General features: G+C 72.0%; 54 protein-coding genes and 1 riboswitch (2 of these 55 cut by a window edge). Of the genes, 9 read left to right on the forward strand and 45 right to left on the reverse strand.

From position 1 onward, the window contains the following. Positions 1–1,065, forward strand: partial view of a DUF3488 and transglutaminase-like domain-containing protein gene (locus tag AB0J71_RS00230; RefSeq protein ID WP_352326973.1) — the 3' portion only. It extends 1,362 nt beyond the left edge of the window; 1,065 of the gene's 2,427 nt are visible here — the last part of the coding sequence; its start codon lies beyond the left edge, outside the window; the stop codon is at positions 1,063–1,065. A 102-nt stretch (positions 1,066–1,167) separates the two neighbouring features. Here the strand turns inward: AB0J71_RS00230 and AB0J71_RS00235 are convergent, their stop codons facing one another. The 7 genes from AB0J71_RS00235 to AB0J71_RS00265 all read right to left on the reverse strand — a co-directional run bounded on the left by AB0J71_RS00235 (position 1,168) and on the right by AB0J71_RS00265 (position 8,205). Next, complete coding sequence (locus AB0J71_RS00235) at positions 1,168–1,563, reverse strand: DUF3040 domain-containing protein (RefSeq protein WP_352326972.1); 396 nt, start codon at positions 1,561–1,563, stop codon at positions 1,168–1,170. Between the two features lie 240 nt (positions 1,564–1,803). Then, positions 1,804–3,045, reverse strand: coding sequence for a DNA polymerase IV (gene dinB, locus AB0J71_RS00240; RefSeq protein WP_364411692.1), 1,242 nt, complete (start codon positions 3,043–3,045; stop codon positions 1,804–1,806). Positions 3,046–3,077: 32 nt separating this feature from the next. Beyond that, complete coding sequence (locus AB0J71_RS00245) at positions 3,078–3,833, reverse strand: methyltransferase domain-containing protein (RefSeq protein ID WP_364411695.1); 756 nt, start codon at positions 3,831–3,833, stop codon at positions 3,078–3,080. A 521-nt stretch (positions 3,834–4,354) separates the two neighbouring features. Further along, positions 4,355–4,765, reverse strand: a complete 411-nt coding sequence (gene nusB, locus AB0J71_RS00250; protein ID WP_352326969.1) for a transcription antitermination factor NusB — start codon at positions 4,763–4,765, stop codon at positions 4,355–4,357. Between the two features lies 1 nt (position 4,766). Then, positions 4,767–5,327: an elongation factor P gene (gene efp / locus AB0J71_RS00255; RefSeq protein WP_352326968.1), complete on the reverse strand. Its 561-nt coding sequence runs from the start codon at positions 5,325–5,327 to the stop codon at positions 4,767–4,769. A 25-nt stretch (positions 5,328–5,352) separates the two neighbouring features. Beyond that, positions 5,353–6,420: an aminopeptidase P family protein gene (locus tag AB0J71_RS00260; protein WP_352326967.1), complete on the reverse strand. Its 1,068-nt coding sequence runs from the start codon at positions 6,418–6,420 to the stop codon at positions 5,353–5,355. 108 nt (positions 6,421–6,528) lie between these two features. After that, positions 6,529–8,205: a serine/threonine-protein kinase gene (locus tag AB0J71_RS00265; protein WP_364411697.1), complete on the reverse strand. Its 1,677-nt coding sequence runs from the start codon at positions 8,203–8,205 to the stop codon at positions 6,529–6,531. Positions 8,206–8,363: 158 nt separating this feature from the next. Here AB0J71_RS00265 and AB0J71_RS00270 point away from each other — a divergent pair, with 158 nt between their 5' ends. Continuing rightward, positions 8,364–8,963 (forward strand): DUF2975 domain-containing protein, encoded by a 600-nt coding sequence (locus AB0J71_RS00270; protein WP_352331316.1) that lies wholly within the window; start codon positions 8,364–8,366, stop codon positions 8,961–8,963. Beyond that, on the forward strand, positions 8,963–9,172 hold the full coding sequence (locus AB0J71_RS00275; RefSeq protein WP_352331315.1) for a helix-turn-helix transcriptional regulator: 210 nt from the start codon (positions 8,963–8,965) through the stop codon (positions 9,170–9,172). The genes AB0J71_RS00270 and AB0J71_RS00275 overlap by 1 nt, the downstream gene beginning before the upstream one ends. Before the next feature lie 43 nt (positions 9,173–9,215). On the opposite strand, the gene AB0J71_RS00280 is transcribed toward AB0J71_RS00275, so the two are convergent. After that, on the reverse strand, positions 9,216–10,517 hold the full coding sequence (locus tag AB0J71_RS00280; protein WP_352327130.1) for a dicarboxylate/amino acid:cation symporter: 1,302 nt from the start codon (positions 10,515–10,517) through the stop codon (positions 9,216–9,218). A 251-nt stretch (positions 10,518–10,768) separates the two neighbouring features. Beyond that, positions 10,769–11,809: an LLM class F420-dependent oxidoreductase gene (locus tag AB0J71_RS00285; RefSeq protein ID WP_352327129.1), complete on the reverse strand. Its 1,041-nt coding sequence runs from the start codon at positions 11,807–11,809 to the stop codon at positions 10,769–10,771. Between the two features lie 93 nt (positions 11,810–11,902). On the opposite strand from AB0J71_RS00285, the gene AB0J71_RS00290 reads away from it, so the two are divergent. After that, positions 11,903–12,790 (forward strand): endonuclease/exonuclease/phosphatase family protein, encoded by an 888-nt coding sequence (locus AB0J71_RS00290; protein WP_352327128.1) that lies wholly within the window; start codon positions 11,903–11,905, stop codon positions 12,788–12,790. 49 nt (positions 12,791–12,839) lie between these two features. Here the strand turns inward: AB0J71_RS00290 and AB0J71_RS00295 are convergent, their stop codons facing one another. The 36 genes from AB0J71_RS00295 to pyrR form a co-directional block, all read right to left on the reverse strand. After that, positions 12,840–13,391 carry a nucleotidyltransferase family protein gene (locus AB0J71_RS00295; protein ID WP_352327131.1) on the reverse strand — a complete coding sequence of 184 codons (552 nt, stop codon included), beginning with the start codon at positions 13,389–13,391 and terminating at the stop codon, positions 12,840–12,842. After that, a complete protein-coding gene (locus tag AB0J71_RS00300; RefSeq protein ID WP_352327127.1) occupies positions 13,391–14,482 on the reverse strand; it encodes an XdhC/CoxI family protein in 1,092 nt (363 codons plus the stop codon). The genes AB0J71_RS00295 and AB0J71_RS00300 overlap by 1 nt, the downstream gene beginning before the upstream one ends. Beyond that, positions 14,475–15,548 carry a VWA domain-containing protein gene (locus AB0J71_RS00305; protein WP_364411699.1) on the reverse strand — a complete coding sequence of 358 codons (1,074 nt, stop codon included), beginning with the start codon at positions 15,546–15,548 and terminating at the stop codon, positions 14,475–14,477. Before AB0J71_RS00305 ends, AB0J71_RS00300 begins: the two co-directional genes overlap by 8 nt. Beyond that, the gene (locus AB0J71_RS00310) at positions 15,541–16,407 is read right to left on the reverse strand and encodes a MoxR family ATPase (RefSeq protein WP_352327125.1); all 867 of its coding nucleotides are present in this window, start codon (positions 16,405–16,407) and stop codon (positions 15,541–15,543) included. Before AB0J71_RS00310 ends, AB0J71_RS00305 begins: the two co-directional genes overlap by 8 nt. Before the next feature lie 108 nt (positions 16,408–16,515). Then, positions 16,516–16,974 (reverse strand): PH domain-containing protein, encoded by a 459-nt coding sequence (locus AB0J71_RS00315; protein WP_352327124.1) that lies wholly within the window; start codon positions 16,972–16,974, stop codon positions 16,516–16,518. A gap of 19 nt (positions 16,975–16,993) precedes the next feature. Next, positions 16,994–17,461, reverse strand: coding sequence for a 6,7-dimethyl-8-ribityllumazine synthase (gene ribH, locus AB0J71_RS00320; protein ID WP_352327123.1), 468 nt, complete (start codon positions 17,459–17,461; stop codon positions 16,994–16,996). Continuing rightward, positions 17,458–18,699, reverse strand: coding sequence for a bifunctional 3,4-dihydroxy-2-butanone-4-phosphate synthase/GTP cyclohydrolase II (locus tag AB0J71_RS00325; RefSeq protein ID WP_364411702.1), 1,242 nt, complete (start codon positions 18,697–18,699; stop codon positions 17,458–17,460). The genes ribH and AB0J71_RS00325 overlap by 4 nt, the downstream gene beginning before the upstream one ends. Beyond that, on the reverse strand, positions 18,696–19,340 hold the full coding sequence (locus tag AB0J71_RS00330; RefSeq protein WP_352327121.1) for a nicotinamide mononucleotide transporter family protein: 645 nt from the start codon (positions 19,338–19,340) through the stop codon (positions 18,696–18,698). Before AB0J71_RS00330 ends, AB0J71_RS00325 begins: the two co-directional genes overlap by 4 nt. Next, complete coding sequence (locus tag AB0J71_RS00335) at positions 19,337–19,927, reverse strand: riboflavin synthase (protein WP_352327120.1); 591 nt, start codon at positions 19,925–19,927, stop codon at positions 19,337–19,339. Before AB0J71_RS00335 ends, AB0J71_RS00330 begins: the two co-directional genes overlap by 4 nt. After that, positions 19,927–21,099, reverse strand: a complete 1,173-nt coding sequence (ribD, locus tag AB0J71_RS00340) for a bifunctional diaminohydroxyphosphoribosylaminopyrimidine deaminase/5-amino-6-(5-phosphoribosylamino)uracil reductase RibD (RefSeq protein ID WP_364411705.1) — start codon at positions 21,097–21,099, stop codon at positions 19,927–19,929. Before ribD ends, AB0J71_RS00335 begins: the two co-directional genes overlap by 1 nt. A 105-nt stretch (positions 21,100–21,204) precedes the next feature. Next, a riboswitch (FMN riboswitch) is annotated at positions 21,205–21,335 on the reverse strand. Positions 21,336–21,412: 77 nt separating this feature from the next. Continuing rightward, positions 21,413–22,225, reverse strand: a complete 813-nt coding sequence (locus AB0J71_RS00345) for an oxygenase MpaB family protein (RefSeq protein WP_352327118.1) — start codon at positions 22,223–22,225, stop codon at positions 21,413–21,415. Between the two features lie 88 nt (positions 22,226–22,313). Then, complete coding sequence (locus AB0J71_RS00350; RefSeq protein WP_352322580.1) at positions 22,314–24,023, reverse strand: ABC transporter family substrate-binding protein; 1,710 nt, start codon at positions 24,021–24,023, stop codon at positions 22,314–22,316. Continuing rightward, positions 24,020–26,089, reverse strand: a complete 2,070-nt coding sequence (locus AB0J71_RS00355) for an ABC transporter ATP-binding protein (RefSeq protein WP_352322581.1) — start codon at positions 26,087–26,089, stop codon at positions 24,020–24,022. Before AB0J71_RS00355 ends, AB0J71_RS00350 begins: the two co-directional genes overlap by 4 nt. Beyond that, positions 26,086–26,925 (reverse strand): ABC transporter permease, encoded by an 840-nt coding sequence (locus tag AB0J71_RS00360; RefSeq protein ID WP_352322582.1) that lies wholly within the window; start codon positions 26,923–26,925, stop codon positions 26,086–26,088. Before AB0J71_RS00360 ends, AB0J71_RS00355 begins: the two co-directional genes overlap by 4 nt. Then, entirely contained in the window at positions 26,926–27,903 is a 978-nt protein-coding gene (locus AB0J71_RS00365; RefSeq protein WP_352322583.1) for an ABC transporter permease, read from the reverse strand. It abuts the gene before it with no gap. 939 nt (positions 27,904–28,842) lie between these two features. Next, positions 28,843–29,496, reverse strand: coding sequence for a ribulose-phosphate 3-epimerase (gene rpe, locus AB0J71_RS00370; protein ID WP_364411708.1), 654 nt, complete (start codon positions 29,494–29,496; stop codon positions 28,843–28,845). Between the two features lie 214 nt (positions 29,497–29,710). Further along, on the reverse strand, positions 29,711–31,237 hold the full coding sequence (locus AB0J71_RS00375) for a transcription antitermination factor NusB (RefSeq protein ID WP_364411711.1): 1,527 nt from the start codon (positions 31,235–31,237) through the stop codon (positions 29,711–29,713). Next, positions 31,224–32,153, reverse strand: a complete 930-nt coding sequence (gene fmt, locus AB0J71_RS00380; protein ID WP_352322586.1) for a methionyl-tRNA formyltransferase — start codon at positions 32,151–32,153, stop codon at positions 31,224–31,226. The genes AB0J71_RS00375 and fmt overlap by 14 nt, the downstream gene beginning before the upstream one ends. A 2-nt stretch (positions 32,154–32,155) precedes the next feature. Continuing rightward, a complete protein-coding gene (gene def, locus AB0J71_RS00385) occupies positions 32,156–32,704 on the reverse strand; it encodes a peptide deformylase (protein ID WP_352322587.1) in 549 nt (182 codons plus the stop codon). Positions 32,705–32,742: 38 nt separating this feature from the next. Beyond that, positions 32,743–34,089, reverse strand: coding sequence for a hypothetical protein (locus AB0J71_RS00390; protein ID WP_364411714.1), 1,347 nt, complete (start codon positions 34,087–34,089; stop codon positions 32,743–32,745). Positions 34,090–34,126: 37 nt separating this feature from the next. Next, positions 34,127–35,596 (reverse strand): hypothetical protein, encoded by a 1,470-nt coding sequence (locus AB0J71_RS00395; protein WP_352322589.1) that lies wholly within the window; start codon positions 35,594–35,596, stop codon positions 34,127–34,129. Positions 35,597–35,645: 49 nt separating this feature from the next. Next, on the reverse strand, positions 35,646–38,249 hold the full coding sequence (locus AB0J71_RS00400) for a primosomal protein N' (RefSeq protein WP_364412166.1): 2,604 nt from the start codon (positions 38,247–38,249) through the stop codon (positions 35,646–35,648). 429 nt (positions 38,250–38,678) lie between these two features. After that, positions 38,679–39,866, reverse strand: a complete 1,188-nt coding sequence (gene metK / locus AB0J71_RS00405; protein ID WP_352322591.1) for a methionine adenosyltransferase — start codon at positions 39,864–39,866, stop codon at positions 38,679–38,681. A gap of 163 nt (positions 39,867–40,029) precedes the next feature. After that, entirely contained in the window at positions 40,030–40,353 is a 324-nt protein-coding gene (locus AB0J71_RS00410; RefSeq protein WP_352322592.1) for a hypothetical protein, read from the reverse strand. 127 nt (positions 40,354–40,480) lie between these two features. After that, positions 40,481–41,674, reverse strand: a complete 1,194-nt coding sequence (coaBC, locus tag AB0J71_RS00415; protein WP_364411716.1) for a bifunctional phosphopantothenoylcysteine decarboxylase/phosphopantothenate--cysteine ligase CoaBC — start codon at positions 41,672–41,674, stop codon at positions 40,481–40,483. An 8-nt stretch (positions 41,675–41,682) separates the two neighbouring features. Then, positions 41,683–41,952, reverse strand: a complete 270-nt coding sequence (rpoZ, locus tag AB0J71_RS00420) for a DNA-directed RNA polymerase subunit omega (protein ID WP_043638590.1) — start codon at positions 41,950–41,952, stop codon at positions 41,683–41,685. 5 nt (positions 41,953–41,957) lie between these two features. Further along, on the reverse strand, positions 41,958–42,545 hold the full coding sequence (gene gmk / locus AB0J71_RS00425; protein WP_364412168.1) for a guanylate kinase: 588 nt from the start codon (positions 42,543–42,545) through the stop codon (positions 41,958–41,960). Between the two features lie 121 nt (positions 42,546–42,666). Beyond that, positions 42,667–42,990: an integration host factor, actinobacterial type gene (gene mihF / locus AB0J71_RS00430; RefSeq protein WP_020541698.1), complete on the reverse strand. Its 324-nt coding sequence runs from the start codon at positions 42,988–42,990 to the stop codon at positions 42,667–42,669. Between the two features lie 529 nt (positions 42,991–43,519). Continuing rightward, positions 43,520–44,218, reverse strand: coding sequence for an orotidine-5'-phosphate decarboxylase (pyrF, locus tag AB0J71_RS00435; protein ID WP_364411719.1), 699 nt, complete (start codon positions 44,216–44,218; stop codon positions 43,520–43,522). Then, on the reverse strand, positions 44,215–45,192 hold the full coding sequence (locus AB0J71_RS00440; RefSeq protein WP_352322595.1) for a dihydroorotate dehydrogenase: 978 nt from the start codon (positions 45,190–45,192) through the stop codon (positions 44,215–44,217). The genes pyrF and AB0J71_RS00440 overlap by 4 nt, the downstream gene beginning before the upstream one ends. Beyond that, complete coding sequence (locus AB0J71_RS00445) at positions 45,182–46,033, reverse strand: dihydroorotate dehydrogenase electron transfer subunit (protein WP_352322596.1); 852 nt, start codon at positions 46,031–46,033, stop codon at positions 45,182–45,184. Before AB0J71_RS00445 ends, AB0J71_RS00440 begins: the two co-directional genes overlap by 11 nt. A gap of 37 nt (positions 46,034–46,070) precedes the next feature. Further along, complete coding sequence (carB, locus tag AB0J71_RS00450) at positions 46,071–49,358, reverse strand: carbamoyl-phosphate synthase large subunit (protein ID WP_364411722.1); 3,288 nt, start codon at positions 49,356–49,358, stop codon at positions 46,071–46,073. Further along, a complete protein-coding gene (gene carA, locus AB0J71_RS00455) occupies positions 49,345–50,451 on the reverse strand; it encodes a glutamine-hydrolyzing carbamoyl-phosphate synthase small subunit (RefSeq protein WP_352322598.1) in 1,107 nt (368 codons plus the stop codon). Before carA ends, carB begins: the two co-directional genes overlap by 14 nt. After that, the gene (locus AB0J71_RS00460; RefSeq protein WP_352353187.1) at positions 50,448–51,743 is read right to left on the reverse strand and encodes a dihydroorotase; all 1,296 of its coding nucleotides are present in this window, start codon (positions 51,741–51,743) and stop codon (positions 50,448–50,450) included. The genes carA and AB0J71_RS00460 overlap by 4 nt, the downstream gene beginning before the upstream one ends. A 67-nt stretch (positions 51,744–51,810) precedes the next feature. Continuing rightward, the gene (locus AB0J71_RS00465; protein WP_352322600.1) at positions 51,811–52,728 is read right to left on the reverse strand and encodes an aspartate carbamoyltransferase catalytic subunit; all 918 of its coding nucleotides are present in this window, start codon (positions 52,726–52,728) and stop codon (positions 51,811–51,813) included. Next, positions 52,725–53,270, reverse strand: coding sequence for a bifunctional pyr operon transcriptional regulator/uracil phosphoribosyltransferase PyrR (gene pyrR / locus AB0J71_RS00470; protein ID WP_352322601.1), 546 nt, complete (start codon positions 53,268–53,270; stop codon positions 52,725–52,727). Before pyrR ends, AB0J71_RS00465 begins: the two co-directional genes overlap by 4 nt. A 226-nt stretch (positions 53,271–53,496) precedes the next feature. Between pyrR and AB0J71_RS00475 the strand changes: the two genes are divergently transcribed. From AB0J71_RS00475 to arcC, 5 genes are all read left to right on the forward strand, one after another. After that, complete coding sequence (locus AB0J71_RS00475; RefSeq protein WP_352322602.1) at positions 53,497–53,712, forward strand: DUF3040 domain-containing protein; 216 nt, start codon at positions 53,497–53,499, stop codon at positions 53,710–53,712. A gap of 135 nt (positions 53,713–53,847) precedes the next feature. Beyond that, positions 53,848–55,233, forward strand: coding sequence for an amino acid permease (locus AB0J71_RS00480; protein ID WP_364411725.1), 1,386 nt, complete (start codon positions 53,848–53,850; stop codon positions 55,231–55,233). Then, a complete protein-coding gene (locus tag AB0J71_RS00485; RefSeq protein WP_352322604.1) occupies positions 55,230–56,474 on the forward strand; it encodes an arginine deiminase in 1,245 nt (414 codons plus the stop codon). The genes AB0J71_RS00480 and AB0J71_RS00485 overlap by 4 nt, the downstream gene beginning before the upstream one ends. Positions 56,475–56,529: 55 nt before the next feature. Continuing rightward, positions 56,530–57,534 (forward strand): ornithine carbamoyltransferase, encoded by a 1,005-nt coding sequence (gene argF, locus AB0J71_RS00490; protein ID WP_364331553.1) that lies wholly within the window; start codon positions 56,530–56,532, stop codon positions 57,532–57,534. Beyond that, positions 57,535–57,671: the 5' end (the start) of a carbamate kinase gene (gene arcC, locus AB0J71_RS00495; RefSeq protein ID WP_352322606.1), read on the forward strand. It continues 799 nt past the right edge of the window; the window shows 137 of its 936 coding nt (coding positions 1–137); the start codon lies at positions 57,535–57,537; its stop codon lies off the right edge, out of view.

Below are 57,671 nucleotides of genomic sequence, written 5' to 3' on the forward strand. Positions count from 1 at the left end.
CTCCAGCAGTTCTTCACCAAGGACGGCGACTTCCGCTACGACCTGCGCACGCAGGGCCACGGCAACTCCGCGCTGCGGGACTTCCTGCTGCGTGACCGCACGGGCTACTGCGAGCAGTTCGCGGCCTCGATGGCGGTGCTGGCCAGGATCGTCGGCATCCCGTCGCGGGTGGCGATCGGCTACACCGGCGGCACGAAGGCCGGCGACAACTGGACGGTCACGACCGGCGACTCGCACTCCTGGCCCGAGCTGTACTTCGAGGGCGTGGGCTGGCTGCCGTTCGAGCCGACGCCGTCCGGGTCGCTGGGGCAGGGCAGCGCGCGGGTGCCGGACTACACGGTCCCGCCGGCGCCTTCGACGACGCCGTCCACCTCCCCGAGCAGCGGCGCGACCGAGTCCGGCGCCGACGACCCGATCAACCCCTCCACCCGGCGCAACCCGCGTGAGCTCGACCGTGAGGGCCTGATCGCCACGGGCGGCCTGCCGCCGGACGACTCGATGCCGCTGATCGGCAAGATCGGCATCGGCGCGGGCGCTCTGCTGCTGCTCCTGCTGGTCCCGGCGGCGCTGCGGCTGCTCACCAGGAACCGGCGGGTGCGCGCGCTGGGCTGGAAGGTCTCGCAACCGGCCGACGACCTGACGGCCAGGATCGCGACCGCCCACCACCCGTCGATCGCGGCCGTGTGGGCCGAGCTGGACGACGTGCTGTGCGACTACGGCATGACCCGCGGCGCCAGCGAGACCCCGCGGGCGCTGGCCCGGCGGCTGAGCCAGCAGTACGAGTTCGACGCCGAGTCGGCGGCCGCCATGACGGCCATCGCGACGACGGTCGAGCGGGTGCTGTTCGCCAGGGACCCGGGCACGATCGGGCCCATGAGAAAGGACCTGCGCAAGGTGCGGCAGGCCCTGGCGGCGACGGTGTCGCGGGGAAGGCGGATGCGGGCGGTGCTGCTGCCGCCCTCGACGCTGCGGCGGCTGCGGGCGCTGGGCGAGCGCCTGCTGGACGGCTTCGACCTGCTGGAGAACATCAGGCTGCGGCGGACGGCGGCCCACAAGGGCGCCTGAACCGCCGGTCCAGGACCGAGCGTGCGGTCGCTCCCCGGAAGGGGAACGGCCGCACGTTCGCGTATGGCGGAGGTTCGGAGCCGGTGAGCAGCGGCGAGGAGGTCAGCGCTCGTCGTGACGACGGCGCCAGCGCTCCTCCATGCGCTCCATGAAGGTGCCCCGGCCGGCGCGCCGGGGCTGCCTGCCCGCGCCGCCCGCGCCCGGGGCCGGCGGCGAGTCGCCGAACCCGTTCATGCGCTTCCAGCTGGACAGACCCCACAGACACGCGGCGAGCATGACCACGAAACCGCCGACGCCGAGCGGGATCTGACTCATGACCACGCCGACCATCATGATCACGACGCCGAGCGCAAAGCCGATGGAGGCTTTGATCAGGCGACGCTTGTAATGGCTGCGCGGGTCACTGATCCTTACGGTGTTGGCCCACTTCGGGTCCTCGGCGTAGAGGGCCTGCTCGATCTGGTCGAGCAAGCGCTGCTCGTGCTCAGAGAGCGGCACGGCGCCTCCCAAGGACAGCCCCAGGACGGGGAAGACGGCAACGGACGACACGGGGTGTCCGAACCTCGCGGTCGGTTATCCCCAGAATACGAGGCTGTAGACGTAGGCGAAAGCAAACGTCCAACGCAGACCAAACCGGAGGTGACGTCATGGCTCCATTGTGGACCATCTCGCACCCCTTCCCCCAAAATCGCGACATCCTTCTCCTACCCGACTGACCGATCAAGTAGGACATGGGCGTCATGTCTCTATTTCATCAAGCTTGCCACGTACCAGCGACGCTGGGAGCACCGCATCGGGGCCAAATCTCCGGATCGCCTTGTCCATCGCCTGTTCGGCCTCGCGCCAGCCGGTCTCCCGCTCGCCCAGACCGAGCTGGTGGGTGGCCTCGCCGGCCGGGCGGAGGTTCTCCATCCGGACCCCGACCAGGCGCAGGCGCACCCGCTGGAGACCGGCGGCCTCGAACAGCTCGCAGGCGGTGGCGTAGATCACCTGGGCGACGTCGGTCGGCTCCCGCAGGGTGCGCGAGCGGGTGATCGTGGTGAAATCGGCCCGGCGCAGCTTCACACTTACCGTTCTGCCCACGTGTCCGCCCTTACGCATCCGGGCCGCCACGCGCTCGGCCAGGCGCAGCAGCTCGCGCCGGATCACCTCGGGATCCTCGACGTCGGCGGCGAAGGTCTCCTCGTTGCCGATGCTCTTGTCGGGCACGTGCGCGGTCACCGGACGCTCGTCGCGCCCCCAGGCCAGCGTCGCCAGGTGGCCGCCGACGGCCTGCCCGAGCTCGCGCTGGAGCGTGCCCAGGGGCACCCTGGCCAGGTCGCCGACGGTGCGGATGCCGAGCCGGACGAGGGACTGCTCGGTGCGCTCCCCCACGCCCCACAACGCCGAGACCGGCAGCGGGTGCAGGAAGTCGACCACCTGCCCTTCGGGCACCACCAGCAGCCCGTCGGGCTTGCACTGCTTGGAGGCCAGCTTTGCCACGAATTTGCTGGAGGCCACCCCCACCGAGCAGGTGATGCCGTAGCGGTCGAGCACCTGCTCCCTGATCATGGCGGCGATCGCCGCGGGCGGGCCGAGCCGCCGCCGGGCGCCGCCGACGTCGAGGAACGCCTCGTCGGAGGCGATCGGCTCGACCAGCGGGGTGATCGAGTGGAAGATCTCCATGACGCCCCTGGAGACCTCGGAGTACTTGCCGTGGCTGGGCGGGATGATCGTGGCCTGCGGGCACAACCGGCGCGCCCTGCTCATCGGCATCGCCGAGTGCACGCCGAACGCCCTGGCCTCGTAGGTGGCGCTGAGCACGACGCCGCGCCCGGCCGGCGAGCCGACGATCACCGGGCGGCCCCGCAGCTCCGGCCGCTCCAGCAGCTCGACGCTGGCGAAGAAGGCGTCCATGTCGACGTGGAGAATCGGGCAGCCGCTGTCATCGACCCCGGTCCGCGGCGCGGGGCCGATGCCTGTGATCTGCTTGCGGGACACGCCTGCGAGTCTATCCGAACAGACGTTCCAGACTAGGGGCGGTGGCCGAGCACGTGCACCTGGGTGGCGACGTCCCGCAGCACGGGATGGACGGCGGCGGCCTGCTCCAGCGCCGCCAGCGCCTCGGCCGCGCCGGGCTCGCCGTCGACGAGCCGGCTGGGCACCAGGTCGGCGAAGACGCGCACGCCGTGGACCGCGCCGACGGTGAAGCCCGTGGCGGTCAGCAGCTGCGCCAGGGTCTCGGCGGTGAACCGCCGCGGCGTGGGGTCGCGGTCGCCCCACGTGCCGCGCGGGTCGGCCAGCACGGCCCTGGCCTCGTCGAACTGCCCGGCCAGCGCCCGGTGGATCGCGCTGGCCACGGGGTTGGCGGCCAGCACGCTGACGGCGCCACCCGGGCGCAGCAGCCCGGCGACGGCGGCCAGCGCGCCGGTGGGGTCGTCGACGTACTCCAGGACGCTGTGGCACAGGACCAGGTCGGCGCTGTCGCGGTCGAGCAGGTCGCCGAGGTCGGCGGTGTCGCCCTGCAGGCCGCGCACGCCCACGCCCTTCTCCTTGGCCCGGCGCTCCAGCGCGGCCAGCGAGTCGGGGCTGGGGTCGACGACGGTGACGGTGTGGCCGAGCTCGGCCAGCGGCACGGCGAACCCGCCGGTGCCCCCGCCGGCGTCGACGATGTCGAGCCTGGCCCGGCCGACGGCCTCGGCACGCTCGGCCAGCACCGACCGCAACGCGCCCCACACGACGGCGGTGCGCACCGCCGGGGTCTTCGTGGTGACGCCTTCTGCTCGCAACGTCGGCTCGCCTCTCTCTCCTCCGCGGGCGGCCCTCGCCCTGTGCGGACGGGCCCAGCCTACGCGGTACGCGCCGTCGCCCGCAGGCCGGACCCTGACCGTCGAAGGCCGCCGCGATCCTCTTGGGCGCTCGCAGCTGCCAGGCGTCGGCCGGCACGCCGTCCTTGTGCGTGAGCCGGGCGAACCACCTGCCGCGCACGGTGGAAGGCGGGGGCGGCGTGAGCCGGGCGAACCACCTGCCGTGCACGGTGGCAGGCGAGGGCGCCGTACGCGGGATTCTCAGCGGTCTCGGGGGCTGCGGTCACGATGGGACCGATGCTCACCCAGGAAAGCCGGACAAGGCCGGAAAAGGGCGCGTCGCGGCTGGTGACGCGCCACTTCCCCGGACCGGCTCACGGCCCCGCGGCAGGCCGGGGACCGCACCGGAAGGCCGCGCGCCGGCGCGCCTTCCGCCGCCTCTTCGCGAGCCGTACGGACCGTCTGAGTGGAACGTACCCCGAAACGGCCTTCGCGGCCTTTGTCTAAAGGGTGAGGCTTGGCTTGAGTTGCTTGAACCGGGCCAGCAGGCCGTTGATGAACTGGGGCGACTCGTCGGTCGACAGCTCGCCCGCCAGGTGCACCCACTCGCTGATGACCACGCCCTCCGGCACGTCGGGCATCCACAGCAGCTCGTACGTGCCCCCGCGCAGCAGGTTGCGGTCGACCGCGGGCATGCGGTCGAGCGTCCAGCCCTCGGAGTAGGTGGTGATCAGGTCGTCGATGCGGGCATGGTGGCGGGCGACGCCCTCGACGATGGCCGAGGTGTACTCGTTGACCGGCGGCTCCTGCCGCTCGACGCGCTCGGCGAGGATCTTCAGCGGATCCTCCGAGCGCAACTCGGCCTCGAAGAGGATGTCAAGGGCGCGCCTGCGTGCTTTGCCGCGTGCAGACACCTCAGGCCCGGCCGAGGTATTCGCCGCTACGGGTGTCGACCTTGACCTTCTCGCCGGTGGTGATGAACAGCGGCACCTTGATCTCGGCGCCGGTCTCCAGCGTGGCCGGCTTGGTGCCGCCGGTGGAGCGGTCGCCCTGCAGGCCGGGCTCGGTGTTGGAGATCAGCAGCTCGACGGCGGCGGGCAGGTCGACGTAGAGCGCCGAACCCTCGTTGAAGGCGATCGTGGCGAGGGTGTTCTCCAGCATGTAGTTGGCGGCGGTGCCGACGGTGCGGGCGGGCACGTTGACCATGTCGTACGTCTCGGTGTCCATGAAGACGAAGTCGTCGCCGTCCTTGTAGGAGTACTGCATCTCGCGCTTGTCGACGTTGGCCACGTCGACCTTCACGCCGGCGTTGAAGGTCTTGTCGACGACCTTGCCGGAGAGGACGTTCTTGAGCTTGGTGCGCACGAACGCGCCGCCCTTGCCCGGCTTGACGTGCTGGAACTCGACAACGCTCCAGAGCTCACCGCCCTCGAGCTTCAGCACCATGCCGTTCTTGAGGTCGTTGGTCGTCGCCACTCGTTCTCTCCCGCGTGTGGCCGCTCTAAAGGACGAGCAGCTCCTTGGTGGTCTTGGTGAAAAGTTCCGGCCCGCCCTCACGGGTCACGAGGGTGTCCTCGATGCGAACCCCGCCCCGCTCGGGGAGGTAGATCCCAGGCTCGACGGTGATCGGAACTCGATCCTCTAGTCTACCGGTCCTGGAGGGGCCCAGGAACGGGTCCTCGTGGATCTCCAGGCCGACGCCGTGGCCCAGGCCGTGCCGGAAGTGCTCGCCGTGGCCCGCCGCCTCGATCAGGCCGCGGGCGGCCGCGTCGACGTCCTTGGCCAGGGCTCCCGGGGTCAGGGCGTGCCGGCCGGCTCGCTGGGCGCGCCTGACCAGGTCGTACAGCTCGCGCTGCCAGGCGGCGGGCGCGCCCAGGCAGACCGTCCTGGTCATGTCGGCGTGGTAGCCGTGGTAGCGGGCGCCGAAGTCCATCGTGACCAGGTCGCCGGCGCGCAGCTCGCGGTCGGTGGGGGCGTGGTGCGGGATCGCGCCGTGCTCGCCGGCGGCGACGATCGTGTCGAACGCCGGCTTGTCGGCGCCCAGCTCGGTCATGCGGTTGTCGAGAAGGCGGGCCAGGGCGCGCTCGGTGAGGCCCGGCGCGATCATCGGGAGCACGTCGGCGAAGGCCTGGTCGGTCAGGGCGCAGGCGGTGCGGATGAGCTCCAGCTCCGCCTCGTCCTTGACCGCGCGCAGCTCCTCGACCAGCGGGCCGAGCGGCACCAGGCCCCCGCCCTTGCCGTCGCCCTCCTTCAGGCCCGCCTCCAGGCGGCGAAAGGTCGCCACGGTCATGGCGGCGGCCTCGATGGCCACGCCCGGCGCGGCCAGCCGGCCGGCCACGTCGGGCGCCTCGACCGCGGGCACGTCGAGGGCGCGCGTCTTGTCGATGTAGCGGTTGTCGGTCGCCAGCAGCGCCGAGCCGTCCGCCCTGACCAGGACGGCCGCGTTCGAGCTGACCAGCCCGGTGAGGTAGCGGACGTTGACGGGGGAGGTGACGAGGAGCGCGGGGACCTCGTGGGCGGGCAGCGCCGCGGCCAGGCGTGCCCGGCGCGCCGCGTGGTCGATGGTCATCCCGCCAATGTACGCGTGCCCCGGCCCTCCCCCACCCGGTCAGGATCGGGGGAAAGCACTGGCCTCCCGTCCGTCACGGTCAGGAGAGGGGAAACCGTCCCGTCACGGTCAGGAGAGGGCGAAGTCGTCCAGGAAGGAGGCGAGCGGGCCCGACAGGGGGACGTCGCCCTTCACCTGGGCCTTGCGCAGGTCACGGTAGACGCCGGCGATCTGGCCGCGGGCGGGCTCGAAGTGGCCGTCCTGGAGCTTCTTGGCGGCCTTCCTGAGCTTGTCGTGGACCTTCTCGGCGACGTGGGGGTTGATGTCGCCGATGTCCTCCTGGGCCGTCACCGCCTCGTCGAACTTCACCAGCCAGTGGTCCCAGCCCCCCGCCGGGGTCTGCCGGGGGCCGAGGGTCGCCTTGGGGCCGACGGTCTGGACCAGGCTGGTGGCGGTGTCGCCCGGGGTGAGGTCGGTGGGACTGGCCTCGGGCGGCTCGGAGGTCGGGCCGGCGGTCAGCGTGACGTCCGGCGACAGGACGGACGTGGGGGGCGCGCTCGCGCTCGGCTCGGCCACCGGCGTCTCCTTGCGCGAGCCCGCCCACACCACCATGGCGACGGCCACCACGGCGATGACGGCGACGGCGATCCCCATCTGGACCAGCAGCTTGTTGCCGGTACGCGGCGGCGCCTGGTCCAGCCCGGCGGACTCGTAGACGGCGGTGTCGCCGGCCCGCGGGACGCCGTTGAAGTCGTAGACCCGGGTGTCGCCCGGCCGGCCCGCCGCGGCTCCGGCGAGGTTCGGGGCGGTGTTCACGCCGGTGTTCGCACCACTGTTCGCGCCGGTGTTCGGGGCCGCTCCCGGGGCCGCGCCGGGCCGGGCGATGGCGGCCAGGGCCCGGCGGACGGGCTCGCCGCCCGAGGGCCGCCTGGCGGGGTCGGGCGCGAGCATCGCGAGGACGAGCCGGTCCAGCTCGGCGGGGATCTCGGGCCGGATCGCACTGGGCGGGACGATCCCCTGCCCGGCACCCCCGGGGGCCTCGGTTCCGGATGCCGGGGTTCCGGGGGCCGGACTTCCCTGGGCCGGACTCCCCTGGGCCGGAGTTCCGGGGGCCGCGGTTCCGGGGGCCGCGGTTCCGGGGGCGGCGGGCGGGGACGGCGGGGTGGCGCGCATGCCGGTCACCGGCAGGTCAGGGGTGGCGACGGGCGGGCGGCCGCACAGGAGCTCGTAGCAGACGGCGCCGAGGGCGTACAGGTCGGCGGCGGCCGTGGCAGGACGGCCGGAGGCCCGCTCAGGGGCCAGGTAGCGGCGTTCGGCCTGGGACGGCTCCTCGTCCGGCAGCCCGAACCCGACGACCTTCAGCACGCCGCTGGCCGCCCGCCGGAAACTGCCGGAGTCGATCTGCCCGTGGAACACCCCGGCGCGGTGCGCGGCGTCCAGCCCCGCGGCCGCCTGCCCGACCAGGTCGCACACCTCGACGATCGGCATGGGCCCCTCGGCCGCCAAGTCCTCCCCCACGCTGGTCCCGGTGAGGAACTCGGTCACCAGGAAGGGGGCGCCCTCCTGGTCGCCCACGTCGAGGACCATGGCCACGTTGGGGTGGATCACCCTGGCCACCGCCTGCGCATGCTGCTTCAGCGCCTCCCGCGCGGCCTCGCCGGCCGCGCCCGCGCCCAGGATCTTCACGGCCACGACCCAGTCGGCGCGGGTGTCGTAGGCCCGCCACACCTCACCCATCGGACCGCTGCCGATGAGCTCGTCAAGCCGGTACCGGTCGGCGACCATCGAAGGCGTAGCGTCGGACATATCCCCGCCAAAAACTCGAAAAGTGGGCTATTTCCGACCCACCATAGGGCCCTCCAGCCCCTCCCCGCCCCATGATCCACACTTCGCACCCCCCGCCACACCGCGCCTGCCGCCCCTCGACATAACGACTTTCGTTATTTACGATTATCGTTATGCCCATGAAGTGGATCAACCGGCTCGAGGTCCTGTTGAGCATCGGCCTCGTCCTCGGCTGCCTCGGCGCGCTCACCGCCCTGGGCGCCACCGTCCTGATCGCCGTGTTCGGCACGGCCAACGGCATCGGCGTGCCGCTGCACGTCTCCGGCGTGACGCCGCCCGTGACCCCCGCCCCGGGGGTGGAGATCGTCGGCGCCACGGCCGACGTGACACTCCGCCCCGTGGGGCCCTCGCCCGCGGCGGCGCTGCTCTACCTCCTGCTGTGGGCGCCGCCCACGGCGACCGGACTGCTCGCGCTGTACACCGTGGTCCGCGCGTTGCGCAGGGCGCGGTCGGGCGACCGGGCGCTGTTCTCCGCCGTCACGGCCGGGCACCTGCGGCGGCTGGGCTGGATCCTGATCGCCGGTTCGCTCGTGTCGGCCGCGCTCGGCACGGCGGCGCAGGCCATACTGTCCGGCATGCTGCTGACGACCGGTCCGGCGTTCGTCCCGGCGCCGGGCGTGCCGCTCGCGGGCCTCGTGGCGGGGCTGTGCGCGCTCGGGGTGTCGGAGATCGTCCGCCGGGGCGTGGCCCTGCTCGACGAGGTCGAGGCCACGATCTGATGCCCGCAGGCACCATCCGGGTACGCCTGGACGAACTGCTCGCCCAGCGCGGCATGACGCTCACCGAGCTGTCGCACAAGGTCGAGATCACCGTCGTGAACCTGTCGATACTCAAGAACGGCCACGCCAAGGCCATCCGCTTCTCCACGCTGACCCGGCTGTGCGAGGCCCTGGGCTGTCAGCCCGGCGACCTGCTCACCTACGACTGAGGGCGGGTGGCCGTACGGCCACCCGCCCTCAGGAGAACTCCGGTCAGGCCGTCGCGGGCTCCGGCGCGCGCGGCGTGCGGGCGGCCGAGGCCGGGGCGTCGTCGAGCGGCTGCGGCGGCGCGTTGAAGACCGCCTCGTCCAGGCGGCCCTCCGAGCGGGCCACCAGGACCGGGACGACCATCTGGCCGGCCACGTTGGTCGCGGTGCGGATCATGTCGAGGATCGGGTCGATCGCCAGCAGCAGGCCGACGCCTTCGAGCGGCAGGCCCAGCGTGCTCAGCGTGAGCGTCAGCATGACGATCGCGCCGGTCAGACCGGCGGTGGCGGCCGAGCCCACGACCGAGACGAACGCGATCAGCAGGTAGTCCCCCACCCCGAGGTGCACGCCGAACACCTGGGCCACGAAGATCGCGGCCAGCGCCGGGTAGACCGAGGCGCAGCCGTCCATCTTGGTGGTGGCGCCGAAGGGCACCGCGAAGGAGGCGTAGTCACGGTCGACGCCGTTGCGCTCGACGGTGACGCGCTGGGTCAGGGGCAGCGTGCCGACCGAGGAACGGGAGACGAAGGCCAGCTCGATGGCGGGCCACGCGTTGCGGAAGAACGTGATCGGGTTGACCTTGCCCCAGACCGCGAGCAGCGTCGGGTAGACGGCCAGCAGGACGATGAAGCAGCCGACGTACACGCCGACGCTGAACTTGGCCAGCGGGGCGAGCAGGTCCCAGCCGTACGTGGAGACGGCCTTGCCGATGAGGCCGGCGGTGCCGATCGGGGCCAGGCGGATGACCCACCACAGGGCCTTCTGCACCAGTTCGAGCACCGAACGGCTGAGGTTGAGGAACGGCTCGGCCTTCTCGCCCACCGCCAGGGCCGCCGCGCCGAGGACGACACCCAGGAAGACGATCTGGAGGACGTTCACCTCGGTGAAGGCCGTGACGATGTTGGTGGGCAGGATGCCGGTGACGAAGTCGAGCCAGGTGCCGGCGCCCTCGGTGTCGACGGCCTTGGCCGCGCCGGTGTCGAGGGTGACGCCCTGGCCGGGGTTGATGATCAGGCCGAGCGCGATCGCGAAGGCCACCGAGACGAACGCGGTGATCAGGAACCACAGCAGGGTCTTGGAGGCCAGGCGGGCGGCGCCGTTGACGTTGCGCAGGTTGGCCACGCTGACCAGCACGGCGGTGAACACCAGCGGCGGCACGGCGAGCTTGAGGAGCTGGACGAAGATCTTGCCGACCTGGGTCAGCGTCTCGGCCAGCCAGGCCACGTCCCAGATCTTGGCGACGAACCCCAGGGCGACGCCGACGGCCAGGCCGAGCAGCAGCTGAAGGGAGAAGGTGAATCTCTTCACGGGAGGAAGGCTCCGGAAGTCAGGCATGCCGCGGCGAAGGGGGCATGCGGGTGAGGAAGGGGGGAGTCTGGGGGACGCGCCGATCAGCGACAGAGGGATCCGTGCAGACGGCACAGATCCACGTGCAGACGCTCGACGAGCCGCACGATGACCACAGAGAACCTCACGAGGACGTACAACACCATCCCAAACGGGGCATATTCCCGCTCGGCATTGTGACGTGCGTCACACCCATTCCGGAGCCCGCCCGATCAGGCGGCCAGCTCCTTGACCTTCTCCAGCAGGCGGACGCGCTCCTCGTGGGTACGGCCGAGCGGCGCGACGTTGAGCGTCGTGACCCCCGACTCCTTCAGCGCCGCGATCCGGTCGCGGACGAAGCCCTCGCTGCCGATCAGCGACATGTTCTCCAGCAGCTCGGCGGGCACCAGCGCGGCGGCCTCGTCCTTCTTGCCCTCCAGGTAGAGGTCCTGGATCTGCTCGGCCTCCTTCTCGTAGCCGTAGCGCCGGGCCAGGTCGTTGTAGAAGTTCTTGCCCTTGGCGCCCATGCCGCCGATGTACAGGGCGGCCATCGCCCGGCCGAAGTCGCGCAGCCCGGCCACGTCGTCGCCGATGGCCAGCGCCGCCTGGGCGATGACGTCGAGCTCCCCCAGCTCGGGGTCGCGCTTCGCCCGGCCGGCGGCCAGCGCCGGGCCCCACACGTCGGCGGCCTTCTCCGGGTAGTAGAAGATCGGCTCCCAGCCCTCGGCCAGCTCGGCGGTCATCTCCACGTTCTTGGGGCCGATGGCGGCGACCACGATCGGGATGCGCGGGCGCACCGGGTGATTGATGATCTTCAGCGGCTTGCCCAGGCCGGTGCCCTCACCGGCGGGCAGCGGCACCTGGTAGTTGCGGCCCGCGTGCTCCAGCCGCTCGCGCCGCCACACCTTGCGGCAGATCTCGATGACCTCCCGGGTACGCCCGATCGGCGCGGTGTACGGCACCCCGTGGAAGCCCTCGATGACCTGCGGCCCCGACGTCCCGATGCCCAGCGTGAAGCGCCCGTCGGAGACGAAGTCCATGCCCGCGGCGGTCATGGCCAGCAACGTCGGCGTACGGGAGTAGATCGGCAGGATGCCCGAGGCGATCTGCACCCGCTCGGTCTTCGCCGCGATGTACCCCATCTGGCTGACGGCGTCGAAGCTGTACGCCTCGGCCACGAAGACGATGTCGAGGCCCGCCTTCTCGTAGTCGGCCAGCTCGGCGACCGTCTCCTTGAAACCGCCCGAGTAGTTGAGTGCCATACCGATGCGCATGCCGGGCTCCCGATGAACCGAATGTTGTTCCGTTGCGACGTCAACAGGTTAGCGTGTCGGCGTGTCGCGCGGCGAAGCACTAGCCTGGTTCGGGTGCTGAGCCGGGTCGTCGTCATCGCCTCCGCAGTGGTCGCCCTGGCCCTGGCGGGTCATTCGCTCATCCCGTCGCTCGGCGGATTCACGCCCGTCCTGGAGAGCCTGCTGCCCTGGATGGGGCTGGCGGTGCCGCTGCTGCTGCTCCTCGCCCTGCTGGCGCGCTCCAGGGCGGCCGCGCTCGCGGCGCTGGCGCCCGGCCTGGTGTGGGCGGCGATGTTCGGCTCCACGCTGCTGGCCGCGCCGCCCGGCGGCCCCAGCGACCTGGCCGTCGGCACGGTCAACGTCGGCGTGCGCAACAGCGCCTCCGGCGAGGCGGTCAAGGCCATCGCCGAAGGGCTCGACCTGCTGGCCGCCCAGGAGCTGACCCCGGGCGGGCCCGCGGCCAAGCAGCTCAACAAGCTGTTCCGCTACCACTACCCGGTCAGCACGGTCGGCCTGTGGAGCCGCTACCCGATCAGCGAGACCCGCCCGCTCGACGTCGGCATGGGCTGGCCGCGGGCGCTGCGCGCGGTGGTGAGCACCCCCAAGGGCAAGGTCACCGTCTACGTCATGCACCTGGCCTCGGCCAGGCCCGGCCACACCGCCTCCCGCGACGCCTCCCTGGCCCACGCCCGCCGGCTCGTCGACGCCGACCCCAGCAAGCGCGTCCTGCTGCTCGGCGACCTCAACACCGCCACCACCGACCGCGGCATGCGCGGCCTGACCCCGCCGCTGACCGACGCCCAGAGCGTGGCCGGCGACGGGTTCGGCTTCACCTGGCCGGCCGAGTTCCCGATCACCCGGCCCGACCACATCCTGTTCAGGGGCATGACGGCGACCAAGGCGGGGGTGGCCCCGGCGACCGGCAGCGACCACCGCGCGGCGATCGCCTCCCTGCGCTTCTAACCGCTTCCAACCGCCTTCCAGCGGCCTTCCAGCAGTTCCCGGTGCGGGTTTAGCGGCCTTCCAGCAGCTGCAGGTCCTGCGGCGTGTCGATGTCGGCCGGGTCGCCGTGCTCGTCACAGGCGACCTCGGTGACCAGCCCGGGATGCGCCTTCATGAACGCCCGCGCCCCCACGTCGCCCACCGCCAGCTCCGCCACCCCCGCGAAGTGCTCGCGCGCGATCAGCACCGGGTTCGCCCGCCGTCCGCCGTAGGTGGCCACCGCCAGCCCGGCCCCCGAGCCGGCCAGCGCCCGCACCGCGCCCGCCCGGACGAGCGGCTGGTCCACCAGCGCGACCACCACGGCCGTCGCCTCCGGCGGCAGCGCGGCCAGCCCGGCACGCAGCGAGGAGCCCATGCCGGTGCGCCAGTCCGGGTTGCGCACGCTGACCGCCCCGCGCACCTGCACGGTCGCCGCGCCGAGCACGACCACCACCGGATGGCAGCCGCCCTCCTCCAGCAGCCGCACCCCGCGGTCGACCAGCCGTTCGCCGCCGAACTCCACGAGCGCCTTGGGGGTGCCCAGCCGGGCGCCCTCCCCCGCGGCGAGCAGCAGCCCGGCGATCACGCCGGCTCCCCGTGGATGCGCCCGCCCGTCTGCGACAGGGGCCGGCCCGAGCCGCCCCACCGGAGCTGGATCAGCTCGGCGGCGATCGACACGGCGGTCTCCTCCGGCGTGCGGGCGCCCAGGTCGAGGCCGATGGGCGATCTCAGCCGGGCCAGCTCGGCCTCGGTGAGCCCGGACTCACGCAGGCGGGCCAGCCGGTCCTCGTGCGTACGGCGCGAGCCCATGGCCCCGATGTAGCCCGCCTCGGTCCGCAGCGCCACCTCCAGCAGCGGCACGTCGAACTTGGGGTCGTGGGTCAGCACGCAGATCACCGTGCGCTCGTCCACCTGGACCGAGGCCAGGTAGTCGTGCGGCCACTTGACCACCACCTCGTCGGCCTCGGGGAACCGCTTGGCGGTGGCGAAGACCGGCCGGGCGTCGCAGACGGTGACGTGGTAGCCGAGGAACTTGCCCACCTTGGCGACGGCCGCGGCGAAGTCGATCGCGCCGAAGACCAGCATGCGCGGCGGCGGCGCGAACGACTGGACGAACACCGACAGGTCGTCCAGGCGCCGCTCGCCGTGCCCGCCGTAGTGCCTGATGCCGGTCAGGCCCTGGGCGAGCATGCCGCGGGCGTCGTCGTCCACGGCCTCGTCGAGGCGGTCCAGGCCAAGGGTGCCCGACGAGCGGCCGGGCCAGACGATCCGGCGGGCGCCGATCGGGCCGGGGCCGGCGACGATGGTGGCGACCGCGACCGGCTGGTGCGCCTCGACCGCGGCGAAGATCTCGCCCAGCTCGGGGAAGGTCTCGATGGAGACCGGCTCGACCAGGATGTCGATGATGCCGCCGCAGGTCAGCCCGACGGCGAAGGCGTCGTCGTCGCTGACGCCGTACCGCTGCAGGACGGGGGCGTCGGCCTCGGAGGCCAGCTCGAAGACCGCCCCCTCGACGCACCCGCCCGAGACGCTGCCCACCACCTCGTCGCCGCGCACCGCCATCGCCGCGCCCGGCGGGCGTGGCGCGCTGCTGAACGTGCTCACCACGGTCGCCAGCCCGAACCTGAGCCCCGACCTCCACCACCGCATGATCTCCGGGAGCACGTCACGCATGGGCGAGCCTTTCGCTGAGTTCCTCGTAGGCGGCCAGGCTGTGCCCGGCCACCAGGTCGTCCAGATGCGGCAGGGCGGCCCGCATGCCTCCGGTCAGCGGCTGGTAACCCTCATATCCCTTGTGCGGATTGACCCAGATGAGCCGGTACGCCTGCCGGGCCAGCCTGGCGAGCTGGGCGCCCAGGAGCGCGGGGTCACCGCGTTCCCAGCCGTCGGAGGCGATGACCACGATCGCCCCCCGGGCGCTGTGACGGATCAGGTACTCCTTGAACTCCTCTCCGAGCCGGGTGCCGCCGCTCCAGTCGGGGATGACCGCCGACGCCGCGTTCAGCGCCGTGCCGGGGTCGCGGTGGCGCAGCTCGGCGGTGACCTCGGTGAGCCGGGTGCCGACCGAGTAGACCCTCGTGGCCCGCGGCACGGTCCTGACCAGCGCGTGGGCGAAGCGCAACAGGGTCTCGGCGTAGGGGGCCATCGACCCGCTGACGTCCACGAACAGCACCACCTGCCGGGGCCTGGTCGTGTGCCGGCGGCGCCGGAGCCGGGCCACCTCGCCGTTGCGCAGCGCCTCGCGCACGGTGCGGCGCTGGTCCAGCCTGCCCCGGTGGGCCCGCTCGAAACGGCGGGAGCGGCGCGCGGCCCGGCCGCGGCCGAGCAGGGCCAGCATGCGGTGCACCTCGGCGCGTTCCGCCTCGGTGAGCCGGGCGACGTCCCGGTGCCGCAGCACCTCGGCGCGGCTGGCCGTGGCCGGGGCGGCGGCGTCCTCGCCCGCGCCCGCCTCGTCGCCGTCGCCGGCCGCCAGGTGCCGGGTGACGCTGGTCGTCGCGGTACGGGCCGCCGCCGCCCGCCGTCCGCCGAAGTAGGCGGCGAAGCAGCGGTCGTAGCGGGGCAGGTCGTCGGGGGTGGCGCACAGGGTGAGCCGGCCGGCCCAGTAGAACGCCTCCCGGTCCCCGGCGTCGAGGTGGCCGAGGGCCTGCAGCAGGCTCCGCGTCCGCTCGTGGTCGGCGTCCACGCCCGCCGCGCGCAACGTCCTGACGAAGCCCGTCACGGTCCGGACCAGCTCATCCACCGGACAGCAGCCCGTCGGCCAGGACGGCGGCGACATCCTCGCGGTACTTCAGCGCGGCGCCCAGCGTGGCCGCGGCCAGGTCGGGGTCGAGCTCCCTGGCCCCGAGCGTCAGCAGCGCCTCGGTCCAGTCGAGCGTCTCGGCCACGCCCGGCGGCTTGACCAGGTCCGCCTGCCGCAGCCGTCCGGCCGCCCGCGCCACCTGCAGGGCCAGCTCCTCGGTGCAGCCGGGCAGGCGGCGCAGCAGGATCGCGACCTCGCGGTCGAAGCTCGGGTGCTCCAGCCAGTGGTAGAGGCAGCGCCGCTTGAGCGCGTCGTGCACCTCGCGGGTGCGGTTGGAGGTCACCACGACGACCGGCGGCGTCGCGGCCCTGATCGTGCCCAGCTCGGGGATGGAGACGGTGAAGTCGGAGAGCACTTCGAGCAGGAACGCCTCGAACTCGTCGTCGGCCCGGTCGATCTCGTCCACCAGCAGCACGCTCGGCTGGGTCTCCACGGCCTTCAGCAGGGGACGGGCGATCAGGAAGCGGCGGTCGTAGATCTCCCCCTCCAGCCGGGCGGCGTCGGTGATCCCGGCGGCCTCGGCGGCCTTGAGGTGGAGGAGCTGGCGGGCGAAGTCCCAGTCGTACAGGGCCTGGGACGCGTCGAGGCCCTCGTAGCACTGCAGCCGGATCAGCGGGGCCCTGAGCATCGTCGCGAGGGTCTTGGCCAGCTCGGTCTTGCCGACGCCCGCCTCCCCCTCCAGGAACAGCGGCCGCCCCATCCGCAGCGCCAGGAAGGCGGCCGTGGCCAGCCCCCGGTCGGCCAGGTAGTCGTGCCGGTCGAGCAGCTCGGTGAGCTTGTCCGGCGACTCGATGTCCATTGCCCTGATTGTCCGCCGCAGCACGCCTTCAGGCTACGTCGCAACCCCGGCCCGGCGATATCGGCTCGCCCTCATCATCGGGTTTCAGTCGCCGGACTTCCTAGGGTTTCAGTCGCCGGACTCGGCCGCCTCGCCGCGTTCGCGGATCAGCGCGGCCAGCTCGGCCGTGGCCCGGCGGGCGCGGGCCTTCTCCGAGCCCTGGATGCCCATGGCGCCGATCGTCCGGCCGTCGGAGAAGTCGATCTTCGGCCACGGGTCGCCCACCAGGAGGGTCACGTCGATGACCTCGGGCCAGGTGTAGCGGTGGACGCGCAGGGCGTTGACGACGGTCAGGCCCTGCTCGTCGGCCTCCACCCGGACCCGGCCCAGCAGGTGGAGCACGTACGCCACCGCCAGGCCGAAGCCCACGATCGCCACCCGGTCGGGCAGCTTGAACGGGTCGGCGATGAAGATCGCCATGAGGACCGCCCCCGCCACCACCACCAGGGCGAAGGCGTAGGGCACGACCCGGCCCCGGCGGGGACGCCAGGTCACGGGCAGGGGCGGCGGGGTCACGGGCTCGGGCACGAGGGAAACCTACCGCAGGTCAGTGGAGGTCCCTCAGGAGGAGGGCGGTCTCCAGGGCGGCCAGGGCCGACTCGTAGCCCTTGTCCTCCTTGCTGCCGGGCAGCCCGGAGCGGTCGAGCGCCTGGTCCATCGTCTCGCAGGTGAGCACGCCGTTGCCGACGGGCGTCTCCTCGTCGAGCGAGACGCGGGTCAGCCCGCTGGTGACCGAGTCGCAGACGTAATCGAAATGGGCGGTCTCGCCCTTGATGACCGCGCCGAGGGCGACCACCGCGTCACAACGCCGGGCCAGGGCCTGGGCCACGACGGGGATCTCCAGCGAGCCGGGCACGCGGACCACGGTCGCGGTGGCGCCGCTGTCGTCGCACGCCTGCACGGCCCGCGCCACGAGCTGGTCGGTGATCTTGGCGTGCCAGCTCGCCGCCACCACGCCCACGACCAGGCCCGCCGCGTCCACCACGGCCACTCCGGGACGGCCTTCGCCACTCATGACGCCTCCGAGATCTCGTGCGGGACGCTGGAGGAGATGTCATGGCCGAGCCGGTCGCGCTTGGCCTCCAGGTACCGCTCGTTGTGCGGGTTCAGGGCCACGGGCATGGGTTCGCGGCCGAGCACCTTGATGCCGTAGCCGTCCATGCCCTTGAGCTTGGCCGGGTTGTTGGTGAGCAGCCGCACCGAGCGCACGCCGAGGTCGGCCAGGATCTGCCCGGCGTTGGAGAACTCGCGGGCGTCCACCGGCAGCCCCAGCTCGACGTTGGCGTCGACGGTGTCGCTGCCGTTGTCCTGGAGGCTGTAGGCCTTGAGCTTGGCCAGCAGGCCGATGCCCCGGCCCTCGTGGCCGCGCAGGTAGACGACGACGCCGCGGCCCTCCTGCGCGATGGCGCCCATGGCGTGGTCGAGCTGCACGCCGCAGTCGCAGCGCAGCGAGCCGAACACGTCGCCGGTCAGGCACTCGGAATGGGCCCTGACCAGGATGTTCTCGCCGCCGCCGAGGTCGCCGTAGACGAGCGCGACGTGCTCGCCGCCGTCGAGGGCGCTGGAGTAGCCGTAGGCCCGCCACATGCCGTACGCGTTGGGCAGGCGGGTCTCGGCGACCCTGGTGACCATGCTCTCGGCGCGGCGGCGATGGTCGACGAGCTGCTCGATGGAGACCAGCGCCAGGTCGTGCTCGTCGGCGAAGCGGCGCAGCTCGGGCAGCCTGGCCATGGTGCCGTCGTCGTTGACCACCTCGGCCAGCGCGCCGGCGGCCGACAGCCCGGCGAGCCTGGCCAGGTCGACGGCCGCCTCGGTGTGGCCGCGCCGGGCCAGCACGCCGCCCTCGCGGTAGCGCAGCGGGAAGATGTGGCCGGGCCGGACCAGCTCGTTGGGCTCGGTGGCCGAGTCGGCGAGGGTGCGGATGGTCCTGGCGCGGTCGGCGGCGGAGATGCCGGTGGTGACGCCGTCCCGGGCGTCGACGGTGATCGTGTACGCCGTGCGCATGCGCTCGCGGTTCTGGGACACCATGAGCGGCAGCCCGAGCCGGTCGAGCTCCTTGCCGTCCATGGCCACGCAGATCATGCCGCTGGTGTGCCGGATCAGGAACGTGCACAGCTCCGGCGTGGCCTTCTGGGCGGCGAAGATCAGGTCGCCCTCGTTCTCGCGGTTCTCGTCGTCGACGACCACGACGGGACGGCCGTTGCGGATGTCCTCGATGGCCCGTTCGATCGGGTCGAGCTTGAACTCGCTCATGCCACTGCCACCACTTCCGGACGGGCGGCGCGGTACTCGCGCAGCCACTTGGCGAAGCCCGTGAGGACCATGACGAAGAACACGGCGTAGACGGCGCCGGAGACGTAGAGGCCGGAGTTGAACGCCACCGGCACGCCCACCAGGTCGACCAGCACCCAGACGATCCAGAAGTCGACCAGCGCCCGGCCCTGCGCCCAGGTGGCGACCGCGCCGCCGACGAAGATGTAGGCGTCGGAGGCCACGACGGCCACCGGCGCGCCCGGGTACCACGACAGGTCGAACGCCTTGAACAGGACCGTCACCACCGCGGTGCCCACGGCCAGCGCCGCCAGCATCCGCCACCGCTCGCCGCCCGTGGCCGGCCGGACGGACAGGGCGTGCTCCTGGGTGCCCTGCCGCCACTTCCACCACCCGTAGACCGCCAGCACGGCGAACAGGGCCTGCTTGAGCGCGTTGCCGGTGACGTGCGCGCTGATCGAGGCGAGGAACAGCAGCACCGAACCGGTGAACTGCACCGGCCAGGTCCACATGGACTTGCGCATCGCGAACGCCACCGTGGCCAGGGCGAACACGTTGCCGGCCAGGTCGGTCCACTTCACCGGCAGACCGAAGATGTCAATCGATGCGTCCACCCAGCTCATCGGGCGCCCACCAGCCTCTCCACATACTTGGCGATCACGTCGACCTCAAGGTTCACCACGTCGCCGACCTGGCGGTCGCCCATGGTGGTCAGCTTCAGCGTGGTCGGGATGAGGCTCACGCCGAAGCTGTCGTCGTCAACCGTCGTGACGGTCAGGCTGATTCCGTCGATGGCGATCGAGCCCTTCTCGGCCACGTACCGGCTGAGCGGGCCGGGCAGGGAGAAGCGCAGGTCGTCCCAGTTCTCGCCGGGGGCGCGGGACAGCAGGCGGGCGGTGCCGTCGACGTGGCCCTGGACGATGTGGCCGCCGAGGCGCTGGTCGGCGCGTACGGACCGTTCGAGGTTGACCGCCGAGCCCGCCGTGAGGCCGCCGAGCGAGCTGCGGTCCAGCGACTCCCTGATGACGTCGACGGTGAACACGTCGTCCTCGACCTCGACGACCGTCAGGCAGACGCCGTTGACGGCGATCGAGTCCCCGTGGGCGGCGTCGGAGGTGACGAGCGGGCCGCGTACGGACAGCAGAGCGCCCCCGCCGGCCGGCTCGATGGCGACGACTTCGCCCTTCTCCTCGATGATTCCGGTGAACATCACTTCTCCCTGCCTTGATGCGGAGCGGGCCGCGCGGTCAGCCGCAGATCCGGCCCGATGGGGGAAAACTCGTCGAAGGTGAGGCGGTGGGCGCCGCTGATCGTGCCGACGCCCGCGGGGCCGAGCGCGGCCCTGCCCTCGCCGAGGAGGGCGGGGGCGAGGTAGGCGATCACTCGGTCGATGAGGCCCTGCCGCAGGAACGCGCCGGCGAGGGTGGGGCCGCCTTCCAGGAACACGCCGACCACCTCGCGGGCGGCCAGCTCGCGCAGGAGGGCGTGCAGGTCGAGGCCGCCCTCCGGGTGCCGGGGCAGGCGCAGCAGGCCGGCCTTGAGTTCCGTCACGGCGTCGTCGGCGACGGCGACCAGCGTGGGGGCCTCGTCGTCGAGGACGCGGGCCGCGGGCGGCGTCCTGCCCTCGGTGTCCACGACGACCCGCAGCGGCGGGCGGGCGCCCAGGGGCCGGCCGGCCAGCGGCGGGCTGCCGGCCAGCAGCGCCCCCGCGTCGCCCTCCCGCGTGTCCGCCCCGGCGTTCTCCGGGAGGCGGACGGTGAGGTGGGGGTCGTCGGCCAGCACGGTGCCGATCCCGGCCACGATCGCGTCGCAGGCGGCGCGCAGCCGGTGCACGTCGGCCCGCGCCTGCGGCGAGGTGATCCACTGGCTGGTGCCGTCGGCGGCGGCCGACCTGCCGTCGAGGGTCGCGGCGAACTTCCAGGTCACGTGCGGCCTGCCGAGCCGGGCGTAGGTGAGCCATTCCTCGTTGACCCGCTCGGCCGCCCCGGCCAGCACGCCCTGCGTCACGCTCACCCCGGCCGCGCGCAGCCGCGCCGCGCCGCCGGCGGCCTTCGGGTTGGGGTCGGCCACGGCGACGACCACGCGGGCCACGCCCGCGGCCAGCAGCGCCCGGCTGCACGGCCCGGTGCGGCCGGTGTGGTCGCAGGGCTCCAGCGTCACGTACGCCGTACCGTCCCGCGCCTGCTCGCCCGCCTGCGCCAGCGCCACGACCTCGGCGTGCGGCCCGCCCGCGTAGGCGTGGAAGCCCTCGCCGACGACCTGCCCGGCGGCCGACAGCACGACGCAGCCGACGACGGGGTTGGGGCTGGTGCCGCCGTGTCCGCGCGCGGCCAGCTCGACGGCGCGCGCCATGTGCGCGGCGTCGGCGGCTGAGATGTCCACCCGGGTCTCCTACTCGCCAGTAGCTTCAAGCCACGGCGGGCCCCGGGGGGTTTTCGGGTGCCGGCACGGCACCACGTCAGGCGCCCGGCTGGGACGCCGGACACCTCGCGCGCTTCCTCCCATCCGGACTTTAACCGTCGGTCCCGGAATTTCACCGGGTCAACCGGCCGATGGCATCGGCCGGGTCGCGGACTGTAACCGCCGGTTCGGACTTTCACCGACCCCGGAGCACGCTAGCTCTCTTCTTGTACCAGTTTGCCATGCCGATTACGGAAAGCGCGACCGCCCCCGTGCTATTTGAACAAGCGCTCGCTCAGGCAGCCATCAACTTGCGCGCCCGCCGGGCCGAGGGCGCGTAGCGGACCTGCTCGGGGACCAGGCCGATGCCGGTGTGCAGGGCGCGCAGCGTGGCCGAGGCCCACAGGTCGCCGACGGGCGTGGCGGGAAGGCCGTACAGGCGGCGGGCCCAGCGCGGCAGCGTGGCCAGGGCCAGCACGGTCAGCGCGGGCACGGCGGGCCGCAGCGCGGACAGCGCGCCGGGCAGCGGCGTGTGCAGCGACAGCCGCAGCGGGTGGGCCGCCTCGGGCACGAGCCGCAGCCCCGGACGCCGGCCGTCGATGTAGGCGCGCAGCTCGGCCACCGAGCCCGGCACGTCGTCCCCGTCCAGGCCCACGACCTCGGCGGCGCGCCGCCACTCGGCGACGAACCGGTCGGCGTCGGCGTCGGACAGCCGCACGCCGGCGCGGCGGGCCACCGTCAGGTAGGAGTCGACCTCGCCGACGTGCACCCAGCGCAGCGCCTCGGGGTCGTCGAGGTGGTAGGTCTCGCCGGTGTCGGGGTCGCGGGCGGTCAGCGTGGCGTGGATCCTGCGCACCCGGCGGCCCGCCCGCTCCACCTCCGCGCGCGTGCCGTACGTGCGCACCCGGACGAACTCGCTGGTCCGCAGGAAGCGCGACCACGCCTCGGCCGGGTCGAGCAGCGCCGAGTTCTGCAGCACGCCGCGCATCGCCCGGGGGTGCAGCCCCTGCATCAGCAGCGCGCGGAAGCCGCCGACGAGCTGGATCGGCTCCCCCATCACCCGCCAGGTCACCGACTCGGGGCCGAAGATCCCATAGTCGTCGTCCATAAGTGAACAGTTACCCCAATAGGTGGTGAAGCATGCAGAAAACCCCCGGCCGGGAACCGGCCGGGGGTTTTCGTCGAGGCTACGGAGATCAGCCGGTGAAGCCGATCGCCGTGTAGTCACGGGCCTGGTACCCGAAGGTGCCGAAGTTGGCCAGCGTCTTCTTGGTCGCCTGGATGGCCGGACGCTGGTACAGCGGGATGGTGTGCACCTGGTCCCAGATCAGCTTGTCGGCGGCGTTGGCCAGCTGGTAGGCCTTGGTCTGGTCCATCTCACCGACAGCGGCGTCGATCGCGGCGTCCAGCGCCGGGTCGCTGCCCTTGGGGAAGTTCGACTCGGAGCCGGTCTTGTAGATCTGCGGCAGGCCGCCGAGGGGCAGCGGCGTGCCGATCCAGGAGAACGGCACCAGGTCGAAGTCGCCCTTGATGATGTAGTCGGTGAAGAACTTGTCATCGGGGACCGGGCGGATCGTCAGCTTGATCCCGGCCTCCTTGAGCATGGCCTGGGTGAGCTCGCCCTCGGTCTTGGCGTACGGCACGCCCGCCGGGACGACGAAGTTCAGCGAGAACTCCTTGCCGTCCTTCTTGCGGACGTCGCCCTCCTGCTTCCAGCCGGCCGCGTCGAGCAGCTCCTTGGCCTTGGGCAGGTTGTACTTGCCCAGCTCGCCGGAGTTGTCGACGTACGCCTTGTGGTTGTTCATGAAGACGTGGTTGCCCAGCGTCTGCAGCGGCCAGTCCATGTCCTTGAGGTCGGACTGCGTGATCACGTCACGGTTGATCGCGTACGCGACGGCCTGGCGGACCGACTTGTCCTTCAGGAACTCGCTCTGGTTGTTGACGGTGATGTGCCGCCAGTTCGGGCTGAGCGACTTGCGGATGTCCACGTTCGGGACTTCCTTGGCCCGCTTGAGGTCGGCCGGGCTGCCCGGCGGGATCTCCACCGCGTCCAGCTCGTCGTTGGCGAAGGCGTTCACCTGCGCGGCGGGCGTCTCGATGGTCCGGTAGATGACCTTGTCGAGCTTGGGCTTACGGCCCCACCACTTGTCGTCGCGCACCACGGTGAGGGTCTTGGTGCCCTCGTTGATGCTCTCGACCTTGAAGGGCCCGGCGGTGACCGGGATCTTCTGCAGGTAGTCCTTCTCGTACTTCTCCGGGGTCTCCATGTGGGAGGCCGGGTAGAGGTGCGGCGAACGGGAGAACTGGCCCTGCCACTCGGGGTAGTTCTTGCCGTAGGTCACGATGGCGACCTTGTCGGAGTCACCCTTGGTGATCGACTCGATGCGGTCCCAGCCGTCGGTGGAGGCCGGCTTGAACTTCTTGTTCTTGCCGTTGTTGGCCTTCCACGCCGCCTCGAGGTCCTTCCAGGTGATCGGCGTGCCGTCCGACCACTGGGCCTTCTCGTTCAGCGTGTAGGTGACGACCTGCTTGCCCGACGACAGGTCCATCTTGACGTCGGTGAGGTAGTCGGGGTTCGCCTTGAAGTTGGCCTGGGAGTCGGCGACCATCAACATCGGCATCAGGGAGTCCAGCATGTCCGCCGTGTCCAGCTGGTTGCCGTCGACGTGGTTGCCGTTCCACTGGCTCGGCCACTGGCCGACCGCCAGGGTGAGCGTGCCGCCGTCCTTGACCTGCTCGTACGGGACGGGGTTGATCGAGATGCCCGGCAGCTCCGACATCTGCTTCTGAGCCTGCTGCGACTGCTCGGCGCTCGGCTTCTTGGCCTCGCCGCCACCACCGCCACAAGCCGCCGCGGCCATGGCGAGGACGGCGATTCCCGCCGCCGCCCGGTAACGAACCTTCACTTTTCCTCCTGATCGTCCGAGGCCGTGATGACCTCGACTTCCTCCGCGTAGTGGCAGGCGGCGCCGTGGTCCACGGCGGTCGCGAGCCGGGCAACCGAGGGCTCTTCGTCCACGCAGCGCCGGCGTTCGGCCTCGGTGAGGAGGGCGAACTTGGGGCAGCGCGTGCGGAACCGGCAACCCGATGGCGGGTCGGCCGGGCTGGGCAGGTCGCCTTCGAGCAGGATCCGCTTGCGCGTGCGCTCCATCTCGGGGTCGGGCAGCGGGATCGCTGACAGCAGCGCCTGCGTGTAGGGGTGCGCGGGGCGGTCGTAGACCTCCTCGACCGTGCCGATCTCGGCGATCCTGCCGAGGTACATGACCGCGACGCGGTCGGCCAGATGCCGGACCACGGCCAGGTCGTGCGCCACGAACAGGTACGACAGCCCCAGGGTGTTCTTCAGCTCGTCCAGCAGGTTGATCACGCCGGCCTGGATGGACACGTCCAGTGCCGAGACCGGCTCGTCCAGGACGAGCAGCTTGGGCTCCAGGGCCAGGGCGCGGGCGATGCCGATGCGCTGGCGCTGGCCGCCGGAGAAGCTCTGCGGGTAGCGCTCGGCGTACTCGGGCGCCAGCCCCACCAGTTCGAGCAGCTCGGCGACCCGCTGCTTGACGTTCTTGCGCCCGTGGGCGCGCAGCGGCTCGGCGATGATGTCGCCGACCGGCATGCGCGGGTCGAGCGCCGCCATCGGGTCCTGGAAGACGATCTGCAGGTCGCCCCTGAGCGCCTTGCGCCCGGACGGGCCGAGCTTGGCGCTGTCCTGGCCGAGCACGACGATCCGGCCGCTCTGCGGCGGGGCGAGCTGCATGATCTGCTGCAGGGTCGTGGTCTTGCCGCAGCCCGACTCGCCGACCAGTGCCAGCGTCTCGCCCTCGGCGATGTCGAAGCTGATGCCGTCCACGGCGTGCACGGTGCCGACGCGGCGCTTGAACACCGCGCCCTTCATCAGCGGGTAGTGCCGGATGAGGTTGTCCAGCTCCAGCACGGTCGCGCGCTGCTCGCGCGGCACGCGGACCACCTCGCTGACCGGGATGACCGGGACCGGGAACACGTCCGTGCCGGTCAGGCCCTTGTACTCGATCTCGCGGGAGCGGATGCAGGCGACGTGCCTGCCGCCGCCGACGTCGGTGAGCGGGGGCTCCTCGTCGTCGCACGAGTCGATCTTCATCGGGCAGCGCGGCGCGAACGGGCAGCCCGGCGGCAGCGCCGCCGGGGAGGGCGGGTTGCCCTCGATCGGCACCAGCGGCCCCTCCTCGCCGTCGATCCTGGGGATCGAGGCGAGCAGTCCCATCGTGTACGGCATCCGCGGCCGGTAGTAGATGTCGTCGACGTTGCCCTGCTCGACCGGCTTGCCGGCGTACATGACCAGCACCCGGTCGGCCATGCCCGCGACGACGCCCAGGTCGTGCGTGATCATGACGATGCCGGCGCCCGTCTCGCGCTGGGCGGTCTTGAGCACCTCCAGCACCTGGGCCTGGATGGTCACGTCGAGCGCGGTGGTGGGCTCGTCGCAGATCAGCAGGTCGGGGTCGTTGGCGATGGCCATCGCGATCATCGCGCGCTGGCGCATGCCGCCGGAGAACTCGTGCGGGAACGCCTTGGCCCGCACGTCCGGGTGCGGGATGCCGACCAGGTCGAGCAGTTCGACGGCGCGCTTGGCGGCCTTGTCCTTGCCCAGCTTCTGGTGGACGCGCAGCGCCTCGGAGATCTGGTCGCCGATCGTGTAGACGGGCGTGAAGGCCGACAGCGGATCCTGGAAGATCATGCTCATCGACTTGCCGCGGACCTTGACCAGGTCGTCTTCCTTCATCCCGATCAGCTCCTGGCCGTGGAGCTTGACCGAGCCGCTGATCTGGGCGTTGCGCGGCAGCAGGCCCATGATCGCCAGGGACGTCACGGACTTGCCCGAACCGGACTCGCCCACGATGCCCAGGACCTCGCCGCGGGCGACCTCGTAGCTGACGCCGCGCACGGCCTCGATGCCGCCGGGGAACGTCACGGTGAGGTCTTGAACCTCCAGGATGCTCATGAGTTGCTCCCCGGGTCGAGTGCGTCGCGCAGGCCGTCTCCGATGAGGTTGATGCTCAGGACCAGCAGCACCAGGAGCCCGGCGGGGAAGGCGAACAGCCAGGGGTAGCCGGTGGCGTTGCGGGAGCCCTCGGCGATCAGCGTGCCGAGCGAGACGTCGGGCGGCTGGATGCCGAAGCCGAAGAAGGACAGCGCGGCCTCGCCGATGACCGCGCCACTCACGTTGAGGGTGGCGTCGATGATCAGCAAGGAGGACAGGTTCGGCACGATGTGCCGGAAAATGATCTTCCAGCGGGGGATGCCCATGTAGACGGCCGCCTGCACGTACTCGCGCTCACGGAGCGAGAGCGTCATGCTGCGCACCACCCTGGAGGTGATCATCCAGGCGAACGCCGCCAGCAGGACCACGAACCAGAGCCAGGAGGCGCCGCGCAGGCGCGGCGAGGCGATCGCGATGATCAGGAAGCTGGGCAGGACGAGGAGCAGGTCCACGCCCCACATGAGGACGCGGTCCACCCAGCCGCCGAAGTACCCGGCGAAGGCGCCGACCATCGCGGCCAGGCCGGTCGAGATGAGCGCCACGAGCAGGCCGATGATGATCGACTTCTGCATGCCGCGCAGGGTGACGGCGTACATGTCCTGGCCGATCGAGGTGGTGCCCCACCAGTGGTCGGACGAGGGAGCCGACAGGAAGGCGAGGAAGTCCTTGTCCTTCCAGTCGTAGGCCCCGAAGTAGGGGCCGAGGTAGGCCAGCGCCACCAGCAGCACGAGGGCGATGAAGCCGTAGCGGGCCTGCCGGTTGCGCAGCATCCGCCCGAGAACAACCTTGGAACGCACTTAGCTCACCCGCACTCGAGGGTCGAGGGCCGCCACCAGCAGGTCCGACAGGAAGCCGGCGAACAGGACGCAGACGGAGGCGAACATGCTGACCGCGGCCACCGAGTTCACGTCGTTCTGGTTGATCGAGTCGACCAGCCAGGCGCCCATGCCGTTCCAGGCGAAGATCTTCTCGGTGAAGGTGGCGCCGGTGAGCATCGTGCCGAAGGCGAAGGCGAAGTACGTGGCCGCGGGGATCAGCGCGGTGCGCAGCGCGTGCTTGACCAGGGCCGTCCTGCGCCGCAGGCCCTTGGCCATCGCGGTGCGGACGAAGTCCTGGCCGAGCACGTCCAGCATCATGTTGCGCTGGATGCGGCTGTAGAAGGCGATCGAGCCCAGGCTGAGCGAGATGGTCGGCAGGATCAGGTGGTTCAGCCGGTTGGTGAACTGCTCCCAGCCGGACAGCTTGGGGTTGTACTCGCCGGTGAACTCGATCAGCGAGAAGCCGAGCCCGCGGTTGAGGTTGTAGGCGGCGATCGCGAGCAGCGTGGCCAGCACGAACACCGGCACCGCCATGATCACGAACGAGCCGACCCCGATCGCCCGGTCGGATATCCGATACTGCTTGACCGCCGACAGGGCGCCGAGCGCCACTCCGAGGACGAACCCCAAGATCGTGCCCACCAGCAGCAGCCGGAGGCTGACGAAGATCCGCCGGCCCATCTCGTCGTTGACCGAACCGCCGTTCCAGGTCTTGCCGAAGTCACCCGTGACGACGCCCTTGGCCCAGGTCGCGTAGCGCTCCAGGACGGGCGTCTTGTCGTTGAGGTTGTAGCTGTCGAGGGTGGCGTCGATGACTTCCTCGGCGACAGGAGGCTGGCGGCCTTCATACGCGCCGCGAGGGTTCATGGTCGTCGCGGCGAGCATGTAAGCCAAGCTGGCCGCGATCGCGACCAAGATCAGATTGATCGCCAACCTGCGGAGCAGGTACTTGCCCATTACCCTCCGTTCGCACTGAACGAGGGCCCGGAAACCCCGGTAGGAGAAGACCCCCGCAATGGAAAAAGACCGTCTTACGCCGCGAAAAGTCATGACGCGGAACGGCGATCAAAACGCAGGATATCTAGCCAAACATCACAGTCAGCAATAGTTCGACATAACGGTAAGGTCACTAAGCATGGTGGCGGCCTGCCGTCGATCATGGCTCTACAGGGGGGCTGAGCTGGGGAAACGTGCGTTACCAAGATCGGTAACCGGCGCTATCGGATCAGCGTATGTCACAGAATCCTGACAAAAAATAACCCAATCTCTAAGTGACGCAGGTCATACTGATCAATAGACTGAGGATTCGTATTTTGCGACGTCGCGGCTTTTGATCTCAGGCGGGTGGCCGGGACGGGCCGGTCCGCGGGCACGCTGCCGCCCGCCCCGAAGACGTCCCCGGGACGCTCCCCCCACGCTCACGCTCCGCTCACCACCCCAGCCCCGCCGGCCCCTCGGCTCAAGACCGGCCCTGCCCCGGCCCCCGCGTCCCAGCGGTCCTCACACTCCCTGCAGCCCCCCTCAGCGCCCCCCGCGCACCGCCAGCGGCTGGGCCCGCACCCCGAGCGGGTTTGCACGCCCCTGGGGCATGCGACTCCTCTGGGCCCGCACCTTCGGTGAGCCCGCGCCTCCCAGTGGGCCTACGCCTCCCAGTTGGCCGCACCCCAGCGGCCCGAGGCGCGACGGCAGGAGTGTGGTGCGCTCCTTGCGGAAAGCCCGTGGGATTGCCTGGGACACCTGGCGAGGGTTCCGGCCCAGGGGCGGCGTACGCCTCCTGGAGAGGCGAAGGAGCCACGGACCTGCGCGGAGCACGCCTCACGGAGGGGTGGAGGGGCCACGGGAGCGCGCGGGGCACGCCCGTGGCGGCGGGCAAGGGCAGCGGTGAACGGGGAAGGGTCAGCGGGTGGCGGCGGCGCGGAGGGCGTCGATGGCAGCCACCGGGTCGGCGGCCCCGTAGACGGCGCTGCCGGCCACGAACACGTCGGCGCCCGCCTCCGCGCAGCGCTCGATCGTCTCGGCCGTCACACCGCCGTCGACCTGCAGCCAGATCGACCCGCCGTGCCGCTCGATCAGAGCCCGCGCCGCCCGCACCTTCGGCAGCACCATGTCCAGGAACTTCTGCCCCCCGAACCCGGGCTCGACCGTCATCAGCAGCAGCATGTCGATCTCACCGAACAGCCCCTCGAACGGCTCCACCGCCGTGGCCGGGTTGAGCGCGAGCCCCGCCCTGGCGCCGAACGACCGGATCTCGCGCAACGTCCGCACCGGCGCCTTGGACGCCTCCGCGTGGATGGTCACGCTGCCCGCCCCGGCCTCGGCGTACTGGGGGGCCCAGCGGTCGGGGTCGGCGATCATGAGGTGGCAGTCGAGGGGTGTCTGGGTGGCTTTGCGCAGGGACTCCACCACGGGCAGCCCGAGGGTGAGATTGGGCACGAAGTGGTAGTCCATGACATCCACGTGCAGCCAGTCGGCGTTCGGCACGGCGGCGGCCTCGTCGGCCAGCCGCGCGAAGTCGGCGGCGAGGATGCTGGGCGAGATCTGTACGGCCATGATGCGCCAGTCTATTGAACCGCCCGCTCCCGCCTCGACACCCCCTCCTACCACCCCAACCCCGCCACCACGCGGGCACACGGGCGAGAGCGGGCGGGCGCCCGGCACACGGACGCCCCGCACGCGTATGAGGGCCGGGTGCGCCCGGGACGCAGGCGCCCGGCACGCGGGCGAGGGGCGGGTGTGCCCGGCACGTGGGCGAGGGCGGGCGGGGTCAGGGGCGTTTGCGGAGGAGGGCCAGGAACATGGCGTCCGTGCCGTGGCGGTGGGGCCAGAACTGCGCGTGCGGCCCGTCGCCGAGCCCGTCGACCTCCGGCAGGTAGTCGCGCGCGTCGAGCTGCTCCACGTCGCCCCTGCGGCCCATGACGTCGCCGACCACGACGCGCGTCTCGGCCAGGTGCGGCGAGCAGGTCACGTACGCCACCACCCCACCCGGGCGCACGGCGTCGAGGGCCGTGCCGAGCAGCCGCCGCTGCAACGCGCCCAGTTCGGCGATGCTGGCCGGGTCGCGCCGCCACCGGGCCTCCGGACGCCGCCGCAGCGCGCCCAGCCCCGTGCAGGGGGCGTCGAGCATGACCCGGTCGAACACCCCGGGCCGCCAGGCGGGTTCGGTGCCGTCGGCGGTGACTACCGAGGCGGTCCTGGTGGTCTGCCAGACCAGCCGCGCCCGGTGGTACTGCACGTCGGCGGCCAGCACGCGCGCCCCACCGGGGAACGCCACGGGACCGCCGCCCGCCGCACCGCCGACGCTCACCGCGGCGCCGTCGGCCGCCGCACCGCCGTCGCCCGGACGGCGCTCACCGTCGCCCGGACGGCGCTCGCCGTCGAGCCCCGCCAGGTCGCCGTACGTGGCGACGGCGTCGAGCAGGCCCGCCTTGCCGCCCGGCCCGGCGCACATGTCGAGCCAGAGCTCGTCCTCGCCGTCGAGCGGCACGCGGGTCAGGGCCAGCGCCACGAGCTGGCTGGCTTCGTCCTGGACGGCCGCGCGGGTCTCGGCCACGGCCTCGATCTGCCCGGGGTCGCCCTCGCGCAGGTAGGCCGCGTACGGCGAGTAGCGGCCGGGCGCGGCGCCGGACTCGGCCAGCTCGGCCACCGAGCTGCGCCCCGGCCGGGCGACCAGCGTCACCAGCGGCCGGACGTTGTCGGCGTCGAGCAGGTCGGCCAGTTCCCCGCCGCCGCCCAGCGCGTCGCGGAAGGCCGAGACGATCCACCGGGGATGCCCGTAGGCGACGGCCAGATGGCCGACCGGGTCGTGGTCGGAGTCGGGCGCGACGATGGGGATCCAGTCCTCCAGCTCGCGCGAGCCGATCTTGCGCAGCACCGCGTTGACGAACTTGGCCGCGCCCTGGCCGACGCGCAGGCGTACGAGATCGACGGTGGTGCCGACGGCGGCGTGCGGCGGGACGCGCATGCGCAGGAGCTGGTGGGCCCCCAGCCGCAGGGCGTCGCGCACGGCCGGGTCGGGCGCGCGGTCGCTGCACATCTCGATGATCGCGTCGTAGGTGCCGAGGCCGCGCAGCGTGCCGTAGGCCAGCTCGGTGGCCAGCGCCGCGTCGCGCCCCCGGATGTCGCGCTCGCGCAGCAGCCGCGGCAGGAGCAGGTTGGCGTAGGCGTCGCGCTCGTCGACGGCCCGCAGGAGGTCGAAGGCGGCGTTGCGGGCGTGGTCGCGGGCAGGGCGGCGCGGACGGGGCTTGGTGCCCGTGGGGCCGCCCGCCGACCGGCGGGGCTCACGCGAAGGCATCGTCACCCGCAAGCCGGACGCCGCGCGCCCACTCGACCGCGCCCATCGCCCGCTTGCCCTGCGGCTGCACCTCGCCCAGCTCGACCGGGTCGGTGGCGGTGCCGACGAGCACGTGGCTCTTCGTGGCCAGGATCCGGCCGGGCGCGAGCCGGTCGGCCTGGACGGCGACCTTGGCCGGCCCGAGCTTCACCCGCTGGCCCCTGAACTCGCTCCACGCCCCCGGGCCGGGGGTGCAGGCGCGGATCAGGCGGTCGACCCGCATGGCGGGCTTGGACCAGTCGACCCGCGCGTCGGCGACGTTGATCTTGGGTGCCATCGTCACGCCGTCGAGCGGCTGGGGACGGGCCTCCAGCGCGCCGTCCTCGACGCCGTCGAGCGTGGCGGCCAGCAGGCCGGCGCCGGAGACCGACAGGCGTTCGAGCAGGGAGCCGCTGGTGTCGTGGGTCAGGATCTCCTCGGTGACGACCCCGTAGACCGGGCCCGCGTCGAGCTCCTTGACGATCTGGAACGTCGTCGCGCCGGTGATCTCGTCGCCGTGCAGCACCGCGTGCTGGACGGGCGCCGCGCCGCGCCAGGCGGGCAGGACCGAGAAGTGCAGGTTGATCCAGCCGTGGCGGGGCACGTCGAGGGCCGACTGCGGCAACAGCGCGCCGTAGGCCACCACCGGGCAGCAGTCGGGCTCCAGCGCGCGCAGCGTGTCGAGGAAGGCGGGGTCGCCGACCTTGGCCGGGCGCAGCACCTCGATGCCGGCCTCCTCCGCGAGCTCGGCCACCGGCGAGGGGTGGACCTTGCGCCCCCGCCCTGACTGGGCGTCGGGACGGGTGATGACGGCCACGACCTCGTGCCGGGGCGAGTCGATCAGCATGCGCAGCGACGGCAGCGCCGTCTGGGGTGTGCCCGCGAAGACCAGCCGCATCGTCAGAGCGCCCTTCCGCCGGTGGCGTGCGGCGACATCTTGATCACGGGGGCGGACAGGCCGCTCCACTCGGCCTCGCGGATCGCCTTCATGGCCAGCTTGCGCTGCTTGGGGTCCATGCGGTCGATGAACAGGATGCCGTCGAGGTGGTCGGTCTCGTGCTGGAAGCAGCGGGCCATCAGGTCGGTGCCCTCCAGCGTGACCGGCTCGCCGTGCATGTCGAAGCCCTTGGCCACGGCGCGGACGGCGCGCGGCGTCGGGTAGGACAGGCCGGGGAAGGACAGGCAGCCCTCCTCGCCGTCCTCGTCGAGGTCGGCGGACAGGTCGAGGTCGGGGTTGACGAGGTGGCCGAGCTGGTCGTCGACGTAGTAGGTGAACACCCGCAGGCCGACGCCGATCTGCGGAGCCGCCAGGCCCGCGCCCGGGGCGTCCATCATCGTGTCGGTGAGGTCCTTGACCAGCTTGCGGAGCTCCTTGTCGAAGTCGACGACCGGGGCCGCCGCGGTGCGCAGCACCGGATCTCCGAACAGCCGGATCGACTGGATCGCCAAGGGGCTCACTCCTGTTCTCGAACGTGGATCAGCCCAGTTTACCGGCGATGGGCCGGCAGCCGGTCGTGGCGCAGGGAGCGGGCCTTCATCGCGGCCTTGCGCGCCGCCTTGGCCACCGCCCGGTCGTCGTGGGAGCCGGCGAGCATGTCGAGCACGGCCAGCGTGTCGGGGTGGCCGACCGCGGGCATCTCGCCGACGAGCTTGATCAGGTCTTCGCCCGGCTCGGGCATGTCGAGGCGGCCCGCGGCCGGGCCGGACAGGTGCATGAGCGCGGCGAGGTTGTCCACCGCGATCCAGGTGTGGTCCTCGGGGCTGAGCGGCGGGGCCTCCAGGTCGCGGATGTGCAGCCAGGAGGCGGCGTAGCGGCGCATGAGCGGGTGGTCGAGCGCCTGCCGGACGGGCTGCTCGGCCTCGGGGCCCAGCTCCTCCAGGATCGCGCCGACCGCGCCGCGCTGCCCGGCGGTGCCGGAGGCGGCGATCTCGATCAGCTCGCGGGCGGCCGCCTCGGGGGGCCGCCGCTCCAGCCAGCCCGCCACGGCGCTCTGCGTGGCGGTGCCCTTCACCAGCGCCTCGACCAGCTCGGCGGCCGACAGGTCGGCGAAGACCTGCACCTCGGCGGCGGTGGGCGCGTCGTGGCCCTCGCGCAGCAGGTCGCGCCGGACGGCCCAGACCCCGAGCGGGGTGAGCGCCGTGCGCCCGGCCTCGGTCTGCTCCACCAGCCCGCAGTACGTCAGCAGCGAGAGCGCCTCCAGCAGCTCGGCCGGCAGCGCGGCGGCCAGCCTGCGCATCTCGACCGGACCAGGCGCGCAGGCGACCTCGTGCGACTGCAGGATGCCCCTGGCCAGGTTGCCCACGGCGACGCCGGAGCGCACCGAGTAGATGGTGGCCAGCATCTCGGCCAGGTGGTCGTCGACCACGGAGGAGCCGGTCAGGCCCTCGTCGGCGCGGTCGAGGACGTCCATCACCACGCCGTCCCAGAACTCCAGCGTGGCCTCGACCGTGAGCTGCATCGACAGCGGGCCGCGCGAGGCCCGGCCGCCCAGGATGCGCAGCAGGCCGGTGTTGACCGCGACGATCCAGATCAGCCGCAGCCGGGACTCCTGAAGCCCCAGCTCTTCGGCGGCGGCCCTGGCGTCGGACTCGCTGAGCATGCCGTCGGCGCCCACCTCGCGGCTGCCCGTCCAGGCGGTCAGCCGGATGGCGTCGGCGACGAGCGGCACCGCGGGCACCGCGCGGGCCAGCTCGGCGTCGCTCGCCAGCAGGACGGGCGGGAAGGTCAGCGCCTCGTGCTCCACGGAGGTCTCCTCAGGTGGCCGTGGAGGCACGGCGGCCTGCTCATCGATCAGCTTGCGCAGCTCGGCGAGGTCGAAGACATTGTTTGCCACCCAGGAAACTTACTGCACAGCAGTCACAAGGGCGTACTCAACGGATGGCCCGGGAGCGCGCCTTGAACGCCGCCTTGCGCGCCGCCTTGGCCACCGTGTCGTCGGGGATGGAGCGTCCGAGCAGCTCCAGAACCTCGACGACGTCGGGGTGGTCGACCCGCCACATCTCCTCGATCAGATGGGCCGGCGGACCGGACGCCGCCATGTTCTCGGCGAAGATCTCCGGATCCTCCCGCGCGGCGGGCATCGCCAGGGCGAGCATGTCGACGCTGACCCAGAGCAGTTCGTCCTGGGTGAGCGGCGGCGCGCCGAGACCACGTGCGGCCAGCCAGTGTATGACGTGCGGGCGCAACTCCTGGTCGTCGAGGTGGTCGCGCACCTGCGGCTCGGCCTCGGCGCCCAGCCGGTCGACGATGGTGATCGCGATGCCGCGGGCCACGGCGGGCGCGCCGGAGGCGGCGCTCAGCAGCTCGGCCGCGGCCTCGCCCGGCGCGCGGCCGGACAACCAGCGGGAGATGTCCTGCTCGGCCAGCTCGGCGGGCAGCCCTTCGAGCAGCCCCTCGATGAGACCGCGCGCGTCGGCCTCGCCCAGGTCGGGGGCGATCGGGGCGTCGAGGCCGAGCGAGAGGTAGTGTTCGCGCAGCCCCCAGACCGCCAGGGGCGTCAGCTGGGCCGCCTCGCCGTCGAGTCGGACCATGCCCCATCCGGCCAGCCGGTCGAGCGCCCCGGCCACGTCGATGCCGCCCTCGCCGGAGACCTCCTCCAGGTAGTCGGCGACGACCTGGAGCGGCACCGGCGCCTGGAGGCGGTAGAGCATGTCGAACAGGTCGTAGAGGCCGTCGTCGAGCTCGGCGTGGCCGGTGATCTCGCCGCCGGTGTCGTCCTCCAGCAGGCGGGCCACGGTGTCGGCCCAGGCGCGCAGCGGCTCGCCGTCGCCCGGCGGGGGGCCGCCGGCCAGCTTCGGAACGGTCCGCAGCGCCTCGACCAGCTCCGCCTCCGAGGCCAGCCGTACGGCGGGCAGCGGCGTGCAGCCCGGACAGTCGCACGGCGCCTCGCCCAGGTCGGGCAGCTCCCCGGACGGGATCGGCACCGCCTGTTCGAGCGATTCCGGCCCGATCGAGCTGAACAGGCTCTTGGCCATGCCGAAGTTGGCCGGGTCGGCCAGCGCCTCGGGCATGCGGGGGCCGATGTCGTCGAGCCGCGCGCGCATGCCGGCCACGGTGGCCGGGCTGGCGTGACCGGCCTCGCCGAGGTAGTCCACCAGCGTGCGGGCGGCCGCCACGGTCTCGGGCGCGCTCTCGGGCGGCGCGATCACCTTGCGCGGGTAGATGGACAGCAGCAGCTCGTCGAAGGTCTCCGGCGTGAAGTCGCGCAGTTCGTTGACGTTGAGATAGTCGCTGGCGTAGTCGCAGAGCAGGCGGACCTCGTCCGCGTCCACCTCGACTTCCCGCGCGCGCCCCCATGCGCGCAGGTCGTCGATGGCCTGGTTCACCCATTCGATCGACACAGGGGCACGCTAACGGCTGACCAACAGATGAGCGAATCGGGGAAACGGTCTAAATCAGGTCGAGTGGGTCGACACTCACCCTCACGACATCTGGTGTCTTACGCGCCGCACGCACCCCACTGGCCCCCTTGAGCGCGGCCGACAACGCCGCCCCGCCGCCGCGCCGTATCCGGATCATGGCCCGTTCCAGCCCCGACTCGTCCACCGGCACGGGACCGAGCACCTCGGCGTCCGGCGGGAGGCGCACCTCGTCGAGCATCTGCCGGACCGCGCTCGCCGAACCCGTCAGCGTCGCCATCCGCACGGCGGGCGGGAACCCCAGCTCGGCCCGGTCACCCAGTTCGCGCTCGGCGTGCGTGATCGGATCCCACCGCAGCAGCGCCTGCACGGACGGCAGCCCGGCGTCCCCGAGCACCACCAGCTCGGCGGACGGCCGCAGCAGCGCGGCGGCGTTCATCCACCGGCGCAGCGTCTCCTCCCCCGCCCGCAGGTCGGCCCGGCCGAGCAGCGCCCACCCGTCGAGCAGCACGGCCGCCGCGTAGCCGCCCTCGGCCACCGGCTCGGCGCCGGGCGTGGCGACCACCAGGGCGCGCGCGGCGGGCACACTGGCCAGCACCCCGTCGCGGCCCGAGGTGCGCACCGGCACCGACGGGAAGGCCCGCCCCAGCTCTTCGGCGGTGCGGCGGGCGCCGGTCACGACCGCCCGCAGCCGGGGGCTGCCGCAGGACGGGCACCGCCAGTCCGCGTCGACCCGGCCGCACCAGCGGCAGTAGGGGGCGGCGTGCCCGGCCCTGAGCGCGAGCGGCCCGTGACACAGCGACTCGCCGCTCCCGAGACCTTCCGGCGTCCCGCCCGTCGCGTCCGTGGCGGTGGTCAGAACTGCGGCGTCCGGCTCGGCCTCGCCGAGAGCCGCGGTCTGCCGGCCGCCGGCGACCGGCGCGGCCAGGTGCGGGGCGATCCTGGTCGGCGGCAGGACGCAGCGCGCCGGGGCGCGGCAGTGGCGGCAGGCCAGCGCCGGCAGGTAACCGCGCCTGGGCACCTGCACCAGCACCGGCCCGCTCTCCAGCCCCTGGCGCAGCGCCCGCCAGGCCAGGCTGGGCAGCCTCGCCTGCCGGGCCGCCTGGTCCTTGGCCAGCTCGGCGTCCTCGCCGGCGGGACGCACCCGCGGGGCCAGGCTCCTGATCGTCGTGCGGGCGGCCACGATCGGCCTGGCCCAGCGCGCGGCGATGAGCTGGGTGGCCTCGGCCGTACGCGCGTAGCCGCCGATCAGCATGGCCGCGCCCGTCCGGTGGGCGCGCAGGCCGAGGACCTCCCTGGCGTGGGGGTAGGGGGCCAGGCGTTCGGCGTGCAGGTCGTCGCCGTCGTCCCAGATGGCCACCAGGCCGAGCTCGGCGACGGGGGCGAACATGGCGGCCCGGGTGCCCACGACGGCGCGCACCTGGCCTCTGAGGACCTTCAGCCATCGCCTGTACCGCTCGGCGGGCCCGAGGTCGGCCGTGAGCGCCACATGCCTGCCGGGGCCGAGCAGCCGCTCGAACTCGGCGTCCGCGAGCGCGACGTCCTTGCCGTCGGGCACCACGAGGACCGCTCCCCGGCCGCCGTCGAGGGTGGCGAGCACCGCCTCCGCCATGGCCGCGGCCCATCCCGTGGCGCCGGGCAGCGCCGACCACACGGCCCGGGGGGCGCGGCCGTGGCGCAGCGCGTCCAGGAAGGAGGGGCCGGTCGGGTAGGCGTCCCAGGCGCTCTTGCGACCGTCTGCCGGCCGCTCGGGGGCGTCCGTCCCGTTCACGCGCCGGGTGCCGGCCGCCGGTTCCAGTCCCCGTCCCGAGAAGGACGTGCCCTCCGCGCCTCGCGCTCGCCCGGCCTCCGCAGGCGCACCGGAGGCGACGGGCGCCCCCGAAGCGATCTGCTCGACCGCGACAGCTCCGCTCCCAGCGGTTCGGACGATGCCGGGAACCCCGCTACCGGCCGCCTGCGCCGCGACGAGAGACGCGCTCCCGGCAGCCCGGGTCACGGTACGGGAAGCACCCTGCACCGCCTCGCCGGAGGGCGCGGGCACCGGGCCCGAGTCGGCGGCGGACAGCTCGGCGGGGCCGACCGGGGCCAGGTTGGCGGGCGACTCGGCGTGGGGCACCTCGGCATCGCGCAACTCGACGGGGACCGTGTCAGCGGGGACCGGGTCGGCGGCGGCCGGGTCGGCCGGGGCCAGGGCGGCGGGGGTTGGGTTGGCGGGGGCCGAAGTGGCGGGGGGCGGGACCTCGGCCTCGGCCTTGGCGTGGCGCGGCGGAACGGCCAGGCGCAGAACGTCGGTGAGGGTGCCCGCGTAACGGTCGGCCACCGCGCGGGCCAGGCCGGCGATCTCCGGCGTGAGCACCTGCTCGGGCGAGACCACCCGTTCGAGCGGCGTCAGCCTGCCCTCATGGTCGCTCTCGTCGACCCGCTCCAGCAGGAACGCGTCGATCAGCTTGCCCGCGAACCGCACCCGCACCCGCACCCCCGGCCGGGCCGCCTCGTGCATGGCGGCGGGCACCAGGTAGTCGAAGGGCCGGTCGAGGTGCGGCAGCGGGCTGTCCACGACCACCCGCGCCACGGGCCGCTCGGGCGCCGCGACCACCGCCCCCTTGGTGTCCTTGGACGACGCAGGAGGCCGCACGGCGTCGAGCGGCAGGAGGGCGTCGTCGGAGTGGGTCACGCACTAACGTCTACCAGACCCCGCGCCCCGCCATCCCCACACCACCGGCGCACCCCCCGCACCGCCCCCGCCGACCACCCGCTCCCCCACCAGCCCGAACAGCGCAAGAGAAGCACACAGGACACGACAAGCACGCAGAACCACGCCCACCGCCGACGCCCGAGCAACCAAACCGAGATCGTCACTGGGCCGCAGGCGCGGCAGAGCATCAGTCCAGCAGTCACCAGCGGGCCGGCAGCCCCAAGAGATCAGCAGTCACCGGCGAGCCCGACGCCCTCAAGAGACCAAGCGAACGCCCGCACCGAACCACCCCGGCCGACGACAAGTGCCGCACCCCACCCTCAAAAGGGCCGGATGCGGCACCTGCGCAGAAACCAGAGACCGGGTAGGTCAGAGACCGGCAGCCGTCCGAAGCGCCTCGGCGCGGTCGGTGGACTCCCAGGAGAAGCCCTCACGGCCGAAGTGCCCGTACGCGGCGGTCTCGGAGTAGATCGGGCGCAGCAGGTCGAGGTCGCGGATGATCGCGGCCGGACGCAGGTCGAAGACGCGCAGCACGGCGGCCTGGATCTGCTCCACCGGCAGCTTCTCGGTGCCGAAGCACTCCACGAACAGGCCCACCGGCTGCGCCTTGCCGATCGCGTACGCGACCTGCACCTCGCACCGGTCGGCCAGCCCGGCCGCGACGACGTTCTTGGCCACCCAGCGCATCGCGTAGGCCGCCGAACGGTCGACCTTGGACGGGTCCTTGCCCGAGAACGCGCCGCCGCCGTGGCGGGCCATGCCGCCGTAGGTGTCGATGATGATCTTGCGGCCGGTCAGGCCGGCGTCGCCCATCGGGCCGCCGATCTCGAAGCGGCCGGTCGGGTTGACCAGCAGCCGGTAGCCCTCGGTCTCGATCTCCAGGCCGTCGAGCACGGGGTCGACCACGTGCTCCTTGATGTCGGGGGCGAGCATCTCCTTGAGGTCGATCTCGGCCGCGTGCTGGGTGGAGACGACCACGGTGTCGAGGCGGACGGGCTTGTCGCCGTCGTACTCGATGGTGACCTGGGTCTTGCCGTCGGGGCGCAGGTAGGGAACCTTGCCGGTCTTGCGGACCTCGGACAGGCGCTGGGCGAGCCGGTGCGCGAGCGTGATCGGCAGCGGCATCAGCTCCGGCGTCTCGCGGCAGGCGTAGCCGAACATCAGGCCCTGGTCGCCGGCGCCCTGACGGTCGAGCTCGTCGGCGTCACCGCCCACGCGGTGCTCGTAGGCGTCGTCGACACCCTGGGCGATGTCGGGCGACTGCGCGCCGATGGACACCGACACGCCGCAGGAGGCGCCGTCGAAGCCCTTGTGGGAAGCGTCGTAGCCGATCTCCAGGATCTTCTCCCGGATGACGCCGGGGATGTCGACGTAGGTCTCGGTCGTGACCTCGCCTGCGACATGGACCTGGCCGGTAGTGATCAGCGTCTCGACGGCGACCCGGCTCTTGGGGTCGTCCTTGAGCATGGCGTCGAGAATCGCGTCACTGATCTGGTCGGCGATCTTGTCCGGGTGGCCTTCGGTGACCGACTCGGAGGTGAACAGGCGACGTGACAACTCAGTGGCTCCTCATGCAGCGGCTGCTGACGGATGTGGGGCCCGGGACGGAAGAACACGCCAGGGCCTCGCCGAAGTCTAGCCCCACCCGGCGTCCGGTCGCGAAACCGTCCCGTGTCCGTGTCCGGTCACGTGTCGGCGCACAGGTCCGGCATGTGTCCGGTCACAGGTCGGGAAGGGGATCCGGCGGCAGCGTCTCCGGCGCGAAGACCTCGGCGTCGGCGGCGGACACCACCGCCGCGTACTCCTCGTCGAACTCGAACACGGTGTTGCCGAGCTCGATGAACGGGCCGGGCAGGATCGGGCCGAGCCTGGTGTGCCGCGGGTACGTGGCGAACACCGCCACCGGCCGGTCGCTCCTGAGGGTCCTGGTGGTGAGCACCGAGACGGACGAATCGGTGACGACGATGAGGAAGTGGCCCGTTCCCGTCGGCCCCACGGACAACGCGGGGAAGACGTAACGGATACCTCCCTGGTCTTCCAGCAATCTCCTGCAACGATCCCTGACAGCGGAACCCACCGGCATTCCGTCCCCCTTTGCCCCCAAGTATCGGTAGGTGTCCGGGGTGCCGCAACTGGCGATCAGGTAATCGTTCTTGCGCGAAGAACGCGCGTCAGGACAGACGGGGGGCGACCAGGTCCCAGACGGCGTCGGCGACGTCGTCCTTGGGGCCGCGCGGCACCTCGACCGGCACGCCGCCGGCGACGAGGACGGTGGCGGCGTTGTCGGGCGTGCCGAACGCCAGCCCCTCCCCCACCTGGTTGACTACCAGCAGGTCGCAGCCCTTCCTGGCCAGCTTGGCCTGCCCGTTGGCGAGCACGTCGTCGGTCTCGGCCGCGAACCCGACGATCACCCGGGGAGCGGCGCCGCCCTCGCGCCGCAGCCGGCCCAGCTCGGCCAGGATGTCGGGGTTCTTCGTCAGGTGGATGGGGTCGGGCTCGCCGTCGGTCTTCTTGATCTTCGTCTCGTGCCGGGACGCCGGGCGGAAGTCGGCCACCGCGGCGGCCATGACGACGGCGTCAGCCTTCTCGGTGGCGGCCAGCACCGCTTCACGTAGCTCGGCCGTGGACCCCACCCGCACCACCGCGGCCCCCGCGGGATCGGGGAGGGCGACGTTGGCCGCCACGAGGGTCACCTCGGCGCCGCGCGCGACCGCCGTGCGGGCCAGGGCGTACCCCTGCAGGCCGGACGAACGGTTGCCGATGTAGCGGACCGGGTCGATCGCCTCGCGGGTGCCCCCGGCGGAGATCACCACCTTGCGCCCGGCCAGGTCGCGCGGCCTGCCGCGCAGCACGCGCAGGCAGACCTGGAAGATCTCGGCGGGGTCGGGCAGGCGGCCGGGGCCGGTGTCGGCGCCGGTGAGGCGCCCCACGGCCGGGTCGATGACGACGGCCCCGCGTTCGCGCAGGGTCGCGACGTTGGCGCGGGTGGCCGGATGTTGCCACATCTCGGTGTGCATGGCCGGGGCGAACACGACCGGGCAGTGCGCCGTCAGCAGCGTGTTGGTCAGCAGGTCGTCGGCGAGCCCGTGGGCCGCCTTGGCCAGGGTGTTGGCGGTCGCCGGCGCCACCACGACGAGATCGGCGCGCTGGCCGATGCGGACGTGGGGCACCTCGTGAACGTCGTCCCAGACGTCGGCGGACACGGGGTTGCCCGACAGGGCGGCCCACGTGGGCTCGCCCACGAAACGCAGGACCTCGCGGGTCGGGACGACCCGCACCTCGTGACCTGACTCGGTGAACAGCCGCAGCAGCTCACATGCCTTGTACGCGGCGATGCCGCCGCTGACGCCGAGGACGACCTTCATCGAAGGGGTCAGACCGCGCCTTCGATGGGCTCGGCGTTGAGCAGGCCTTCGGAGACCTCGCGCAGCGCGATGGACAGCGGCTTCTCCTGAGCATGCGTCTCGACCAGCGGCCCGACGTATTCCAGCAGGCCCTCGCCGAGCTGGGAGTAGTAGGCGTTGATCTGGCGGGCGCGCTTGGCACCCATGATCACCAGGGAGTACTTGCTGTCGACGATGTCGAGCAGCGCGTCGATCGGCGGGTTGGTGATGCCCTCCGCGGCCGGGGTGGTGCCTGCCACGATTGTCAGACCTCTCGGTTGATGGTGGTGGTGACCCCCTGAGGGTCAGTCATCAAGGCTATCAGCCGGTGGCACACTTCTTGGACACTCGTGTTCACCAGCGTGAGGTCGAACTCCGACTCGGCCGCCATCTCGACCCGCCCGGCCTGGAGCCGGCGCTCGATGACGTCCTCCGGCTCGGTGCCGCGGCCGCGCAGCCGCTTCTCCAGCTCCTCCCACGTCGGGGGGGCCAGGAAGACCAGCAGGGCGTCGGGCATGGTGGTGCGCACCTGCCTGGCGCCTTCCAGGTCGATCTCCAGGACGGTCGGCACGCCCTGGGCGAGCTTGTCCAGCACCGGCTCACGCGGGGTGCCGTAGCGGTTGCCCGCGAACTCGGCCCACTCCAGCAGCTCGCCGGCCTCGACGAGCCGGTCGAACTCCGCGCCGTCGACGAACAAGTAGTGGACCCCGTTGACCTCGCCGGGACGGGGCCTCCTGGTGGTCACCGAGACCGACAGCCACACCTCGGGGTGTGCCCGCCGGAGCTCGGCGACGACCGTGGACTTGCCGACGCCCGACGGCCCTGACAGGACCGTCAGACGCCTCCTGCTCAGGGGGAGGAAGCCGACCTTCGCTCCCGATCCGACTGCCTCGTGGGCCCTTGCTTCGCCGGACCAGGACCTGTCGGTCACTTCCTACCCCCCGTTGAACCTGCGCTTTCTTGTGGAACAGAGATTAGCTCTCGTTGCCACCGAACTCGCGCTCGAGGGAAGCCCTCTGGTTCGCGCCGAGACCCCGCACGCGGCGGGACTCGGCGATGGCAAGCCGCTCCATGAGCTGCTTGGCGCGGACCTTGCCCACGCCGGGGAGCGATTCCAACAGGGCCGACACCTTCATCTTGCCGATGACGTCGTCGGTCTGCCCATCCTTGAGCACCTCAGCCAGAGAAACCGCGCCATGCTTGAGCCGGTTCTTGACCTCGGCACGCTCTTTACGGGCCTTGGCAGCCTTCTCAAGGGCTGCGGCGCGCTGCTCAGGGGTCAGGGGAGGAAGAGCCACGCCGGGTCACCTCGAATTTCTGTCGATGTACTCGGACGGGAAGGGAAACTAGCTGGTCATCGCCCCCTAAGCAACGTCAAGAGCGGTTTCTCTCCTCACAAAATCCACTTCATCACTGTCCGTGAGCGTAAAATTACACACTGCTGATCAAATCGCCCTCACTTCCCGCTTCGCGCGTCCGCTCCGGAGGGCGTCCCGGAACTGGGCGAAGATCGCCCGCGCGGCACCGGACGATGTCCGAAACCAGGGCCGGACCAGGACCGAAACCAGAATCGGGAAGGGTGCGCGAACGCCGCGCGGATGCATTACGATCTTGTGAAGCGAGGGCTGCGCGAACGGTCCGGCGACACCTGCCGCCATGCCCCGCGCCCGCACGGAGAAGACCCCCTCCGCGCACGCGAAGCTCGTGCCCCCGCCCCGGGGACGAGCACACCTCGCGGCACGTCTGGAAGCGCGCCTCCGCCCGCACGGAGACCCGCGCGCGGCGGGCCGCGGGCGGGCGCCCGGGGCCGCGGCCCCGGGCCTGGGTTCAGGAGGCGGTCGTGCGGCGCAGTGAGGCGGCGATGGCGGCGGCGGCCGCTCCCGGGTCCGCCGCGCCCGTGATCGGACGCCCGATGACCAGCAGGTCGGCGCCGTCGGCCAGCGCCTGCTCGGGCGTCGCCACGCGCACCTGGTCCTGGACGTCGGCCCCCTGAGGGCGCACGCCCGGCGTGATGAGGGTGATGCCGGGCCCCACCTCGGCCCGCACCGCCGCGACCTCGTTGGGCGAGCACACCAGCGCCGTGGCCCCGGCCCCGACCGACAGGGCCGCCAGGCGGCGCACGGCCTCGTCGGCCGGTCCGGCCAGGCCCATGCGGTCAAGGTCGGACTCGTCCAGCGAGGTGAGGATCGTCACAGCGGCGATCTTGGTCTGCGGGGCGGACTCGACCGCGGCCCGGATCATCGCCGCGCCGCCGGCCGCGTGCACGGTCAGGATGGCCGGACGCAGGCGGGCGACGGCCTTGGCGGCGCCCGCGACGGTGTTGGGGATGTCGTGCAGCTTGAGGTCGAGGAAGATCTGGACGCCGCTGGCGCCGCGCACGGAGGCGATCACGTCGGGGCCGTAGCGCAGGTACAGCTCCAGGCCCACCTTGATGGTGCTGACGTGCGGCGTCACCAGGCTCGCCCACCTGGCGGCGGTCTCCAGGTCGGGGGCGTCGAGGGCGACGGCGATGGGTGCGGGCGTCAAGGGGAGATCTCCTCGGAGTCGACTGGAAGGTGCCGGGGAGCGCTCCCCGGCGGCCGGTGGGCCAGGCCGACGGCGTCGGCGAGGCGTTGGAAGCCGCGTGCCCGCAGCAGGTCCTCCAGCTCGCGCTCGATGCGCAGGCACGCGTAGGGGTCGTGGAACAGCGCGGTGCCCACCCCGACCAGGCAGGCGCCCGCCAGGATGAGCTGGAAGGCGTCCCTGCCGGTCATCACGCCGCCCATGCCGATCAGCGGCACCCCGGGCAGGGCCGCGTGCACCTGCCACACGCACCGGACGGCCAGGGGCAGGATGGCGGGCCCCGACAGCCCTCCGGTGACGGCGGCCAGCGACGGGCGCAGCGCCTCGGTGTCGATGGCCATGCCGAGCGGATTGTTGATCATGGACAGGGCGTCCGCGCCGGCGTCCACGCAGGCTCGGGCGACCGAGACGATGTCGGCCACGTCGGGCGCGAGCTTGGCCACCACGGGGACGTCGTAGCGCATGATGGAGCGCACCGAGGCGATCACCTCGGCCGCGGCGCTGCCCTCGCGCGCGAAGACACGCCCTCTGTCCTCCATGTTCGGGCAAGAAAGGTTGACCTCCAGCGCGGTCACCCCGGGCGCGTCGGCGAGCCTGCGGGCCAGCTCGGAGTACTCGGCGACGGTGCCGCCGCCGATCGAGACGATGGTCTTGATGCCGCGCTGGGCCAGCCAGGGCAGCTCGCGCTCCAGGAACGCCTCGATGCCCGGCCCCTGGAGCCCGACGGCGTTGAGCATGCCGGAGGGCGTCTCGGCCATGCGCGGGGTCGGCCGGCCCGCCCTGGGCGCCATGGTGATGGACCGGGTGGTCAGCGCGCCGAGCCGGTGGAGGTCGAAGAACTGGGCGAGCTCGCGTCCGGAGCCCGCGCAGCCGGCGGCCGTGGTGACGGGGTTCGCCAGCTCGACGTGCGCCAGAAACGTACGCATATCAACTGACATGTCGTGCACCGCCTCCGGGGGCGCCGAGCGCGTCGAACGGGATCGTTCCCACGTCCTCGAAGCGCACCCGCTCCCCCCGGAACACCGGTCCCTCCGCGCACGCGCGGACCATCCTGGTCGCGCCGTCGTCGCCGATGACGGGGATGACGCACGTCATGCACACCCCGATGCCGCAGGCCATCTGCTCCTCGACGGCCACCTGCACCGGGATGTCGAACTCCATCGCCACCGCCGTCACCGCCCGCAGCGCCGGCATGGGCGCGCAGGCGTAGACGGCGTCGGCCCGGGTGTCGGCGATCACCGAGGGCAGCGCGTCGGTGACCTTGCCGCGCAGGCCGAGCGAGCCGTCCTCGGTGGTCAGGGTCGTGGTCTCGGCGATGCGGCGGGCCCGCATGGCGCCGAAGACGCGGTCGGCCCCGGCGCCGCCGAGCACGAAGTCGACCCGGCAGCCGCGCGCCAGCAGCGCGTCGGCCAGCGGGAACAGCACGGCAGAGCCGTACTCGGCGCCGACCAGCACGCAGTTGACCGGGTCGCGCGGCAGCGGGAAGGGCCGGCCGAGCGGCCCGACCAGGTCGAGCGTGTCGCGGGCGCGCCGCTCGGCCAGCCAGGACGTGCCCGGCCCGGCGGCGGTGAAGACGAGCTCGACCGTGCCGCCGTAGTCGGACTTGACGTCATGGATGGACAGCGCGCGGCGCGTCACCATCGACGTGTGGGCCCCGCCGACCGCCACGGAGACGAAGTGGCCGGGACGGTAACGCTCGGCGATGCCGGGCGCCACCACCGTCAGCGCATGGTAGGCGTCGACCCGGCGCGTCGTCAGCACCGTGCCCGTCACCTGCACAGGTGTGCCGGCCAGTCGTCTTCACCTCCCGCGCGGGTCAGCCGCGTAGTGCCTGTGCGTGCTCCTGGAGTGACCGCACGCCGACGTCGCCGCGGACGATCGCCTGGATCCCGGCCGCCGCCGCGGCCAGCCCCGCGACGGTGGTGATGCACGGGATGCCGCGCAGCACCGCCGCGGTGCGGATCTCGTAGCCGTCCAGGCGCGGCCCGGACTGACCGGGGCTGCCGAACGGCGTGTTGACGATCAGGTCCACCTCGCCGTCGAGAATCGCCTGCACGCTCGTAGGCTCACCTCCGGGCCCGGTCCCCTCGCTGTGCTTTCGCACGATCTTGGCATGGACACCGTTGCGGCGCAGCACCTCGGCCGTGCCCTCGGTGGCGAGGATCTCGAAGCCGAGGTCGGCCAGTGCCTTCACAGGGAAGATCATCGCACGCTTGTCCCTGTTGGCCACGGACACGAACGCGCGTCCCTTGGTCGGAAGTTCGCCGTAGGCCCCGGCCTGGGACTTGGCGAACGCCACGCCGAAGAACGCGTCGATGCCCATGACCTCGCCCGTGGAGCGCATCTCGGGCCCGAGCACGGTGTCGACGCCCCGGAAGCGGTTGAAGGGCAGCACGGCCTCCTTGACCGCGATGGACGCCTCCAGCGGCAGCGTGCCGCCGTCGCCGGTGGCCGGCAGCATGCCCTCCGCGCGCAGCGAGGCGATCGAGGAGCCGAGCATCACCCGGGCCGCAGCCTTGGCCAGCGGCGTGGCCGTCGCCTTGGACACGAACGGCACGGTACGGCTGGCCCGCGGGTTGGCCTCCAGGACGTACAGGACGCCGGCCGACATGGCGTACTGGACGTTCAGCAGCCCGCGCACGCCCACCCCGGCGGCGATGGCCTCGGTGGCGGCGCGGATGCGCTTGACGTCGTGGCTGCCGAGCGTGAGCGGCGGCAGCGCGCAGGCCGAGTCGCCGGAGTGGATGCCGGCCTCCTCGATGTGCTCCATGACGCCGCCGAGGAACAGCTCCTGGCCGTCGTAGAGCGCGTCGACGTCGATCTCGATGGCCTCGTCGAGGAACTTGTCCACCAGGACCGGGTGGCCGCCCTCCTGGGCCGCCATGTACGTCGTCAGCGTCTCGTCGTCGTAGACGATGGCCATGCCTGCCCCGCCGAGCACGTACGAGGGCCGGACGAGCACCGGGTAGCCGATCTCCCCGGCGATCTCCAGCGCCTCGGGCACCGTCAGCGCGGTGCCGTGCTTGGGCGCGGGCAGCCCGGCCTCGGCCAGCACCCGCCCGAACGCGCCGCGCTCCTCGGCCAGGTGGATCGACTCGGGCGAGGTGCCGACCACGGGCACCCCTGCGTCCTTCAGCGCCTGCGCCAGGCCGAGCGGCGTCTGGCCGCCGAGCTGCACGATCACGCCCACGACCGGGCCGGTCTGCTGCTCGGCGTGCACGACCTCCAGGACGTCCTCCAGGGTGAGCGGCTCGAAGTAGAGCCGGTCGGAGGTGTCGTAGTCGGTCGAGACGGTCTCGGGGTTGCAGTTGACCATGACGGTCTCGAACCCGGCCCGCGACAGCTCGAAGGAGGCGTGCACGCACGCGTAGTCGAACTCGATGCCCTGCCCGATGCGGTTGGGGCCGGAGCCGAGGATGATGACCTTCTCCCGCTCGCCGGAGGGGACCTCGGTCTCCTCGTCGTAGGTGGAGTACAGGTACGGCGTCCTGGCGGCGAACTCGGCGGCGCAGGTGTCGACGGTGTTGTAGACCGGCCGCACGCCGAGCGCGTGGCGCAGGCCGCGCACGTGGGCCTCCTCGACGCCGCGGATCTCGGCGATCTGCGCGTCGGAGAAGCCGTGGTGCTTGGCGCGGGTCAGCGCGGCGGCGGTGAGCTCGGGCGCGGCGGCGATCTCCCGGGCCTCCTCCTCCAGCAGCAGGAGCTGGTCGAGGAACCAGGGGTCGACGCTGGTGGCCTCGAACAGCTCGGCCGCGGTCGCGCCCGCGCGCACGGCCTGCTGCATCGTGCGCAGCCGCCCGTCGTGCGGGGTGCGGCAGGCCGCCAGCAGCTCGTCCTTGTCCTGGACGGGCCCCGCCCAGGTGAAGGCGGAGTCCTTCTTCTCCAGCGAGCGCAGCGCCTTCTGCAGCGCCTCGGTGAAGGAACGGCCGATGGCCATGGCCTCGCCGACCGACTTCATGTGCGTGGTCAGCGTGCGGTCGGCGCCGCGGAACTTCTCGAAGGCGAAGCGCGGCACCTTGACCACGATGTAGTCGAGGGTCGGCTCGAAGGAGGCCGGGGTCTCCTTGGTGATGTCGTTGGGGATCTCGTCGAGGGTGTAGCCGATGGCCAGCTTGGCGGCGATCTTGGCGATCGGGAAGCCGGTGGCCTTGGAGGCCAGGGCGCTGGAGCGGGAGACGCGCGGGTTCATCTCGATGACGATCATGCGCCCGGTGCGCGGGTCGACGGCGAACTGGATGTTGCAGCCGCCGGTGTCCACGCCGACCTCGCGGATGACCGCGATGGCCACGTCGCGCATGTTCTGGTACTCGCGGTCGGTCAGGGTCAGCGCGGGCGCGACGGTGACGCTGTCGCCGGTGTGCACGCCCATCGGGTCGATGTTCTCGATGGAGCACACGATGACGACGTTGTCCGCCTTGTCGCGCATGACCTCCAGCTCGTACTCCTTCCAGCCGAGGATCGACTCCTCCAGGAGCACCTCGGTGGTCGGCGAGGCGTCGAGGCCGGCGCCGGCGATGCGGCGCAGGTCGTCCTCGCCGTAGGCGAAGCCGGAGCCGACGCCGCCCATGGTGAAGCTGGGCCGTACGACCAGCGGGTAGCCCAGCTCGCCGGCGGCGGCCAGGCAGTCCTCCATCGTGTGGCAGATGACCGACTTGGCCGACTCGGCGTTGAGCCCGTGCTCGCGGGCGACCTTGGCGACGATCTCCTTGAACTTCTCGCGGTTCTCGCCCGCCTGGATCGCATCGAAGTCGGCGCCGATCAGCTCGACCTCGTACTTCTCCAGCACGCCCGACTCGTGCAGCGCGACCGCGGTGTTCAGCGCGGTCTGGCCGCCCAGGGTGGGCAGCAGCGCGTCGGGGCGCTCCTTGGCGATGATCTTCTCGACGTACTCGGGGGTGATCGGCTCGACGTACGTGGCGTCGGCGAACTCGGGGTCCGTCATGATCGTGGCCGGGTTGCTGTTGACCAGGATGACGCGGAAGCCCTCGGCCCGCAGCACGCGGCAGGCCTGCGTGCCGGAGTAGTCGAACTCGCACGCCTGGCCGATCACGATCGGGCCGGAGCCGATCACCAGGACCGACCGGATGTCCTCACGCTTGGGCACGGCTCATGACCTCACAGAACTCGTCGAAGAGATAAGCGGCGTCGTGCGGACCCGCGGCGGCCTCGGGGTGGTACTGGACGCTGAAGGCGCGCCCGTCGAGCAGGCGCAGGCCCTCCACGCACCGGTCGTTGAGGTTGACGTGGCTGACCTCGGCCGGGCCGTAGGGGGTCTCGAACGGCTCGCCGATCGGCGCCTCGACGGCGAACCCGTGGTTGTGGGCCGAGATCTCGACCTTGCCGGTGCGCACGTCCTGGACCGGCTGGTTGACGCCGCGGTGGCCGTAGCGCAGCTTGTACGTGGACAGCCCGAGCGCCCGGCCGAACAGCTGGTTGCCGAAGCAGATGCCGAAGAACGGCACCCCGGCCTCAAGGACGCTCCGCAGCGCCGACACGTCGGCGGTGGCGGGGTCGCCGGGGCCGTTGGAGAAGAACACGCCGTCGGGCCCGACCGCCATGATCTGCTCGTACGTGGCCGTGGCGGGCAGCACGTGCACCTCGCAGCCGCGCTCGGCCATGCGCTGCGGGGTCATGCCCTTGATGCCGAGGTCGACGGCGGCGACCGTGAAGCGCCTCCCGCCCACGGCGGGCACGACGTAGGGCTCGGCCGTGGCCACCTCGGCGGCCAGGTCGGCGCCCTCCATGGCGGGCGCGCGCCGCACCCGCTCGACGAGCTCCTCGACCGTCGCGGAGGGAGCCGAGAAGATGCCGGCCCGCATCGCGCCGCGCTCGCGCAGGTGGCGGGTCAGGGCGCGGGTGCCGGTGATGGCGATGCCGACGACGCCCTGCTGCTTGAGGTAGTCGTCGAGCGAGCGGTCGGCCCGCCAGTTGGAGACGATCCTGGACGGCTCGCGCACGACGTACCCGGCGACCCAGACGCGGCCCGACTCGGGGTCTTCGTCGTTGACGCCGGTGTTGCCGATGTGCGGGGCCGTCATCGCGACGATCTGCCGGTGGTAGGAGGGGTCGGTGAGGGTCTCCTGGTAGCCGGTCATGCCGGTGTTGAAGACCATCTCGCCGAACGTCTCGCCTTCGGCGCCGTAAGGAGTTCCGTGGAAGACGCGGCCGTCTTCCAGGACGAGCACCGCGGTGTTCAAACCAGCTTCCCTTCGAGAACGGTCGGCGTGCCGCGCAGGAACGTGGCCACCACCCGGCCGGGCAACGTCATCCCCTCGTACGGGGTGTTCCTGCTCTTGGAGGCGTAGGCGGAGGGGTCCACCTCGGTGCGGGCCGACGGGTCGTACAGCGTGATGTTGGCCGGCGCGCCCGGCTCCAGCGGACGGCCGTGGCCGGACAGGCGGCCGATGCGGGCGGGGGTGATCGACATGCGCTCGGCGACCCCGGCCCAGTCGAGCAGCCCGGTCTCGACCATGGCCTCCTGGACGACGCTCAGCGCGGTCTCCAGGCCGATCATGCCCATGGCCGCTGCCGGCCACTCGGTCTCCTTGTCCTCGACCGGGTGCGGGGCGTGGTCGGTGGCGACGACGTCGATCGTGCCGTCGGCCAGCGCGGCGCGCAGCGCCTGGACGTCGGCGTGCGTGCGCAGCGGCGGGTTGACCTTGTAGATCGGGTTGTAGGCGCCGACCGGGGACTCCTCGACGAGGTCGTCGGTGAGGAGCAGGTGGTGAGGGGTGACCTCGGCGGTGATGTTCCAGCCCTTGGACTTGGCCCAGCGGATGATCTCGACCGAGCCGGCGGTGGAGACGTGGCAGACGTGCAGGCGGGAGCCGACGTGCGCGGCCAGCAGGCAGTCGCGGGCGATGACCGCCTCCTCGGCCACGGCCGGCCAGCCGGTCAGGCCGAGCCTGCCGGAGACGACGCCCTCGTTCATCTGGGCTCCCTCGGTGAGCCTGGGCTCCTGGGCGTGCTGGGCGACGACGCCGTCGAACGCCTTGACGTACTCCAGGGCGCGGCGCATCAGCACGGCGTCGCTGACGCACTTGCCGTCGTCGGAGAAGACCCGGACCCGGGCCGCCGAGTCGGCCATCGCGCCGAGCTCGGCGAGCTGCCTGCCCTCCAGGCCGACGGTCACCGCGCCGACCGGCTGCACGTCGCAGTGGCCGAACTCGCGGCCGAGCCGCCACACCTGCTCCACCACGCCGGCGGTGTCGGCGACGGGCGAGGTGTTGGCCATGGCGTGCACGGCGGTGTAGCCGCCGCGGGCCGCGGACTGGGTGCCGGTCTGGACGGTCTCGGCGTCCTCGCGGCCGGGCTCGCGCAGGTGGGTGTGCAGGTCGACCAGGCCGGGCAGCGCGATCGCGCCGCCGCCGTCGACGGTCTCGCCGCCGGGGCCGGCGTCGAGGCCGGCGCCGATCTCGGCGATGCGCCCGTCGGCGATCCGCAGGTCCACCGGCTCCCCGCCGAGGATCCGCACGTTCTTGATGATCATCGTGCCTCCTTCGTCGGCACGACGATCATCATGATGCTGTGCCTACTGGTTCGTTCGCTCCGCTCACTCACTGGATCTCTCCCCCGAGCAGCAGGTACAGGACGGCCATGCGGATGGTCACGCCGTTGGCGACCTGCTCCACGATGGTGGAGCGCGGCGAGTCGGCCACCTCGGCGGCGATCTCCATGCCCCGGTTCATCGGCCCGGGGTGCATGACGATGGCCTCGTCCGGCATCTTGGCGAAGCGGTCGCGGTCGAGGCCGTAGCGGCGGGAGTACTCGCGCTCGCTGGGGAAGTAGGCGGCGTTCATCCGCTCCTTCTGCACCCGCAGCATCATGACCGCGTCGGACTTGGGCAGCACGGCGTCGAAGTCGTAGGACACCTCGCACGGCCAGGTGCCGACCGAGACGGGCAGCAGCGTGGGCGGCGCGACCAGGGTGACCTCGGCGCCGAGCGTGTTGAGCAGCAGCACGTTGGAGCGGGCGACCCGGCTGTGCAGCACGTCGCCGACGATGGTGACCCGGCGGCCTTCGAGCCCGCCGAGGCGGCGGCGCATCGAGAAGGCGTCGAGCAGCGCCTGCGTGGGGTGCTCGTGGGTGCCGTCGCCGGCGTTGACGACGCTGCCGCGCACCCAGCCGGCCAGCCGGTGCGGCGCGCCGGAGGAGCCGTGGCGGATGACGACGGCGTCGGCGCCCATGGCCTCCAGGGTGAGCGCGGTGTCCTTGAGCGACTCGCCCTTGGAGACGCTCGACCCCTTGGCCGAGAAGTTGATGACGTCGGCCGACAGCCGCTTGGCCGCCGCCTCGAAGGAGATCCTGGTGCGGGTGGAGTCCTCGAAGAACAGGTTGACCACCGTGCGGCCGCGCAGCGTGGGCAGCTTCTTGATGGATCGTTCCGAGACCCTGGCCAGCTCCTCGGCGGTGTCGAGGATGAGCAGCGCGTCGTCCTTGGTGAGGTCGCCCGCCGAGATGAGGTGCCGGTTCACCTGTCGTCCTCCTTCATGAGCAGGACGGCGTCGCGGCCGTCGATCTCGGAGAGGTAGACCTTGACCTTCTCGCTCTTGGCGGTGGGCAGGTTCTTGCCCACGTAGTCGGCGCGGATGGGCAGCTCGCGGTGGCCGCGGTCGACCAGCGTGGCGAGCTGCACGGCGGTCGGGCGGCCGAGGTCGTTGAGCGCGTCGAGCGCGGCGCGGACGGTGCGGCCGGAGTAGAGCACGTCGTCGACGAGGACGACCACCTTGCCGTCGATGCCGTCGGGCGGCAGCTCGGTGCGCCCCAGCGGGCGGACGGGGCCGCGGCGCAGGTCGTCGCGGTACATGGTGATGTCGATCGAGCCGACGGGGATCTTGAGCCCTTCGAACTGCTCGACGCGGTCGCCGAGCCGGCGGGCGAGCGTGGCGCCGCGGGTCGGGATGCCGAGGAGGACGACGTCACCGGCGCCCTTGGTGCGTTCGAGGATCTCGTGCGCGATTCGGGTCAGCGCCCGGTGGATGTCCGGGCCTTCGAGCACGGCCCTGGAATCGGACATGGAGGGATCTCACCACCTTTCCCGCCTCACGGGACGGGTCTTAAAAGGGTGTTGGTCGGGACACACAGTACCAGGGGCTACCTGGTACAACGTGAGCGCCCCGCCCTGCCGTCCGGGTGTGGCGGGCGTCCCGGCCGGCCGTTCGGCCCGGTCAGCCGGGCGAATTTGGCAATTACCGACATACCGGTATAAAACCTGCTCTAAGTCTTCTCGGGGGAGGTTTCACATGGCGCTGTCGGCACGCGAGCGGTCGGTGCTCAAGGCCATCGCCCGGCAGGTCAGGGACGAGGACCCCGAGCTGTACGCGGCCATGTCCCGGCACGGCGCTCCGGCGTCGCTGGCCTGGCCGCTGGCGCTGATGGCGCTGTGCCTGGCGGTGTTCGCCGTCGTGCTGCTGCTGACCGGTTCACCCGACCCCCTGCCGCACGCCGTGATCAGGTAAAACCCCCGCAACCTCCCGTGTCGGCGTCCTTCGCGTAGGGCACGTCCCCGAGGGCCGTACGCGCTCGGCGGCGGCTCTTCCTGGGGACTCGCGCGGGGGGCACGCATGGGGGAACCACGTCCACCCTCGGAAGGCGTGACCACGGCGGCGCGCGGGAGGCGCCCGGCGGCCGCCGGCGGTCTCGGCCTCGGCGCGGCCGTCGCGCTGGTCATGGGGAACGTCGTGGGCACCGGCATCTTCCTGCTGCCGGCCTCGCTGGCCGCGTTCGGCACGGTGAGCCTGGTCTCCATGGTCCTGGTCACCGCGGGCGCCATCGCGATGGCGATCGTCTTCGGCCGCCTGGGCGGGCGCACCCCGGCGGCGGGCGGCCCCTACGCCTACGCCCGCGAGGCGTTCGGGGAGTTCGCCGGGTTCTGGATCGCCTGGTCGTTCTGGCTGACCGCGTGGATCGGCAACGCGGCCATCGCCGTGGCGTGGGTGGGCTACGTCCAGTACCTGGCCCAGGGCCTGTTCGGGCTCAACTGGGGCAGCACGCTCGGCGCGATCCTCATCGGCCTGACCGGGCTGTGGATCCCGGCCGTGGTGAACCTGGCCGGGGTGCGCAACGCGGCCGCCTTCCAGGTGGTCACCACGGTCCTGAAGTTCGCGCCGCTGCTGTTCGTGGCCATCGTGGGCCTGTTCTTCGTGCACCAGGACAACTACCCGCAGTTCAACGCCAGCGGCGGCGGCTGGGTCTCGGCCGTCTCCCTGGCGGGGGCGGTCACGCTGTTCATCTACTCGGGCGTGGAGAGCGCCGCCATCGCGGCCGACCGGGTCAGGGACCCGGTCCGCACGATCGGCCGGGCCAGCGTCATCGGCGTGCTGGCGTGCGCCGTCATGTACATCCTCAGCACGGTCGCCGTGATGGGCACCGTGCCGCAGGACGAGCTCGTCGGGTCCACCGCGCCCTTCGCCGCGGCGCTGGACCACATGTTCGGCGGCACCGGCGGCGGGCTGCTCATGGCGGCCTGCGCCGTCGTCTCGGGCATCGGCGCGCTGAACGGGTGGACCCTGCTGGTCGCCGAGATGCCGCTGGCCGCCGCCAAGGACGGCATGTTCCCGCCCGCCTTCTCCGTGGTCACCCGCCGCGGCGCGCCCCTGACGGGCATCCTGGCCGGGACCGTCCTGACCTCGCTCATGCTGCTGGTGGGCTACGCCTCCGCCAACGCCTTCGACACGATCGTGCTGCTGGCCTCCTTCACCACGGTCATCCCGTACTTCTTCTCGGCCGCCGCGCAGCTGTTCTGGCTGGTCACCCGGGAGCGGCGGATCGACCGCGGGCGGCTGGCCCGCGACCTGGCCGTCGCGGTGCTCGCGCTGCTGTTCTCGTTCTGGATGGCGTACGGCTCCGGGCCCCCCGCCGTGCTCGGCGGGACGCTGATGATGCTGGTCGGCGTGCCCGTCTACGTCTGGCTGAAGGCCAGACACGGCGAGTACGGCCCGCGTGATGTCCGGCGCCCTGAGGGGATATCTGAAAAATGACCTTTCATGTCGATTCAGAGGTCGGCCGACTGCGCCAGGTCCTGCTGCACAAGCCGGAGCTGGCCCTCAAGCGGCTGACGCCCAGCAACAAGGACGCCTTCTTGTTCGACGACGTGCTGTGGGTGCAGCGCGCGGTGGAGGAGCACGAGGAGTTCGAGCGGGTGCTGCGCGGGCGCGGCATCGTCGTCCACATGCTGGCCGACCTCCTGCGCGACGTGGTGGACATCCCCGAGGCCCGCAAGCACATCCTGGACGCGGTCATCGACGAACGCTGGCTCGGCCCGACCGCCATCGACGACATCCGCAATACCCTCGACGGCATGGACGCCGGCACCCTGCAGATGCACCTGACCGGCGGCATCACCAAGCGCGAGCTGGTCGCGATGGGCTGCGACCCCAAGTCGGTGGCCTTCCACACCACCGCCGACGACGACTTCGTCCTGCCGCCGCTGCCCAACCACCTGTTCACCCGCGACACCTCCTGCTGGATCTACGACGGCGTGTCGATCAACGCGATGCGCAAGAAGGCCCGCATGCGCGAGACGGTCAACCTGGAGGCCGTCTACCGGTTCCACCCGATGTTCGCCGCCGGCTTCGACCGGCCCTACGACGGCGGCTTCCACTGCTGGCTGCCCGGCCACGCGATGGCCCCGGCGACCCTGGAGGGCGGCGACGTGCTGGTCATCGGGCGCGGCGCGGTGCTGGTCGGGATGAGCGAGCGCACCCAGCCGCAGGCGGTCGAGATGCTGGCCCAGCGGCTGTTCGCGGCCGGGTCCGCGACCCGGATCGTGGCGCTGGACATGCCGAAGGCGCGCGCGTTCATGCATCTCGACACGGTCATGACCATGCTCGACGTCGGGGTGTTCACCAAGTACGCCGGGCTCGGGATGTTGCCGGCGTACACCATCGAGCCGGGCGAGACCTCCAAGGAGCTGCGGGTCACCGACCACCCGCCCCAGGACATGCACAAGGCCATCGCCCGCGCCCTCGACATGGACGACATCACCGTCCTGACCCCCCACCAGGACGTGTACGCCGCCGAACGCGAGCAGTGGGACGACGGCTGCAACGGCCTGGCCGTCGAGCCCGGCGTCGTCATCGCCTACGAGCGCAACACCACCACGAACAACCACCTGCGCGACAACGGCATCGAGGTCATCACCATCCGGGGCAGCGAGCTCGGCAGAGGGCGCGGCGGCCCGCGGTGCATGAGCTGCCCGCTGGAGCGCGACGGCATCTAGCGGACATCCGGCCGGCACCCGGACGGCGCCCGGGCGGCTTCAGGGAAGGGGCGACATGGCGTTCAACCTGCGCAACCGCAGTTTCCTCAAGGAACTGGACTTCACGCCGGAGGAGTTCGGCTTCCTGCTGCACCTGTCGGCGGAGCTGAAGGCCGCCAAGTACGCCGGGATCGAACGGCAGCGGCTCAAGGGCAAGAACATCGCGCTCATCTTCGAGAAGACCTCCACCCGCACCCGCTGCGCGTTCGAGGTGGCCGCCCACGACCAGGGCGCGCACGTCACCTACCTGGACCCGGCCGGCTCGCACATCGGGCACAAGGAGTCGGTCAGGGACACCGCGCGGGTGCTGGGCCGCATGTTCGACGGCATCGAGTACCGGGGCAGCAAGCAGTCCTACGTCGAGGACCTGGCGGCGCTGTCCGGCGTGCCGGTGTGGAACGGCCTGACCGACGAGTGGCACCCCACGCAGATGCTGGCCGACATGCTCACCGTCCAGGAGCACAGCGACAAGCCGCTGCGCGAGGTGTCCCTCGCCTACCTGGGGGACGCGCGCAACAACACCGGCCATTCGCTGCTGGTCACCGGCGCGCTGCTCGGCCTGGACATCCGGCTGGTCACCCCGGCGGCGCTGCGGCCCGACCGGGACCTCGCGGTGCGGCCCGCCGAGGAGCTGGCCAGGTCCACCGGCGCCCGGATCACCATCACCGAGGACGTGGCCGAGGGCGTCAGGGGCGCCGACTTCCTCTACACCGACGTGTGGGTCTCGATGGGCGAGCCGAAGGAGGTGTGGGACGAGCGGATCGAGCTGCTGCTGCCGTACCAGGTGAACGACGACGTCGTCCGGGCCACCGGCAATCCGGACGTGAAGTTCATGCACTGCCTGCCGGCCTTCCACAACCGGGAGACCGGCGTCGGCGCCGACATCCACGCCAGGACCGGCCTGGAGGCCCTGGAGGTGACCGACGAGGTCTTCGAGTCGCCGCGCTCCATCGTCTTCGACGAGGCCGAGAACCGGCTGCACACCATCAAAGCGGTCATGGTCGCAACCCTGGGGGACTGAATGCGGGTCATCGTCGCACTCGGCGGCAACGCGGTGCTCAAGCGCGGCCAGAAGCCGGACGCCGACGTGCAGAGGGACAACATCGCCACCGCCGTCAGGACGCTGGCGCAGCTGGCCGGCGAGCACGAGCTGGTCAT

Source organism: Nonomuraea sp. NPDC049637, from assembly GCF_040675235.1.
In the GTDB taxonomy this organism is placed as follows: domain Bacteria; phylum Actinomycetota; class Actinomycetes; order Streptosporangiales; family Streptosporangiaceae; genus Nonomuraea.

Coding starts and splice junctions, on each gene's coding strand:
- AB0J71_RS00275 (WP_352331315.1), top strand. CDS start 8,963: ATGCCCGCAGGCACCATCCGGGTACGCCTGGACGAACTGCTCGCCCAG.
- AB0J71_RS00335 (WP_352327120.1), bottom strand. CDS start 19,927: ATGTTCACCGGAATCATCGAGGAGAAGGGCGAAGTCGTCGCCATCGAG.
- AB0J71_RS00440 (WP_352322595.1), bottom strand. CDS start 45,192: ATGTCAGTTGATATGCGTACGTTTCTGGCGCACGTCGAGCTGGCGAAC.
- AB0J71_RS00300 (WP_352327127.1), bottom strand. CDS start 14,482: ATGCGTGACGTGCTCCCGGAGATCATGCGGTGGTGGAGGTCGGGGCTC.
- AB0J71_RS00260 (WP_352326967.1), bottom strand. CDS start 6,420: ATGACCATCGACCACGCGGCGCGCCGGGCACGCCTGGCCGCGGCGCTG.
- AB0J71_RS00365 (WP_352322583.1), bottom strand. CDS start 27,903: ATGGGCAAGTACCTGCTCCGCAGGTTGGCGATCAATCTGATCTTGGTC.
- AB0J71_RS00355 (WP_352322581.1), bottom strand. CDS start 26,089: ATGAGCATCCTGGAGGTTCAAGACCTCACCGTGACGTTCCCCGGCGGC.
- AB0J71_RS00330 (WP_352327121.1), bottom strand. CDS start 19,340: ATGAGCTGGGTGGACGCATCGATTGACATCTTCGGTCTGCCGGTGAAG.
- ribH (WP_352327123.1), bottom strand. CDS start 17,461: ATGAGTGGCGAAGGCCGTCCCGGAGTGGCCGTGGTGGACGCGGCGGGC.
- argF (WP_364331553.1), top strand. CDS start 56,530: ATGGCGTTCAACCTGCGCAACCGCAGTTTCCTCAAGGAACTGGACTTC.
- AB0J71_RS00460 (WP_352353187.1), bottom strand. CDS start 51,743: ATGATCATCAAGAACGTGCGGATCCTCGGCGGGGAGCCGGTGGACCTG.
- pyrR (WP_352322601.1), bottom strand. CDS start 53,270: ATGTCCGATTCCAGGGCCGTGCTCGAAGGCCCGGACATCCACCGGGCG.
- AB0J71_RS00325 (WP_364411702.1), bottom strand. CDS start 18,699: ATGAGCGAGTTCAAGCTCGACCCGATCGAACGGGCCATCGAGGACATC.
- coaBC (WP_364411716.1), bottom strand. CDS start 41,674: ATGAAGGTCGTCCTCGGCGTCAGCGGCGGCATCGCCGCGTACAAGGCA.
- AB0J71_RS00265 (WP_364411697.1), bottom strand. CDS start 8,205: ATGTCCGACGCTACGCCTTCGATGGTCGCCGACCGGTACCGGCTTGAC.
- rpe (WP_364411708.1), bottom strand. CDS start 29,496: ATGGCCGTACAGATCTCGCCCAGCATCCTCGCCGCCGACTTCGCGCGG.
- AB0J71_RS00345 (WP_352327118.1), bottom strand. CDS start 22,225: ATGGACGACGACTATGGGATCTTCGGCCCCGAGTCGGTGACCTGGCGG.
- AB0J71_RS00270 (WP_352331316.1), top strand. CDS start 8,364: ATGAAGTGGATCAACCGGCTCGAGGTCCTGTTGAGCATCGGCCTCGTC.
- AB0J71_RS00310 (WP_352327125.1), bottom strand. CDS start 16,407: ATGGACATCGAGTCGCCGGACAAGCTCACCGAGCTGCTCGACCGGCAC.
- AB0J71_RS00375 (WP_364411711.1), bottom strand. CDS start 31,237: ATGCCTTCGCGTGAGCCCCGCCGGTCGGCGGGCGGCCCCACGGGCACC.
- AB0J71_RS00285 (WP_352327129.1), bottom strand. CDS start 11,809: ATGCGCATCGGTATGGCACTCAACTACTCGGGCGGTTTCAAGGAGACG.
- AB0J71_RS00475 (WP_352322602.1), top strand. CDS start 53,497: ATGGCGCTGTCGGCACGCGAGCGGTCGGTGCTCAAGGCCATCGCCCGG.
- AB0J71_RS00485 (WP_352322604.1), top strand. CDS start 55,230: ATGACCTTTCATGTCGATTCAGAGGTCGGCCGACTGCGCCAGGTCCTG.
- fmt (WP_352322586.1), bottom strand. CDS start 32,153: ATGCGGCTGGTCTTCGCGGGCACACCCCAGACGGCGCTGCCGTCGCTG.